General features: G+C 68.0%; 48 protein-coding genes and 7 pseudogenes. 34 read left to right on the top strand and 21 right to left on the bottom strand.

The annotated features are described in order from the left end of the window. Together ABTZ59_RS32710 and ABTZ59_RS32705 are read right to left on the bottom strand one after the other, a co-directional pair. Nucleotides 1-705, bottom strand: a 705-nt coding sequence (locus ABTZ59_RS32710; RefSeq protein WP_351422262.1) for an aldo/keto reductase, incomplete at its 3' end; no start/stop codon positions are given. A gap of 25 nt (nt 706-730) precedes the next feature. Then, nucleotides 731-1,627, bottom strand: a complete 897-nt coding sequence (locus tag ABTZ59_RS32705; protein WP_351422259.1) for a helix-turn-helix transcriptional regulator — start codon at nt 1,625-1,627, stop codon at nt 731-733. 284 nt (nt 1,628-1,911) lie between these two features. Here ABTZ59_RS32705 and ABTZ59_RS32700 point away from each other — a divergent pair, with 284 nt between their 5' ends. The 6 genes and pseudogenes from ABTZ59_RS32700 to ABTZ59_RS32675 form a co-directional block, all read left to right on the top strand. Next, nucleotides 1,912-2,094 (top strand): hypothetical protein, encoded by a 183-nt coding sequence (locus tag ABTZ59_RS32700; protein WP_351422255.1) that lies wholly within the window; start codon nt 1,912-1,914, stop codon nt 2,092-2,094. Beyond that, the gene (locus ABTZ59_RS32695; protein WP_351422252.1) at nt 2,091-3,533 is read left to right on the top strand and encodes an MFS transporter; all 1,443 of its coding nucleotides are present in this window, start codon (nt 2,091-2,093) and stop codon (nt 3,531-3,533) included. Before ABTZ59_RS32700 ends, ABTZ59_RS32695 begins: the two co-directional genes overlap by 4 nt. Beyond that, nucleotides 3,533-4,417 carry an aldo/keto reductase gene (locus tag ABTZ59_RS32690; protein ID WP_351422246.1) on the top strand — a complete coding sequence of 295 codons (885 nt, stop codon included), beginning with the start codon at nt 3,533-3,535 and terminating at the stop codon, nt 4,415-4,417. The genes ABTZ59_RS32695 and ABTZ59_RS32690 overlap by 1 nt, the downstream gene beginning before the upstream one ends. 44 nt (nt 4,418-4,461) lie before the next feature. Beyond that, nucleotides 4,462-5,529 carry an NAD(P)-dependent alcohol dehydrogenase gene (locus ABTZ59_RS32685; RefSeq protein ID WP_351422241.1) on the top strand — a complete coding sequence of 356 codons (1,068 nt, stop codon included), beginning with the start codon at nt 4,462-4,464 and terminating at the stop codon, nt 5,527-5,529. A gap of 199 nt (nt 5,530-5,728) precedes the next feature. Beyond that, nucleotides 5,729-6,004, top strand: a complete 276-nt coding sequence (locus ABTZ59_RS32680) for a DUF2255 family protein (RefSeq protein ID WP_351422237.1) — start codon at nt 5,729-5,731, stop codon at nt 6,002-6,004. 47 nt (nt 6,005-6,051) lie between these two features. Then, a pseudogene (locus tag ABTZ59_RS32675) lies at nt 6,052-6,618 on the top strand (alcohol dehydrogenase catalytic domain-containing protein); the annotation flags it as partial. Between the two features lie 118 nt (nt 6,619-6,736). On the opposite strand, the pseudogene ABTZ59_RS32670 reads toward ABTZ59_RS32675, so the two are convergent. After that, nucleotides 6,737-7,066: pseudogene (locus ABTZ59_RS32670) on the bottom strand (nuclear transport factor 2 family protein); the annotation flags it as partial. A 391-nt stretch (nt 7,067-7,457) separates the two neighbouring features. On the opposite strand from ABTZ59_RS32670, the gene ABTZ59_RS32665 reads away from it, so the two are divergent. Then, on the top strand, nt 7,458-8,240 hold the full coding sequence (locus tag ABTZ59_RS32665; RefSeq protein ID WP_351422230.1) for an SDR family oxidoreductase: 783 nt from the start codon (nt 7,458-7,460) through the stop codon (nt 8,238-8,240). 205 nt (nt 8,241-8,445) lie between these two features. Here the strand turns inward: ABTZ59_RS32665 and ABTZ59_RS32660 are convergent. Continuing rightward, nucleotides 8,446-8,636: pseudogene (locus tag ABTZ59_RS32660) on the bottom strand (transposase); the annotation flags it as partial. 341 nt (nt 8,637-8,977) lie between these two features. On the opposite strand from ABTZ59_RS32660, the gene ABTZ59_RS32655 reads away from it, so the two are divergent. The 5 genes from ABTZ59_RS32655 (at nt 8,978) to ABTZ59_RS32635 (ending at nt 12,001) form a co-directional block, all read left to right on the top strand. Next, on the top strand, nt 8,978-9,706 hold the full coding sequence (locus ABTZ59_RS32655) for an MFS transporter (protein ID WP_351422225.1): 729 nt from the start codon (nt 8,978-8,980) through the stop codon (nt 9,704-9,706). Between the two features lie 3 nt (nt 9,707-9,709). Then, entirely contained in the window at nt 9,710-10,123 is a 414-nt protein-coding gene (locus tag ABTZ59_RS32650; protein ID WP_351422220.1) for an MFS transporter, read from the top strand. A gap of 5 nt (nt 10,124-10,128) precedes the next feature. Beyond that, complete coding sequence (locus ABTZ59_RS32645) at nt 10,129-10,425, top strand: hypothetical protein (protein WP_351422217.1); 297 nt, start codon at nt 10,129-10,131, stop codon at nt 10,423-10,425. A 100-nt stretch (nt 10,426-10,525) separates the two neighbouring features. Next, a complete protein-coding gene (locus ABTZ59_RS32640) occupies nt 10,526-11,581 on the top strand; it encodes an alpha/beta fold hydrolase (RefSeq protein ID WP_351422214.1) in 1,056 nt (351 codons plus the stop codon). 9 nt (nt 11,582-11,590) lie between these two features. Next, entirely contained in the window at nt 11,591-12,001 is a 411-nt protein-coding gene (locus ABTZ59_RS32635) for a serine hydrolase (protein ID WP_351422211.1), read from the top strand. Nucleotides 12,002-12,376: 375 nt separating this feature from the next. On the opposite strand, the gene ABTZ59_RS32630 is transcribed toward ABTZ59_RS32635, so the two are convergent. After that, entirely contained in the window at nt 12,377-12,796 is a 420-nt protein-coding gene (locus ABTZ59_RS32630; RefSeq protein ID WP_351422208.1) for a MerR family transcriptional regulator, read from the bottom strand. Here ABTZ59_RS32630 and ABTZ59_RS32625 point away from each other — a divergent pair. After that, entirely contained in the window at nt 12,795-13,361 is a 567-nt protein-coding gene (locus ABTZ59_RS32625) for an RBBP9/YdeN family alpha/beta hydrolase (RefSeq protein WP_351422204.1), read from the top strand. The genes ABTZ59_RS32630 and ABTZ59_RS32625 overlap by 2 nt on opposite strands. A 76-nt stretch (nt 13,362-13,437) precedes the next feature. After that, a complete protein-coding gene (locus ABTZ59_RS32620) occupies nt 13,438-14,745 on the top strand; it encodes an ISL3 family transposase (RefSeq protein ID WP_351422198.1) in 1,308 nt (435 codons plus the stop codon). 114 nt (nt 14,746-14,859) lie between these two features. Here the strand turns inward: ABTZ59_RS32620 and ABTZ59_RS32615 are convergent, their stop codons facing one another. The 5 genes from ABTZ59_RS32615 to ABTZ59_RS32595 form a co-directional block, all read right to left on the bottom strand. Then, entirely contained in the window at nt 14,860-15,621 is a 762-nt protein-coding gene (locus ABTZ59_RS32615) for an SDR family NAD(P)-dependent oxidoreductase (RefSeq protein ID WP_351422194.1), read from the bottom strand. A gap of 136 nt (nt 15,622-15,757) precedes the next feature. Next, a complete protein-coding gene (locus ABTZ59_RS32610; RefSeq protein WP_351422188.1) occupies nt 15,758-16,144 on the bottom strand; it encodes an LLM class flavin-dependent oxidoreductase in 387 nt (128 codons plus the stop codon). Nucleotides 16,145-16,159: 15 nt separating this feature from the next. Then, nucleotides 16,160-17,473 (bottom strand): MFS transporter, encoded by a 1,314-nt coding sequence (locus ABTZ59_RS32605; protein ID WP_351422184.1) that lies wholly within the window; start codon nt 17,471-17,473, stop codon nt 16,160-16,162. A 400-nt stretch (nt 17,474-17,873) separates the two neighbouring features. Further along, nucleotides 17,874-19,256: an MFS transporter gene (locus ABTZ59_RS32600; protein ID WP_351422178.1), complete on the bottom strand. Its 1,383-nt coding sequence runs from the start codon at nt 19,254-19,256 to the stop codon at nt 17,874-17,876. 73 nt (nt 19,257-19,329) lie between these two features. Then, nucleotides 19,330-20,118, bottom strand: a complete 789-nt coding sequence (locus tag ABTZ59_RS32595) for an SDR family NAD(P)-dependent oxidoreductase (protein ID WP_351422173.1) — start codon at nt 20,116-20,118, stop codon at nt 19,330-19,332. A 490-nt stretch (nt 20,119-20,608) separates the two neighbouring features. On the opposite strand from ABTZ59_RS32595, the gene ABTZ59_RS32590 reads away from it, so the two are divergent. Beyond that, complete coding sequence (locus tag ABTZ59_RS32590) at nt 20,609-21,352, top strand: SDR family NAD(P)-dependent oxidoreductase (RefSeq protein WP_351422169.1); 744 nt, start codon at nt 20,609-20,611, stop codon at nt 21,350-21,352. Between the two features lie 7 nt (nt 21,353-21,359). Continuing rightward, nucleotides 21,360-22,238, top strand: coding sequence for an SMP-30/gluconolactonase/LRE family protein (locus ABTZ59_RS32585; RefSeq protein WP_351422166.1), 879 nt, complete (start codon nt 21,360-21,362; stop codon nt 22,236-22,238). 6 nt (nt 22,239-22,244) lie between these two features. On the opposite strand, the gene ABTZ59_RS32580 is transcribed toward ABTZ59_RS32585, so the two are convergent. Further along, complete coding sequence (locus tag ABTZ59_RS32580; protein ID WP_351422162.1) at nt 22,245-22,787, bottom strand: MarR family winged helix-turn-helix transcriptional regulator; 543 nt, start codon at nt 22,785-22,787, stop codon at nt 22,245-22,247. Nucleotides 22,788-22,978: 191 nt separating this feature from the next. Here ABTZ59_RS32580 and ABTZ59_RS32575 point away from each other — a divergent pair, with 191 nt between their 5' ends. From ABTZ59_RS32575 to ABTZ59_RS32565, 3 genes are read left to right on the top strand one after another with little or no spacing between them, the layout of a single operon-like run. Further along, a complete protein-coding gene (locus ABTZ59_RS32575) occupies nt 22,979-23,821 on the top strand; it encodes an N-acyl homoserine lactonase family protein (protein ID WP_351422159.1) in 843 nt (280 codons plus the stop codon). Then, entirely contained in the window at nt 23,808-25,142 is a 1,335-nt protein-coding gene (locus tag ABTZ59_RS32570) for an MFS transporter (protein WP_351422156.1), read from the top strand. The genes ABTZ59_RS32575 and ABTZ59_RS32570 overlap by 14 nt, the downstream gene beginning before the upstream one ends. A gap of 16 nt (nt 25,143-25,158) precedes the next feature. Beyond that, nucleotides 25,159-26,628 (top strand): aldehyde dehydrogenase, encoded by a 1,470-nt coding sequence (locus ABTZ59_RS32565; RefSeq protein ID WP_351422152.1) that lies wholly within the window; start codon nt 25,159-25,161, stop codon nt 26,626-26,628. Nucleotides 26,629-26,693: 65 nt separating this feature from the next. On the opposite strand, the gene ABTZ59_RS32560 is transcribed toward ABTZ59_RS32565, so the two are convergent. The 3 genes from ABTZ59_RS32560 to ABTZ59_RS32550 form a co-directional block, all read right to left on the bottom strand. Continuing rightward, nucleotides 26,694-27,734 carry an NAD(P)-dependent alcohol dehydrogenase gene (locus ABTZ59_RS32560; protein WP_351422149.1) on the bottom strand — a complete coding sequence of 347 codons (1,041 nt, stop codon included), beginning with the start codon at nt 27,732-27,734 and terminating at the stop codon, nt 26,694-26,696. 88 nt (nt 27,735-27,822) lie between these two features. After that, nucleotides 27,823-29,007 carry a thiolase family protein gene (locus tag ABTZ59_RS32555; RefSeq protein WP_351422146.1) on the bottom strand — a complete coding sequence of 395 codons (1,185 nt, stop codon included), beginning with the start codon at nt 29,005-29,007 and terminating at the stop codon, nt 27,823-27,825. A gap of 39 nt (nt 29,008-29,046) precedes the next feature. Beyond that, nucleotides 29,047-29,796, bottom strand: coding sequence for an enoyl-CoA hydratase-related protein (locus ABTZ59_RS32550; protein ID WP_351422142.1), 750 nt, complete (start codon nt 29,794-29,796; stop codon nt 29,047-29,049). A 134-nt stretch (nt 29,797-29,930) separates the two neighbouring features. Here ABTZ59_RS32550 and ABTZ59_RS32545 point away from each other — a divergent pair, with 134 nt between their 5' ends. Next, on the top strand, nt 29,931-30,812 hold the full coding sequence (locus ABTZ59_RS32545) for an enoyl-CoA hydratase/isomerase family protein (RefSeq protein ID WP_351422138.1): 882 nt from the start codon (nt 29,931-29,933) through the stop codon (nt 30,810-30,812). A 43-nt stretch (nt 30,813-30,855) separates the two neighbouring features. Here ABTZ59_RS32545 and ABTZ59_RS32540 read toward each other — a convergent pair whose 3' ends face one another. After that, complete coding sequence (locus tag ABTZ59_RS32540) at nt 30,856-31,824, bottom strand: quinone oxidoreductase family protein (protein WP_351422133.1); 969 nt, start codon at nt 31,822-31,824, stop codon at nt 30,856-30,858. Between the two features lie 296 nt (nt 31,825-32,120). Between ABTZ59_RS32540 and ABTZ59_RS32535 the strand changes: the two genes are divergently transcribed. From ABTZ59_RS32535 to ABTZ59_RS32490, 10 genes are all read left to right on the top strand, one after another. Then, the gene (locus ABTZ59_RS32535) at nt 32,121-33,323 is read left to right on the top strand and encodes an acyl-CoA dehydrogenase family protein (protein ID WP_351422128.1); all 1,203 of its coding nucleotides are present in this window, start codon (nt 32,121-32,123) and stop codon (nt 33,321-33,323) included. Continuing rightward, the gene (locus tag ABTZ59_RS32530; RefSeq protein WP_351422122.1) at nt 33,320-34,096 is read left to right on the top strand and encodes an enoyl-CoA hydratase/isomerase family protein; all 777 of its coding nucleotides are present in this window, start codon (nt 33,320-33,322) and stop codon (nt 34,094-34,096) included. Before ABTZ59_RS32535 ends, ABTZ59_RS32530 begins: the two co-directional genes overlap by 4 nt. Nucleotides 34,097-34,101: 5 nt before the next feature. Further along, on the top strand, nt 34,102-35,295 hold the full coding sequence (locus ABTZ59_RS32525) for a CaiB/BaiF CoA transferase family protein (protein ID WP_351422119.1): 1,194 nt from the start codon (nt 34,102-34,104) through the stop codon (nt 35,293-35,295). Continuing rightward, complete coding sequence (locus tag ABTZ59_RS32520; protein ID WP_351422116.1) at nt 35,295-36,416, top strand: thiolase family protein; 1,122 nt, start codon at nt 35,295-35,297, stop codon at nt 36,414-36,416. The genes ABTZ59_RS32525 and ABTZ59_RS32520 overlap by 1 nt, the downstream gene beginning before the upstream one ends. 4 nt (nt 36,417-36,420) lie before the next feature. Then, on the top strand, nt 36,421-36,828 hold the full coding sequence (locus ABTZ59_RS32515; protein WP_351422113.1) for a Zn-ribbon domain-containing OB-fold protein: 408 nt from the start codon (nt 36,421-36,423) through the stop codon (nt 36,826-36,828). Then, nucleotides 36,828-38,768, top strand: coding sequence for an acetoacetate--CoA ligase (locus ABTZ59_RS32510; protein WP_351422110.1), 1,941 nt, complete (start codon nt 36,828-36,830; stop codon nt 38,766-38,768). Before ABTZ59_RS32515 ends, ABTZ59_RS32510 begins: the two co-directional genes overlap by 1 nt. A gap of 294 nt (nt 38,769-39,062) precedes the next feature. Further along, entirely contained in the window at nt 39,063-39,350 is a 288-nt protein-coding gene (locus ABTZ59_RS32505; RefSeq protein ID WP_351422106.1) for a hypothetical protein, read from the top strand. Next, the gene (locus ABTZ59_RS32500) at nt 39,343-40,125 is read left to right on the top strand and encodes an enoyl-CoA hydratase/isomerase family protein (RefSeq protein WP_351422102.1); all 783 of its coding nucleotides are present in this window, start codon (nt 39,343-39,345) and stop codon (nt 40,123-40,125) included. Before ABTZ59_RS32505 ends, ABTZ59_RS32500 begins: the two co-directional genes overlap by 8 nt. A 188-nt stretch (nt 40,126-40,313) precedes the next feature. Next, nucleotides 40,314-41,510: an RNA-guided endonuclease InsQ/TnpB family protein gene (locus ABTZ59_RS32495; RefSeq protein WP_351422099.1), complete on the top strand. Its 1,197-nt coding sequence runs from the start codon at nt 40,314-40,316 to the stop codon at nt 41,508-41,510. 221 nt (nt 41,511-41,731) lie between these two features. Next, the gene (locus ABTZ59_RS32490; RefSeq protein ID WP_351422265.1) at nt 41,732-42,268 is read left to right on the top strand and encodes an MFS transporter; all 537 of its coding nucleotides are present in this window, start codon (nt 41,732-41,734) and stop codon (nt 42,266-42,268) included. 47 nt (nt 42,269-42,315) lie between these two features. Here ABTZ59_RS32490 and ABTZ59_RS32485 read toward each other — a convergent pair whose 3' ends face one another. Genes ABTZ59_RS32485 through ABTZ59_RS32475 form a run of 3 tightly spaced genes read right to left on the bottom strand, consistent with a single transcriptional unit; the run spans nt 42,316 to nt 45,394 of the window. Continuing rightward, complete coding sequence (locus ABTZ59_RS32485; RefSeq protein ID WP_351422095.1) at nt 42,316-43,218, bottom strand: NAD-dependent epimerase/dehydratase family protein; 903 nt, start codon at nt 43,216-43,218, stop codon at nt 42,316-42,318. 19 nt (nt 43,219-43,237) lie between these two features. Then, complete coding sequence (locus tag ABTZ59_RS32480) at nt 43,238-44,023, bottom strand: SDR family NAD(P)-dependent oxidoreductase (RefSeq protein ID WP_351422091.1); 786 nt, start codon at nt 44,021-44,023, stop codon at nt 43,238-43,240. Between the two features lie 36 nt (nt 44,024-44,059). Further along, nucleotides 44,060-45,394, bottom strand: a complete 1,335-nt coding sequence (locus ABTZ59_RS32475; protein ID WP_351422080.1) for an MFS transporter — start codon at nt 45,392-45,394, stop codon at nt 44,060-44,062. A 292-nt stretch (nt 45,395-45,686) separates the two neighbouring features. Here ABTZ59_RS32475 and ABTZ59_RS32470 point away from each other — a divergent pair. The 4 genes and pseudogenes from ABTZ59_RS32470 to ABTZ59_RS32455 all read left to right on the top strand — a co-directional run. Then, nucleotides 45,687-45,953 (top strand): annotated as a pseudogene (locus ABTZ59_RS32470) (hydantoinase/oxoprolinase N-terminal domain-containing protein); the annotation flags it as partial. Between the two features lie 866 nt (nt 45,954-46,819). Then, nucleotides 46,820-47,869 (top strand): zinc-binding dehydrogenase, encoded by a 1,050-nt coding sequence (locus ABTZ59_RS32465; protein WP_351422073.1) that lies wholly within the window; start codon nt 46,820-46,822, stop codon nt 47,867-47,869. A 266-nt stretch (nt 47,870-48,135) separates the two neighbouring features. After that, entirely contained in the window at nt 48,136-49,134 is a 999-nt protein-coding gene (locus ABTZ59_RS32460) for an aldo/keto reductase (RefSeq protein ID WP_351422068.1), read from the top strand. Nucleotides 49,135-49,251: 117 nt separating this feature from the next. Continuing rightward, nucleotides 49,252-49,617, top strand: a complete 366-nt coding sequence (locus ABTZ59_RS32455) for a DUF2255 family protein (protein ID WP_351422063.1) — start codon at nt 49,252-49,254, stop codon at nt 49,615-49,617. 281 nt (nt 49,618-49,898) lie between these two features. Here ABTZ59_RS32455 and ABTZ59_RS32450 read toward each other — a convergent pair. The 3 pseudogenes from ABTZ59_RS32450 to ABTZ59_RS32440 all read right to left on the bottom strand — a co-directional run. Further along, nucleotides 49,899-51,038: pseudogene (locus ABTZ59_RS32450) on the bottom strand (IS701 family transposase). Nucleotides 51,039-51,138: 100 nt separating this feature from the next. Beyond that, a pseudogene (locus ABTZ59_RS32445) lies at nt 51,139-51,329 on the bottom strand (IS5/IS1182 family transposase); the annotation flags it as partial. A gap of 149 nt (nt 51,330-51,478) precedes the next feature. Then, nucleotides 51,479-51,690, bottom strand: a pseudogene (locus ABTZ59_RS32440) (transposase family protein); the annotation flags it as partial.

The raw sequence follows: 51,690 nt of genomic DNA, 5'->3' as shown, positions 1-51,690 counted from the left end.
GCGGGCCGCCGGGCGCGCCGCGGAGGCCGGGCCGGAGGCGTTGTCCTTGCGGTAGCGGCCCGAGAGCCACCCGCCGGCCAGGGGGCTGTACGTCAGGGTGCCCATGCCGTGGCGGCGCACGGTGGGAAGGACGTCCTCCTCGATGCCGCGGACCAGGATCGAGTACGGCGGCTGCTCGGTCACGAACCGCTCCAGGCGCCGCTCACGGGAAACCCACTGGGCCTCGACGATCTGGGAACCGGAGTAGGACGAGGAGCCGATGTAGCGGACCTTCCCCTGGTGGACGAGGTCGGAGAGGGCGCCGAGGGTTTCGTCGACATCGGTGTCCGGACTGGGGCGGTGGACCTGGTAGAGGTCGAGGTGATCGGTGCCAAGGCGCCGCAGGGAGTGCTCGACCTCGCGGAAGATCCAGCGCCGCGAGCCACCCCTGTGGTTGGGGTCGTCCTGGCTCATCGGCATGAAGAACTTGGTCGCGAGGAACACGTCCTCGCGCCTGTCCTTGAGTGCCTTGCCGACGATCTCTTCTGAGACCCCGCCGGAGTACACGTCCGCGGTGTCGATGAAGTTGATGCCCGCGTCCAGAGCCCGGTGGATGATCCGTATGGAGTCGGCCTCGTCCTCGTTGCCCCAGGGGCCGAACATCATCGCGCCCAGGCAGAGCGGGCTGACCTGGACGCCGGTGCGGCCGAGCGGTCGGTATCGCATGAAGCTGTTCTCCTCATTCGTGTGGTCAGTCGTTCCCCGCAGGGACGACCGTGCCGGTGGTCATCCAGCTGGCGAGCAGGTCCAGAGCCTCTCGCTCCGGGGAATCCGGCTCGGCGGTGTAGAAGTTGAGGCGGAGACCCGGATCGGAGGGAAGTTCCATCGCCTCGTAGGGCAGCGCGAGATCGCCGACCAGCGGGTGGTGCAGGTTCTTCACGCCGGAGCGGTGGAACTTCACGTCGTGGCGGGCCCAACGGCGGGCGAAGTCACCGCTCTTGGTCGTCAGCTCTCCGATGAGGTCGGTCAGCGCCTTGTCGTGCGGCGCGCGGCCCGTCTCGGTGCGCAGGAAGGCGACCGAGTCGTCGGCGGCCTTGTCCCAGTCGACCCAGAAGTCCTGGCTCGCGGGATCCAGGAACAGAAAGCGGGCACTGTTGACCGGCCCGCGCTGGGCAAACAGTGGCGAGTCGAAAAGGGGCGCGTACAGCGCCCGTCCCAAGGCGTTGGCGGCCACGATGTCGAAGCGGGCGTTGCGTACGAACGCCGGCACACCGGTCATCGAGTCGAGCAGCCGCACGATGGTCGGACGCACCCGCGAGGAGGTCGCTGTGGGCCGGCGGCCGGACGGGGTCGAAGCGCGGGCCAGGTCGTAGAGGTGGGTGCGCTCGGCCTCGTTGAGCTGCAGGGCGTGTGCCAGGGCTTCGAGGACGGAGTCGGAGGCGCCGCTGAGGTTGCCGCGTTCGAGGCGGACGTAGTAGTCGACGCTCATGCCCGCGAGCAGGGCGACCTCCTCGCGGCGAAGCCCTGCGACGCGACGGTTGGCGCCGTAGAGCGGCAGGCCGGCCTGTTCCGGGAGGATCCGGGCCCGCCGGGTGCTGAGGAACTCGCGGACCTCGGCGGCCAGGGTCTTCTTGTCAGCGTCGGCCATGGCCGTACTCCGCGCAGGTGTACCCCAGACGACCGAGCTCGTCGCAGAGGGTGGCTTCGGCAGGGGGCAGTGACACGGGGGACCTTCCTTCGGATCGGCGCGAATCGTGTGCCGGCTCCTCCACGGTAGGTCGGCCGGCGAACGCGTGCGAGGTACTGCCAGTACCTGGAAGAGCAGTGACTCCCACCCGCAGGGGCACGCGCGGTTAGCTGGAACAGACCGAGACCGGGCGCTGGCGGAACCCATGGCCTGACCTCGGCTTTCCACCGATCTGGAGGAGCATCGTGCGTGCAGCACTCATGTACGAAGCCGGTGACGTCCGCGTCGAAGGCGTGGCCGACGTGAGCCTTGAGGAACCTACCGACGCCCTCGTCCGCATCACCACAGCGTGCGGGTGCGGCAGCGATCTGCATCCCTACCGCTCCATGCCCGGCTCCGACAGCCCCGTCGGGATGGGGACACTGTGACCACCACCGCACGGCGTACGCTGGCGTCTACCGCGAAGAGGCCGGGCAGAACCCCGGCGCACGCGACGCTGATCCTCGCGATCATCTGCGTCAGCTACTTCATGGTCATTCTCGACAACTCGATCGTCTTCACCGGGCTGCCGCAGATCCGCTCCGCTATGGGGTTCTCCGAGACCGGCCTGTCCTGGATCACCAACGCCTACGTCCTGGTTTTCGGCGGACTGCTCCTGCTGGGCGCGCGGGCCGGTGACCTCTTCGGACACCGCAAGACGTTCCTGTTCTCCCTGGTCGTCTTCTCACTGACCTCCCTCCTGGTGGGTGCCGCACAAACGCAGTGGTGGCTGATCGGCGCACGCGCCCTCCAGGGCGTCGGCGCCGCCGTCCTGGCTCCCTCCGCGCTCTCCCTGCTCACGCGCAGTTTCGCCGAGGGCCGGGTCCGTAACCGGGCAATGGCCGCCTACAGCGCCGTCGCCGGCCTCGGCGCGGCTCTCGGCCTGGTCGTTGGGGGGCTGGCCGCAGACCTGATCTCATGGCGGGCCGGGTTCTTCCTCAACGTCCCGGTCGGCGTCGTGATGATGGTGCTGGCCTTGCGGTTCCTGCCCGAGACCGAGCGCCGGGGCGGCCGTTTCGACATCGCCGGAGCGCTGCTGGCGACCCTGGGTTCCACCGCGCTGGTCCTCGGCATCGTGGACGCCGCTGACTTCGGCTGGACTGCCCCCGCCACCCTGGTACCGCTGGTCGCGGGCGTGGTGCTGCTGGGATTGTTCGTGGCGGTGGAGCAGCGGGCGGCACAGCCGATCGTGCCGCTGCGGCTGTTCACGAGCCGGGAACGCAGCGGCGCCTACCTCACCCGGATGCTCTACATGGGCGCGATGATGGGCTTCTTCTTCTTCACCGCGCAGTTCGTGCAGAGCGTCTACCACTGGACCCCGCTGCAGGCCGGCCTCGCCTTCCTGCCGATGACGCTGGTCAACTTCGTCTTCGCCGTCCAGGTACCCCGCCTGCTCCAGCGGACCGCACGGCCGCTGGTGCTGCTGGGCGGGGTCGTACTGACCGCGGCGGGCATGACGTGGCTGAGCCGTCTCGGCCTGCACACCCCCTACCTGACTGGTGTGGCGCTGCCGATGGTCCTCATCGGCGCGGGCCAGGGCCTGGCGCTGGCCCCGCTGACCTCCAGCGGCGTCGACGGCGTTGCAACAGCCGACGCGGGCGCTGCTTCCGGCCTGGTCAACACCGTGCACCAGATCGGCAGCGCACTGAGCCTGAGCATCCTGACCGCCGTCGCCGCCTCCGTCTCCACCGGGCACGCGGCCGCGGACATCGCGGCCCGCTCGGGTACGGCCCTGACCGGTTCCGCTGTCCTGCTCGCGCTTGCGGTCGTGACCGTCCTCACCCTCATCGTGCCCGCACGGGCTACCCACAACGAAAGGTCCCTGTGATGCAGACCCTCACACTCAACAACGGCGTCGAGATGCCCGCCCTCGGACTCGGTGTCTTCCAGACCCCGCCCGATGAGACCCGGGCCGCTGTCAAGGCCGCACTCGACCTCGGCTACCGGCACATCGACACTGCCGCCGCCTACGGCAACGAACGCGAGGTCGGCCAGGCCATCCGCGACTCCGGTGTGCCGCGTGATGAGATCTTCATCGAGACGAAGATCTGGATCAGCGACTACGGCTACGACGAGGCCCTGCACGGCTTCGAGAAAAGCGCCGCAAAGCTCGGGGTGGACCGGATCGACCTGCTGATCCTGCACCAGGCCCTGCCGTCCGAGTTCGACAAGACCCTCGCCGCCTACCGCGCCCTGGAGAAGCTCCTGGCCGACGGCAAGGTGCGAGCCATCGGCGTCAGCAACTTCATGGTCGACCACCTGACCACGCTGCTGGACGCCACCTCCGTCGTGCCGGCGGTCAACCAACTGGAGATCCACCCCTACTTCCAGCAGCGTGCCGTGCTCGACTTCGACGACCAGCACAACATCCTCAATCAGGCGTGGTCCCCGATCGGAGGGATCACCTTCTACCCGGGCTATGGCGAGGACCGCAAGAGCGTCCTTCAGGATCCGGCCGTCACCCGCATCGCCAACACGCACGGCAAGAGCCCCGCCCAGGTGCTGCTGCGCTGGGGGCTCCAGCAGGGCCGCTCGGTCATCCCCAAATCCACCAAGCGCACCCGCATCGCCGAAAACATCGACGTCTTCGACTTCGAGCTCACCGCAGACGAAGTCACCGCCCTGGACGCGTTGGAGACCGGTCGGCGCGGCGGCCCCGATCCCGAGATCGTCACCCTCGCCTCCTACGGCCGCGCCATTCCCGAAGCCTGACGCGCCCACCACACACGACAACCACCACTTCAGAAGGACTCATTGTGCCCACCACGGTCAAGGCGTTCGGCGCGCACGACGTGCGTCAGCCGCTCGTTCCCCTCACCATCGAGCGCCGAGACGTCGGCCCCAACGAGGTCAAGCTCGACATCCTGTACTGCGGCATCTGCCACTCCGACATGAACTTCGTCGGCGGCGAGTTCGGCCCGCTGTCCGTCAGCCCCCTCGTACCCGGCCACGAGATCGTCGGCCGGGTCACCGAGACGGGTTCCGAGGTCACCCGCCACCAGGTCGGTGACCTGGTCGGCATCGGCTGCATGGTCAACTCCTGCCGCGAATGCGACAACTGCCGGGCAGGGCAGGAGCAGTACTGCCTCAACGGTCACACCCTCGTCTTCGGCAGCCCCGACCCGGCCGAGCCCGGCGCCCACACCCAGGGCGGCTACTCCGAGGCAATCGTCGCACCTGAGGATTTCGTCGTCCGCATCCCCGACGGCCTTGATGTGGCCTCCGCGGCGCCCCTGCTGTGTGCCGGCATCACCGTCTACGCGCCGCTCAAGCGCTACGGCGCCGGACCGGGCACCAAGGTCGCGGTCGTCGGCCTCGGCGGCCTTGGCCACCTTGGCGTCAAGATGGCCAAGGCCATGGGCGCCGACGTCACCGTTCTCTCCCAGTCCGGCCGCAAGCGCGACTCCGCCACGGCCCTCGGCGCCGACCACTACGCCGTCACCGGCGACCAGTCCGCCTTCACCGACCTGGCCAACACCTTCGACATCATCCTCAACACCGTCAGCGCACCGATCTCACTGACGGACTACCTGGGACTGCTGCGTCTGCACGGCACCATGGTCAGCGTCGGCGTGACCACGCAGCCCATGCCGCTGGACGTCTTCCCTCTGCTGCAGAACGGCCGAGCCTACGCCGGATCGCTTTTCGGCGGCATCGCCGAGACGCAGGAGATGCTCGACTTCGCCGCCGAGCACGGCGTGAGCGCCGAGATCGAACTGATCGACGCGAAGGACATCAACACCGCCTACGAGCGGATCCTCGCCTCCGACGTCCGCTACCGCTTCGTCATCGACGGTGCCACCTTCACCGCACTGAAGGCGTGAAGCACCACACCTTGCTCTGCCAGTAGACACCCGGACGGCTACGCCAGCTTCGCCGCTTCGGGGCACCCAGCACCGAAATCCCCGACCGGCCTGGAGGAACGACCATGACGCACTGGAACGACACGGACCTGGCGAAGCCGGCGCGGCCGAAGAACTCAACCTGCAGTCCGAGCGCACCGACAGCAGCCTGCGCGAAACCGTGACCATGTGGGTCGTCTCCGACGAGGACCACGTCTACGTCCGCTCGATCAAAGGAACCGACGGCCCCCGGTACCGGGGCACCCAGTCCCGGCACCGGGGCCGCATCGACGCCGGCGGGGTCCAGCGGGACGTCACCTTCCACGAGGCGGGCCCCGGCGGACACGCGGCCGTCGACGCCGCCTACCGGGAGAAGTACAGCCAGTACACGAGCATCGTCGAACACGTCGTGGACGACCGGGCCCGCGAATCCACCCTCCGGCTCGAACCGCGCTGACACGTACAAGACCCGCACCTCACCCCCCTGCTCAAGGAGATCAGCTCATGCGAGCCACCCTGATGTACGCGGCCAAGGACGTACGCGGCGAAGACGTTCCCGACCCGAAGATCCAGCAGCCGACCGACGCCGTCGTACGGATCGTGCTGTCCTGCGTCTGCGGCAGCGACCTGTGGCCCTACAAGTCCTTGGCGCCCACCGAAAACCCCCGCCACACGGGCCATGAGTTCCTCGGTGTCGTCGAGGAGACCGGCTCCGAGGTACGCACCCTCGAGCCCCGTGACGTCGTCGTGGCCCCCTTCGTCTGGGCGGACAATACCTGCACCTACTGCCGTGAGGGCCTGCAGACGTTCTGCCCCCACGGCGGCCAGTGGGGCGTCGACGGCGGACAGGGCCAGGCCGCCCGCGTTCCGCTGGCCGACGGCACTCTGGTCAGGATGCCTGTCGGTGAGGACTCCGATCTGCTACCGGACCTGCTGACCCTCTCCGATGTGCTGTGCACCGGCTACCACGCCGCCCACACCGTCGGCGTCCAGCAAGGCGACACCGTCACCCTCACCGGCGGCGTCGCCCCCGCCCGCGTCTTCGACCGCACGGTCGGCCTGGAGGACATCGCCGACGGCTACCGGGCGATGAACAACCGCGAAGCCCTGAAAACGCTGGTACGCCCGTAAGCGCCCGCGAGCCGAACGCCGCCGCCACGGCCCACTCGCGCCTGCTCCCCGTGCCGGGTCACCAGGTGCTGGCGACAGCCCGCAGGGCGGTACAGGTGTCTGCACGCGGGGCGTAGTCCACGGCCAGACGCAGCCGCCACGCGGCGCGCGTACCGTGGACCGTCGTGTCAGTGACCGTGCGGCCGACCAGCCGGACGATGCCGTCACCGCCGGTGTCCACATCGAGTTTTTTCTCTTCGATGTTGTGGTAGACGAACTGTCCATCGCGCATCGCGGAGAGCCACTCGGCCTTGGGCTGCACGTAGCCGGTCATGTGCGTCAGGGCGAAGCCCTCGTCCAGGAGGGTGTCCAGGGCCTCGGTGTCGCCGTCTGTCATTGCCTTGAGGTAGGCGCGGTACGCCCTGACCTGACCGCTCCTGCGTGGTCGGCGGCTGCGGCTGGTTCAGGCACACGAACTCCTAGGGCGCGGATCTTGCCGCCCCATGCGACGGCGGCACAGGACCAGGCTCTCACCTCCAGAGGTACCGCCTACCGCGCTGGGCGAGGAGCCGATGGCCGGGGAATCCCTGGTTGTGCCGTTCGGCGCTTTCCGGAGCTGCTCGGCCTGTTGCCGTCCGCACCATGGCGACAAGCTGGAGTCCCATGGCGCATCATCGCCTGCTCTCCGACCCGAACTCGTCGGCACCGATCTGGGGCCTCCTCTGATGAACCAGACGCCCTGCCGGCCCTCCCGTCCCTGCCCGTACGAACTGGAAGAGGATTCCATGACGACCCCACCCATGACCATGCTTGTAGTAGGTGCGACCGGCAGCGTCGGACGGCTCGTCGTGGCCGAGTTGCTCGCGCACGGTCACACCACCCGAGCACTGGTCCGCAACACTGCCCGGGCGAAACGGCTGCTGCCCCCGGAGGCCGAAATCATCGTCGCCGACGTGACCCGCCCCGACACCCTGACGGCCGCCGTGGACGGTGTCGACGGCGTCGTACTGACCCTCGGGTCCGACGGCGGCGCCCACTCCTCGCCGCAGAACGTCGACTACGCGGGAGTCCGCAACGTCCTGACCGCCCTGAGCGCACTGGACGAGACACCCCGGATCGTGCTCATGACCGCCATCGGCATCACCTCACGCTCGGCGGGCTACGGCCACCTTCTGGACTGGAAGCGCCGCTCCGAGCGCCTGGTGCGCGCCAGCGGACTTCCCTACGCGATCGTGCGGCCCGGCTGGTTCGACATGAACGGCCCCGAAGAGCACCGGCCGGTCTTTCTGCAGGGCGACACCCGGCGCACCGGCACCCCTGCCGATGGCGTCATTGCCCGCAAGGACATCGCCCAGGTCCTGGTACAGGCCCTGACCGCGCCTCAGGCGACACGCCGCACCTTCGAACTCGTCGCCGAGGCCGGACCCGTCCAGCCCGACCTCAGCCACCTGTTCGCGAATCTGACCCCAGACGCTCCCGGCGCCCTGGACGGGGACGGTGACGAGCCCAACATGCCCCTGGACCAGGAGCCGGAACACGTGCGCGACGACCTCGCTGCAGTCCGCGGCCGTTCGGACGCTTAACGAACACCCGTCCCTGCCGTGACAACGCTCCCAGACACCGCAAGCCGCACAACGAGGAGCCGGCGCGGCAGGTGGCCGAGGATGCAGCGGCACCCCAGCGCGGACGCCAGGTATAGAGGGAGCCCTGCTACCAGGACTAATCGCCCAGTGCACCGGACTTTAGCCCGGTGGTGAAGCGATTCTCGGCAGTGCTCTGACTCGCAGGCTAGAGCGGGCGATTCCGCTGCTCGATGTACTGACGGACCATCGACAGCGGAGCCCGCCGACCGACCCGGCGAAGTACGAGCCGGACCACAGCCGTTGTGCCCGCCAGTAGTGCCGGACCAGTTCTGGGTACTCCTGGCGAAGCCTGCGCGAACTGACACCTTTCAGGCTGTTGACCAGCATCGACCCTGCCGGTCGTTCGCTGCAAGGCCATCCTCACCGCTTTGGAGACAACCGCGGTGCGGGCATCCTCAAGCCGCCAGGGCAATGTCGTCACCTGCGCCAGAGTCCCGTACCCATCGGAGAGTTGTCGGCCGCCCTGACCGTGCCCTTGCGCCGGAAGCACCCCAACTGGCGCTTCGAAAACTATACGGCAGGAGACTGTCAGCATCTTTACATTATTGCGGAGGCTGGACTATACAGAGCGCATGACGCCCAACCAGGGGCTCGCCTTGCCTGCATCGCCCCCAGCGGCGACGTCCGCGTAACCGCACGACAGGGGCCGGAAACCTAAGACCAGTCGCGCGTGGCGAATGCCGTTCCCGTCCGCCCGTCGCGATGAGCCACGGCTCACATCAAGTTCACTCGACGGCCTCACGTCCAGTCGTACCCACAGCCACAACCGACAAGGAGGGGTTAAGCCCGTCGGCCGCGCAGCCAGCAGGAGCACCTCATGCGACAAATCGCCCAGAAGACTCCTCCGAGACCGGCAACGACTACGCGATCCGGGCGCGCCCGGATCGTTCTGTCGGCGTATCTCGGCAACACCATTGAGTGGTACGACTTCTACATCTACGGCATCGCCGCCTCCCTGCACTTTCCCTCGGTCTTCTTTTTCCGACAGCTCCGCGGCTGTGGGTACCATCGCCTCCTTCGGCGCCTTGGCCGGAGGCTTCCTCGCTCGCCCCGTCGGCGGTCTCGTTGGTGGACATATTGGAGACCGGTACGGACGCAAGAAGGTCCTGGTAGCAAGCATGATCGTCATGGGGATCAGTACCTTGGGAGTCGGAGCGCTTCCCAGCTATCACAGCATTGGGATCTGGGCAATGATCCTGCTTGTCGCGGCACGGCTGTTACAGGGGCTCGGCGCTGGCGCCGAGTACGGTGGAGAGGTTCTCATGGTCGTCGAGCACTTCGGCAGTCGACGACGCGGTTTCTGGGCCAGCCTCGGGAACACCGGGGTCTTTCCTGGCGGTGTCTTCACCACGCTGACCTTCGCGGTCATCAGCAGATTCCCAGAGGAACAACAGCAGTTCCTCTGACGGATGCCGTTCTTGGCGTCGGCGCTGATCGTCATCGTCGGGCTGTGGATCCGCCCAGGGGTTTCCGAGACCCCCGCATTCAAAGCAGCGCGGGCCAAGCGGGACGAGCAGCCTCTCATTCCGATCGTCGACATGCTGCGCCGATACGCTCTGCAGCTCTTCGTCGCCGTGGCAGTCGGCGCGGGATCCGGCTTGGCTTACCAGATCTACATCACGTACGGTACGGCGTACACCCGGATCATCGACGGCGACGTTGGTCTGCTACTCAACTACCAGGCTCTGATCGGGTTCATGACGCTTGGTCTCACGCCCTTCTTCGGTTGGCTGTCCGATATCTGGGGACGCAAGAAAGTGATCGAGGCGGGACCGGTGTTCACGGTGCAGTGGGTCTTCCACGGGTTGAACGCCGAAACATGAGCTTGGTGCCCGTCGGCCTGATCCTCTGTGAGATCGGCCATTCGGCGGCCTACGGACCGCTCGCCGTATTGCTCTCGGAGCACTTCGACACCCGAACTCGCTATACCGGCACGTCCATGGGATATCAGCTCCAGGGCGCGATCGTCGGCCTCGCACCGATCGCGGCCGCCTCGATCCTGACGGCATCCGGAGGTGCACCGAACGTGGGTCGGGTGCCGGTCATCATCGCCGTCGGCAGCACCGTGGGGCTCGTCGCGCTCTTGCTCTCCCCTGAGCGATCAGGGATGGAGCTCCCGCACTGACAACCACACAGGTAGCGCGGTGGGGCCCCGTCTTCCCGTCAGGTGAACTCGGCGGCTACCAAGCGTTCTCGAAACGGAGAAACCACTGAGGGGGTATCTGATGCGCCAGATTGTGGTCCATGCGGATGTAAGCGATGCCGTCGGGCTCGACGAACCACTTCAGACAGTCGCAACGGTCTGTCTGCCGGACAAGCTCGCAATGCCGCCTGTGGTGTGCTTCGCATGGCCGGGCGGTGGCTACAGCCGCCAGTACTACACCTTCGACATGCCCGACGGCGACGGTGGCGGGCAGGCCGGATGGCACACAGCACGCGGTTGGATCTTTGTGGCGTGCGATCACCTACACACAGGTGGGAGCTCTCATGTGAACGACCCGGCCGCGGTTACTTACGAGCACCTGGTGGCCGCCAATCGCGCAACGGTTGACGTCATGCTCGCGCGTCTTGCGGCCGGCACCGTCATCGATGGATTTCCGCCGGTCAGGGACCCGGTGACCATCGGCATGGGTCAGTCGCTAGGGGGCTCCCTGCTGGTCCTCCAGCAGGGCCAAGTCAACACCTTCGACGGTATCGCCGTGCTCGGTTGGTCGGGCCACCATTCGGTTACTTGGATGCCGCCCGGGGTGACCAGCCCGCGGAAGAAGTACATCCCCCGCGGTACCGACGTCGGCACACTCACACCAGAGGTCCACGTCGCGGCGATGCCTGAGATGACTCTGGACGAGGACGGCTTCCCCGGCGCTACACCCGGCTTCCACTTCGATGATGAGCCAGCGGACATCGTCGCGGCCGACATGATCGATTTTCCCAGACGGCGCGGTCAAATGCCCACCTGGGGCAGCGCCACCATTCCCCCTTGCTCAATGACCATGATGTCGCCGGGCTCCGTCGCTCCCGAAGCGGCCAGCATCACCGTGCCAGTGCTCATCGCCGTCGGCGAGCGTGATGTCTGCCCCGACCCCATGGCCGAGCCAAAAGCCTACAAGCGGGCGACAGATGTCAGCGTTTTCGTCTGCCCGCGCATGGCGCACATGCACAACTTCGCCAATACCCGTCAGTTGTTCTGGGACCGTATTCACTCCTGGGGTCATGGTGTAGCCGCACTGCGTACTCCCTCGCACGGAACGTCACCCCGGCCGGTAGACAGCTCTTCCTGAGGACCGTCCATGTCTGAGCTCGATCATCGCCTTGCCGATGCCGTCACCCGGAGGGATCTTCCCTTCGCCGTGGCGATGGTGGCCAACCAAGAGGGCGTTCTGTGGCAGAGCAGCGCTGGTCTGGCAGCCCCATCACGTCCTGCCAGTCCGGACGCTCTGTTCCGCATCTTCTCGATGACCAAGGCCATCGGTGCGCTCGCGGCGTCGATCATGATCGACCGCGGCCTGCTTGCCCCGGACACCCCGGTGGCATCGGTGTCGACGAGCCAGCGCCGCGCGGCCAGGCGCTTCGCCTTGGACCGCACCCCTTCGATCTTCGCCGTGACCGGTTGGAGGTCCAGCGCGTCGGCGAGTTGCCGGCAGATCGCCGGTCCTTCGCCGGACCGCTCACGATCGGCCAGGACGTGCATGATCCGCTGATGGTCCGGCGACAGCATCGTCACGTCATGCCCCTCCCGCCACACCGGCACCACAGAATGGGGCACCGCCCCTGGCACCGCCGGATTCGGCACAATCGGCCGGGCATCCCCGGAAATCTCCACGTCCATGGGCGCGTGAGACTCGGACAGCACTTGGCTCACCGTCTCCTTCGCGATCACGAGGCGATCCCGCGCGGCCTCCGCCTCCTCCAACTCGGCAGCGAGCCGGTCCAGTTCCTTCCGCGGCGACTCCACCCGCTGCCGGGCAGCGACCTCTCGTTCATCGAGCAACCCCAGCGCAGACGGCATCAGGCACCTCCACCGAAGAGAAAACAGGCTCTTCGCAGTTGGCGGTGTAGTGCGGGATGGAGCGGGGTCAGCAAGGGGAAGAGAGTGCGCTGAGCCGTTGTTCGGTCGCGCGGAGCGCCGCCTGCTTGGCGTCGAGGGTCTTGGCGAGGGCATCGAGTTCAGCGCGTAGGTCTGGGCACATGTCGAGCGTGACGCCGTGTTCGCCGGAACGAGCACAGTCGAGAAACCGTCCGATGGTCTGGGTGCCCAGACCTGCACCGATCATCGTTCTGATCTGCTCAACCCGGGCGACGTCGCTGCCAGAGTAGATCCGGTACCCGTTTCGATCACGCACCGGAATCAGCAGACTGCGATCCTCGTAGTGACGCAGAGCCCGAGTGGATGTGCCGGTCAGTTCAGCCAGTTTCCCGATCAACACCTGTTGCTCCTCCTGCTCCTCGTTGACTTGACCCTCACGCTGGCGTGAAGACCTATCGTCCAGCGCCATGACACATGCACCAACGATCCGGCGTGCTTCGATCATCCACGCTTACTCCGCGACACCGGAGGATCACTGGTTTGGCTGGCTGGCCAGTCGCCTTGAGGAGGACGGTATTCGTACGACGGTTCCCGCTCTTCCGGACGCCGAGGCTCCCGATGCGGACCGCTGGGCCGCCACCGTCAGTGCCGTCGTGGGTGTCCCGGATCACGGATCGATCGTCGTCGCTCACAGTCTTGGCTGCCTCACAGTCTTGCGGCACCTCTGGTCGATTCCTGAACCGTGGCAGCTCGGTCGGCTTGTGCTCGTCTCTGGGTTCATCGACACCCTGCCGGCACTCCCCGAGCTGGACAACTACATCAACCGGGACATTGACCTGGCCCAGATCAGCCACCGGATCGATCGGCTGAGCATCATCCGCTCAGACGCCGACCCCTACGTACCGACAGGTCACACCGACCGCCTCGCCGACCTTCTCGGCATCACCGCCCAGATCGTTGTCGGCGCCGGACACTTCCTCGAATCCGACGGCGTGACGTCGCTCCCAGAGGCGTGGGCGGCAGCCTCCGCATGAGCCAGGCACCCGAGCTCGTCGCGAGCCAAAAGCCTTGGAAGATCAGAATGCAGCCCCCATACCCTGAAGGCGCGACGTGGCGGTTCCGACCTTCGCTCAGCCTGATCTGACCACGTTCGCTCGCCTCGACGGGCTTGGGCTCGAGGTGACTGGCCAATGCCTCGAACCCAACCGCGCGGTACTGGTCTGCCGGGTCGTCGATCCTGACCGATGGTGCCGGCGCTGCGGGTGCGAAGGTGCCCCGCGTGACACGGTCGTGCGTCAGTTGGCGCACGAGCCACTGGGCTGGCGACCCACCACGTTGGTCGTGACGATCCGCCGCTACCGGTGCACCGGCTGCGGGCACGTGTGGCGTCAGGACACCACCAAGGCGGCTGAACCGCGGGCGAAACTGTCACGCGGTGGGCTGGGGTGGGCGCTGGAAGGCATCGTGGTCCAACACCTGACTGTGGCCCGGGTCGCCGAAGGACCCGGGGTCGCGTGGAACACCGCCAACGACGCCGTCCTGGCCGAAGGCAAGCGGGTCTTGATCGACAACAAGCACCGCTTCGACGGCGTGAAGGTGATCGGCGTGGATGAGCATGTGTGGCGCCACACCCGCCGCGGGGACAAGTACGTCACTGTGATCATCGATCTGACCGGGATCCGCGACGGCACCGGACCCGCCCGGCTGCTCGACATGGTCGAGGGCCACTCCAAACAGGTGTTCAAGAGCTGGCTCGCCGACCGACCCGAGGCGTGGCGCGACACCGTGGAGGTCGTGGCGATGGACGGGTTCACTGGCTTCAAGACAGCTGCCACGGAGGAGTTGCCCGACGCGGTAGCAGTGATGGACCCGTTCCACGTAGTCCGACTCGGTGGCGACGCGCTGGATCGCTGTCGTCGCCGAGTGCAGCAGACCATCCACGGGCACCGTGGCCGCAATAACGATCCGCTCTACCGCGCTCGGCGGACCCTGCACACCGGCGTCGAGCTACTCACCGACAAACAGATGGATCGGTTGACTGCGCTGTTCGCCGACGACCAGCACGTCGAGGTCGAAGCGACTTGGAGAATCTACCAGGGCATGATCACCGCCTATCGCGAACCCGACCGGACCAAGGGGCGCCAGCTCATGGAGAAGCTGATCGCATCGGTCAGCACCGGCGTCCCTGCCGCACTGACCGAGATCATCATCCTCGGCCGGACGCTGAAACAACGTGCCGCCGACGTGCTGGCCTACTTCGACCGGCCGGGAACGTCCAACGGCCCCACCGAGGCGATCAACGGCCGACTCGAACACCTCCGCGGCAGCGCACTCGGGTTCCGCAACCTCACCAACTACATCGCCAGATCACTGCTCGAGACCGGCGGGTTCAGACCGCAACTACACCCTCGATCGTGAAGAGCCAGAAAACACGACGCGTCATCTCTACTGCAGAAAAAGCGACTTCACGCCTGACTGGTGGAAAACCGGCGATCACAGCCGGAAAACAACGGCTTCTTAGGCTTCCCGCGGTCAGCGAGCGGACATCCGGAGCGCGCCGTCCATCCGGATCGTCTCGCCGTTGAGGTAGTCGTGCTCGGCGATCATCGTTACGAGCCGGGCGTACTCGCTCGGCTCCGCGAGACGCTGGGGGAAGGTGACGGAGGTGGCGAGCGCCGCGCGGACGTCGTCACCGAAGCCAGCCATCATCGGCGTATCCACGATGCCGGGAGCAATGGCCATGACGCGGATTCCGTACTGGGCGAGGTCCCGCGCAGCCGTGATCGTCATGCCCGCGACGCCGGCCTTGGACGCAGCATAGGCGATCTGCCCGATTTGCGCCTCGTATGCGGCTATCGAGGCTGTGTTGACGACCACTCCCCGCTGACCGTAAAGGTCTGCATCGGTCCGCGCCATGGCCTCCGCAGCCAGACGCAGCACGTTGAACGTGCCGAGCAGGTTCACCATGAGCACTGCGTGGAACAGCTCGAGGTCGTGCGGCCCGCGGCGGGACAGGATCCGTGCGGAGGGCGCGATGCCAGCGCAGTTGACGGCCATCCGCAGCGGGACCGCGCCTGCCTCCGCGATCCCGACGGCCTCCCGCACTGCTTCCTCGACCGTGACGTCCGCGGGCACCAGAGTGACGCCGTCGGGCACAGGCCCGCTTGAGGCGATGGACTTCTCCAGGTCCAGGCCGTAGACGGTGGCGCCGGCGGCCGCGAGGCGGGCGGCGGTCGCGGCTCCAAGCCCGGAGGCTGCGCCCGTGACCAGGGCGGCGGAGTCGATCAGCTTCATAGGGAACGTGCTCCTGTCAGTGAGTGGAATCGTCAAGGCTTGTACAGATCCCGCGCGGGTTCTCTTAGACACGCACGCACTTGAGGGGGTACCTTGCCGCCGAACGTCTCGATCAGCTCGCGCGGCAGCGAGTAGCTCATGATGTGCCGCAAGTAGAAGCCGGTGGCGTCCCGGTCCTCCTCACTGCACGGGCAGGCCGCAGACCGACAGGCTTGACTGCGCTCTCGCTGCTACCCAGCCCGAGGGCCATCCGCCCCGGTGCCGGCTCGGCTATGGTGTTCGCCGCCGACGCGAGGAGGGCGGGATGCTGGGCGAGCGGGCTACTCAAGGCCGCGGCCAGGCGTCTGGAGGTGGCCGAGGCGACCGCGAGGGTCAGGGCGGCGTAGGCATCCCGCTGCAGCAGCTGCGAGTCGCCGACCCAAGCCATGGCGAAGCCTCGCGCCTTGGCGGTCCGGATCACCGCTGCCACCTCGGTGATGGGGCGACAGGGCGCGGCGCTGACGGCGAAGCGGACGGTACTCACCTTGTTACCTCGCACTCAGTTCGGAAGTGGCTTGCCAGCGAGTTCCTTCACCGAGACGAGCGCGACGAGGCCGACCACGCTAGTGACGACCAGGATGAACGGCACCCAGCCGACGTTCGGCGCTCCTCCCGAGGCGGTGAGGATCGACGCAGCGACCAGCGGAGCCAGCCCGGAAAGTGCGCCGCAGAGCTGGTAGCCCAACCCGGTGCCGGTGTAGCGGGTGCGGGTGTCGAAGTGCTCCGCGAGGAGGGCGGCCAGCGGTCCGTAGGCCATGCAGTGCCCGATCTCGCAGAGGACGAGGGCGACGAGCACCAGGGGGGCGTTGCCGGCGTTGAGTTGCGCGAACAGCATGTAGACGGCTGGCGCCATCACGATCAGGCCGGCCGCCATCAGCCGCTTGCGACCGAAGAGATCGGAGACCCAGCCGAACAGTGGGGTCAACCCGAGCGCGAGGAAGCCGATGATGGTCTGGAAGATCAGTAGTAGGTTGACGTCGAACCCGATGATCCGCGTGTAGGCCGTGCCGTAGGTGACGTATATCTGGTACGGCAGGCTGGCTGCCGTCGCCACGGCGACCACGATGAGCACCTGCCCCCTGTAGCGCTTGAGCATGGCTACGACAGGCGCGGCAGGCCGCTGCTCCTGGTCAGTCATCGCCTGCTTGAACGCGGGAGTCTCGGACACCCCGAGGCGGATCCACAGGCCAACCGCCACGAGCAGGGCGGAGGCGACGAAGGGGACCCGCCACAGGAACTGCTGGTGGTCCGGCGGGAAGCGGGTGATGACGGCAAAGGTCAGCGTGGCGAACACGCCGCCCGCGAAGACACCGGTGTTGCCAAGGCTGGCCCAGAAGCCGCGTCTTCGGCTCGGGAAGTGCTCGACAATCATCAGCACGCTGCCGCCGTACTCGGCTCCCGCCGCGAGCCCCTGGAGCAGCCGTGCGAGAACCAGCAGAATGGCCGCCCATAGGCCGATCGTCCGGTGGCCCGGCAGAAGGCCGACGGCGGTCGTGCTGAGGCCCATCCCGAGCATGCTGCCGACGAGGACCTTCTTGCGCCCGTAGAGGTCCCCGATGTGGCCGCCGATGAGGCCGCCGATGGGGCGCACGAGGAACCCACCCGCCAGGACACCGAAGGATGCGAGCGTGCCGGCGGCGGCCGAATCGCCGGGGAAGTAGATCGCCGGAAAGAATAGTGCCGCGGAGATGCCGTAGATGTAGAAGTCGTACCACTCGATGGTGTTCCCGAGCAGCGAGGAGAGGACGATCCTGCGTCGCTCGGAGCGGGAGGTCGTCAGGCTTGCGCTCCGCGTGATTGTGCCGGGTTCCATGGTGCCCTCTCTTCTTTGATCAGGGTGGGACCGGAGCACTGTGGCCCGTTCGGGGACGGGCTCGCGAGGTGTCGGGCCTGACGAGCGCGTGTGCTCTGCGCTCGGGTCGGGCCACGGGAGACGGCGATGCGACGATCAGCGCGCTCGACGCTGGGCGCCGGGAACGACCAGCGCGGGATGTGTGTCGACGGTGGTCATCATTGCCCTCCGACGTTGTTCGCCGCGGGCGGGACGCGCGCCGCCGTGCGGCTGTGCTGTGTGCCGCGAACGGTATGGCGGCTTCAAGATGCTGTCAAGCACAAGACAGATCGGTCCTTGACTTGTGGTTGGTCGCGGGTCGGCGCTTCCGAGTTCGCCGACGTCGTGCCGCGCCCGGTCACTCGACCGCCCCGGCGGCCGGTCACTCCGCGCCGCCTGAGGCGTCTGCGAGGCCGTCGTCGGCCCCCAGGTCGCGGTCGCGGGTCTCCCGGTACGTGCCCACCGCCAGGAGCGACAGCACCGCAGCCACCGCGACGTAGACGGCGACTGCGTACCCGCTGTCGAAGGCGGTCAGCAACGACACCGAGATCAGGGGGGCCAGGCCGCCCGCGAGCACCGAGGCGAGCTGGAACCCGATCGAGACGCCGGAGTACCGCACCGCGGTCCCGAACAGCTCTGGCAGGAAGGCCGCCTGTGGGCCGAACATCGCGCCGTGGAAGACCAGGCCGCCGACGACGGCGAGCACGGTGAGTGCGAAGCTCTGCGTGTTCAGCAGGGCGAAGAACACGAAGGCCCAGCCCATGACTCCGAACCCGCCGATCAGATACACCGGCTTGCGTCCGATCCGGTCTGAGAGCCACCCCCACAGCGGGATCGTGACGGCGTGGACCGCGGCGCCGATCAGCACGGCGCCGAGCACGAAGCTCGACGGCAGGCCGAACCGCTGCGTCATGTAGGACGAGATCACCACGGTGAACACGTAGTAGGAGAGGTTCTCGACGAACCGGGCGCCCATCGCGGTGAGGATCTCGCGCGGGTACCGGCGGAACACCTGTGCCACTGGCAGCTTCGGCGCCCGCTCCCCGCTCGTGCGGTCCGCCGCGCGGGTCTGCGCCTCCCGGAAGACGGGCGACTCCTCGACCGTCAGCCGCAGGTAGATACCGATCGCGACGACCAGCGCCGAGAGCAGGAACGGGATCCTCCAGCCCCACGACTCGAACGCCTCGTCGGACTGGACCGCGGCGAGGACTGCCAGTATGCCGTTGGCGAGTAGCTGGCCAAGGGGTGCACCTGCCTGCTGGAAGCTCGACCTGAACCCGCGGCCGCGTGTGTCGCCGTGCTCGGAGACCAGTAGCGCCGCACCGCCCCACTCACCGCCCATCGCGAAGCCCTGGAGGAGCCGGAGCAGCACGAGCAGTATCGGGGCCGCGATGCCGATGGTCGCGTAGCTCGGGAGCACGCCGATCAGGAAGGTGGCGACGCCCATGATCACGAGGCTGAGCACGAGCAGCGTCGTGCGGCCGATCCGGTCCCCGAAGTGTCCGAACACCAGCCCGCCCAGCGGGCGCGCGATGAACCCGATCGCGAAGGTGCCGAACGACAGCATCGTGCCCGCGAGCTGGTCCTGGGCGGGGAAGAAAATCGTGGGGAAGACCAGTGCGGCCGCGAGTCCGTAGAGGAAGAAGTCGTAGTTCTCCAGCATCGTGCCCACCATGCTGGACATGACGACCCGGGTGATCGAGCTGCGCTTGCCGGGCGGGTCCGGCGTCGGGGATGCCTGTTGCGCCGTCGTTGGCTCCGTCATGGCGTGTGACGGTAAGCATGCAGAGAGAGTCGGTCAAGGGTGGATCTGTCTTGCCGTTGACTAACTCGATGTGTCAGCGGGGCACCGTACTCATCAGTGTCTGGGACAGGCCGCCGTCGACGGTGATCTCCTGCCCGGTGATGTACGCGGCCCGGTCGCTGGCGAGGAACACGATCGCGCCGGTCATCTCCGCGGGGCCCGCGACGCGACCCAGTGGCACCGCTTCCGCCCGGGCCTCGGCGAACCCCGGGCGGCGGTACGTCTCCTCGGTCATCGGTGTGCGGACCAGGCCGGGGCTGACCACGTTGGAGCGCACGCAGTCCGGCGCCCACTCGGCGGCGAGCTGACGTGAGAACATGAGCAGTGCGCTCTTGCTGGGGCTGTAGGAGCCGGCGAACGCCAGCGGCTGGCTGCCGCAGATGGAAGCGGTGTGCACGATGGCGCCCGCCCCGCGCTCGCGCATTGCGCGGCCGAAGGCCTGCGCGCACAGCATGGCCCCGGTCAAGTTGACGTCCAGGACGAACTGCCACTCCGTGATCGAGATGTCGGCGATGGGGGCCCCGCGGACGAGTCCGGCGTTGTTGACCAGTACGTCGCACGGACCGAGGGCCTCGCGGACGGTGACCTCGGCAGCAGTGACCGCATCGGCGTCGGATATGTCGCAGACCACGGCGCGGGCCTCTCCGCCGAGTTCCCGTGCCGCCGCGACGGTTCCCTGCAAGCCGTCCGCGTGCAGGTCCAGGGCGGCCACGCGGGCGCCGTGACGCACCAGCTCCAGGCAGGTCTCGCGCCCGATCCCACCGGCGGCACCGGTCACGACGCAGGTCTGGCCGGCCAGGCCGAGCCAATCAGAGGCTGTCATGTCGATCTCTCCTTCGAGGCGTGCGACGGACCGGACCAGCCCGATACTGTCCCGTCCTTGACAGTGTCGTTGTCGCACCATAGCGTCGGCGCCTGCCGTGTGCGACCGGCCCAGTCGATGACGACCGAAGTGAGTTGCCATGACCGTCTTCACGTGTGTGCTCACCTCCGTTCCGGGACGTCGCGAGGAGAGCCTGGCGGCGGTGCGCCAACCTGATGGCGGCGTTCCAGCGACATGAGGGCTTGATCGGCTCCTTCTGGACCGGCGGTGCTTCGGCCGGAGATCTGGTCCAGCAGCCGCGACGAGTGCGGCGGGCGCGACCGCATCGCGGAGCCGGACGTCTCGCACCTGGTCTCCGGCGGGGCCCCGCCGGACACCCGACTACTCGGGGACCCACCCTCGGGCGCGCCGCTCGTGCCCCTCTCAAGGCCGTCAACGCCTGTGCGGTGCACGGGCTCACCCAACCATCGAGCACGACGATTGGAGTGGAATGTCCAGACTGAAGGGCCGCATCGCCTACGTGACGGGCGCGGGTGGGGGAATAGGCCGCGCGATCTGCGAACGCTTCCTCGCCGAAGGCGCAAGCGTCCTGGCCACCGACATCGACCTCGGCGCCGCCGAGACGGCTGTCGCCGCGGGCGGCGATCGTGGAGTCGCCCTGCAGGTCGACGCCGGCGACTCGGATCAGGTGCAGGCGGCGCTGGCCCGTGGCGTGGAGATCTTCGGCGCGCTGAACGTGCTCTGCAACGTGGCCGGTGGCTCGTCCACTCAGGACGCACGGGTCACGGAGGCGCCCGAGGAGGAGTTCTGGCGGGTCATCCGGCTCGACCTCTTCGGCACCTTCCTGGTGTGCAAGTACGGCATCCCCGAACTGATCAGGGCGGGCGGCGGCTCAGTGATCAACCTGACCTCGATGGGTGCGCTGGTGGCGCTGCCGGACCGGGACTGTTACACGGCGGCGAAAGGCGGCGTCGCTGCGATGACGCGGTCGATGGCCGCCGGTTACGGTGCCGACAAGATCCGCGTCAACGCCATTGCGCCTGGGATGGTCATGACTCCACGCGTGGCGCGGCGGGAGCGCATCGGGCGGGTCAAGGAACTCGCTGAGAGGCACCTGCTCGGAATCGGAGTGCCCGAGGACGTCGCGCACATGGCCGTGTACCTCGCGTCCGACGAGTCCCGGATCGTGACGGGGCAGGTTCTCTCCGTCGACAGCGGCGTCACGATCGACTGAGGAGTCCATGGTGGGAACCAAGATCGAGGCTCCGTTCGGCCACCGTAGTCTCCTCGGCGAAGGACCACACTGGGGCGGGCGGTACCTGCACTACGTGGACATCGAGGCCGGCGACGTGCACCGGCTCGACCCGACCACGGGCGAGTTGCGGAGCCTGAGGCTCGGCAGACCGGTTGGGTTCGTTGTGCCTGCGGATACCGGAGGCCTCGTGGTCGCCCGCCGGGACACCGTCGAGCTGATCGACGACGAGGGGCGGCTGCTCAGCGTCCTGTCCGTCGTCGAGGCGGACGAGCCGGAGACCCGCATCAACGACGGCGTCTGCGATCCGCGGGGCCGGCTGTTCTACGGCACCATCGCCAGCGAGGTGCTGGGCCGGGCTCCCGTCGGCGGGTTGTACCGGACGGGACGCGAGGGCACCGCGCGAGTCTTCGACGGCATCAGTGTGTCCAACGGGACCGGGTTCGACGAGAGCCGGGGCCGGATGTACTACGTCGACTCCTGGACCTGGCGCGTCGATGTCTGCGACTACGAAGTGATCAGCGGCGTAGTGTCTCGACGTCGCCCGTTCGTGCAGGTGGACAGGGCCTTTGGTATGCCGGACGGACTCACCGTCGATGCCGAGGGCGGAGTGTGGGTCGCGTTGTTCGGCGGCGGCGCGGTACACCGCTACGACCCCGACGGCGAGCTCACGGAGGTGGTTTCGCTGCCGGTGACCTTACCGACGAGCGTCGCCTTCGGCGGAGCGGATCTGCGCACGCTGTTCGTGACCACGGCGAGCCATCGGCTGACTCCCGCAGAGCGGGCTGAGCAGCCGCTCGCGGGCGGGGTCCTGGTTCTTGCGGCAGGAGTTGCGGGGATGCCCGCTGTCCCGGCCGCGGTGAGCTGACCCGCTTCACTCATGGTGGTCGTGGGCGGCCACGATGAGACGGCTGAGCAACTCGATCAGCGTCTGCATCTCCTCGCTGGACAGGCTGCCGAAGAACTCCTGCTGCACCTCGTTCTGGCGAAGGAGGTTTCCCTCGACGAGGTCACGTCCTGCCTCGGTGATCGTCACCGGGACGAGTCGCTTGTCGGCTTTGGTGGCACGCTCCCGGCCGACCAGCCCGTCGCGCTCCAGGGTGGCCAGCACTCCCGACACGGCTTGTCGCGACACACCCGAGAGGCGAGAGACGTCCTTCGCCTCGATGGGACCGAACGCCCACGTCATGACCAGGACCCGGAAGGCCGCTGAGGTTCGTCCGGTGGTGTTGTGCACCATCCTGGTCTCGATCTGTTCCAGGACGGTCGCTGCCCGCTTGAGGTTTGTCGCGGCTCGCAGTATGTCGTGGCTCAGCTCGGGGTGACCGTTTGTCACGGTCGCCGCGAGCATCGCGTCCATGTCCTTCGCCGAGATGGACGACGGAACCGGTCGCGCCACCTGCTCTTTCGAGACCATGCAGCGAGGATCATCGGTCGTCCGACCGTCTGTCAAGTTCACGCCTGTCCGGCGCCTTAGTAGTTCGTCAAGGACGGGTCTGTTCTGTCCTTGACGAACTTGGGCCTGCGCCCTAGCGTCTGTTTGGCCGGAACACCGGGTCCAGCGCAACTCGAGCCATGCCATGCAACGACGCACGGAAGGGCCGCCCCATGACGTCAACCTGGGTCATCGACGCCGTCAAGCTCGGCGAGGCACGCGGTCTCCCGGCCGCAGACTTCTACCTCCAGGACCGGACCCAGCGATCGCTGAGCATCCCGATGACGATGTTCGTGCTGCGCGCTGGGGGCCGGACGGTCGTTGTCGACACCGGCGGTCCGTCGGACGAGCAGGTCATCCGACGGCACCACTCCTTCGAGTACCGGGTCGCCCCCGAGGAGTATCCCGAGGCCGCGCTGTCCCGAATCGGGGTGCGGCCCGCCGACGTCGATCTGGTGGTCAACACGCATCTGCACTGGGACCACTGCTCGAACAACCATCTCTTTCCCAACGCCGAGATCGTGGTCCAGCGAGCCGAACTGGGCTACGCCGTGGCCCCGTGTCCCGCGCACCTGGCCGCATACGGCATTCATCCCGGTGACGTCCCCCCCTTCGCGCAGTGGCTCGAGCGGGTGCGCGCCCTCGACGGTGCCGCCAGGCTCGCTCCGGGCTTGGAGATAGTGCCACTGCCGGGGCACTCGCCGGGTTCCCAGGGTGTCCGTGTCGATGCCGGGGACGGTACCTACGTGATCACCGGTGACTGCGTGGACACGCTGGAGAACTGGGATCACGCCGGTACGGGTGAGCCCCTGCCGTCGGGCAGGTTTACTGACCTGCCCGCCTTCTACTCCAGCCTGACAATGCTCAAGGGCACCGGATGGATCCCGCTCCCCGGGCACGACCACTCGATCGTCGACAAGGGACGGTTCGGCACTGGTTCCCGGTTGCGCAGCGACATGGCACCGGCCACGGCGGCCGGTCCCTCCGCACCGAGGACATCCGATGACCGAGTCTGAAGTAAGACCAGTCGTCGCCACTGCCCCGATCGGCCTCGCGCCGGGCGCGCAGTCCATGCCGCGGGTCGCGACCGCCGCCTTCGTCGGCAGCACGATCGAGTTCTACGACTTCTTCCTCTACGGGACAGCGGCCGCGCTGGTGTTCGGGAAGACGTTCTTCCCGGCGCTGGGTTCGGCGGCCGCGACCGCCGCCTCCTTCGCCACGCTCGGGGTCGCGTTCGTCGCCAGGCCGGTCGGCGCGCTGATCTTTGGCCACCTCGGTGACCGGCTGGGACGAAAGCGGACCCTGGTCGCCACCCTGCTGATGATGGGTGTCGCAACCATTTTGGTCGGGCTCCTGCCCACCGCCGGAAAGATCGGCGTGCTGGCGCCGGTCATCCTGGTCGTGCTCCGGATCCTGCAGGGCATCGCCGCAGGCGGTGAATGGGCCGGGGCAGCGTTGTTCACCGTCGAGAACGCTCCGGCGGACAAGCGCGGCTTCTGGGGCATGTTTCCCTCGCTCGGTGGCGGGGCCGCCCTGATCCTCGGTGGTGCGGCCTTCCTGGCCACCGACCTGTCGATGAGCCAGGAGGCATTCGTCTCCTGGGGCTGGCGCATCCCCTTCCTGGCAAGCGCGGTACTCGTTGTGATCGGGTTCTGGATCCGCTTCCGCACGGAGGAGCCGAAGGTCTTCTCGGACGCGGTGAAGCGATCGGGCACCGCCCGGCTCCCCGTCGCCGAGGCCTTCCGCCGCCAGCCGCGGGAGATCCTGCTGGCGACCGGCACCGTCGTGATGGTCCCGACCTTCACCTACATCGGCTCGTCATACCTGACCAGCTACGGCACGTCCGTGCTCCACCTCGGGTTCACCTCGGTGCTGTGGGTGGCCATTCTCGGTGGCGCGACGATCTCGGCCGGGATCGTGGTCGGCGCCGTGCTGTCCGACCGGGTCGGCCGGCGCCGGGTGATCATCTGCGCTGCGGCCGTCGCGGTGGCGTGGTCGCTGATGTTGTTCCCGATCCTGAACACCGGCTCGGTCGGGGCGTTCGCGCTCGGCGCGGGTGTGACGATGTTCCTCTCCGGAGTCGCCTACGGCCCCATGGGGGCCTACCTGCCGGAGCTGTTTCAGACCCGGTACCGGTACACCGCGGCCGGCTTCAGCTACAGCTTCGCCCAGATCATCGGCGGTGCCGTCCCACCGCTCATCGCCGCCGCGGTGATCGCCGCGTACGGCAGCGTCGTGTTCAGCCTGATCCTTGCCGCGTTCTGCCTGCTCAGTCTCTGCTGCGTGTCCGTGCTGCGGGAGAGCAGGGCGACGGCGCTTACCGACGTCTTCCCTTGATCAGTGAGAGGACCTCATGACGACCTCCGTGGACGTACCCCTGCGCCATCCCGGCCGGTTCTTCATCGACGGCTCGTGGGTCGAGCCGTCGTCGACCTCGACGATCGAGGTCGTCGACTCGACCACCGAGCGGGTCGCCTTTCACGTGGCAGAGGCCAACGCCGCCGACATGGACCGTGCGGTGACCGCCGCACGCCGAGCCTTCGACGAGGGCCCCTGGCCGCGGCTGAGACACGCGGAGCGCGCCGAATACCTGCGCGGGTTCGCGGCAGCCTGGCGTGAGAGCGTCGAGCCGGTCGCGGAACTGTGGCCGCGCGAGTCGGGGGCGATCCAGGCCCTCGCCCATCCCTTCACCACTCGCGCGGCGGGGGAGTACGAGTACTACGCCAGTCTCGCCGACACCTTCCCGTTCGAGGAGCCCGCCACGCCTACCGGTGGCGGGTACGGCCTGCTGGTCCGCGAACCCGTCGGTGTCGTCGGGGCGATCATCCCGTGGAACGGGCCGGTCTCGTCGATCGCACACAAGGTCGCTCCCGCCCTGCTGGCCGGCTGCACGGTGATCCTGAAGTCCTCGCCCGAGGCTCCGGCGGAGGGGCTGATCGCAGCTGAGATCGCCGAACGAATCGGACTGCCGCAGGGGGTGTTCAACGTCCTCACCGCCGATCGTGAGGTCTCGGAGCTGCTGGTCCGTGACCCACGGGTGGACAAGATCGCCTTCACGGGCTCGACGGCCGTGGGCAAGCGGATCGGTGCGATCTGCGCCGAGCGGGTTGCCCGCGCGAGCCTCGAGCTCGGCGGCAAGTCGGCCGCAGTGATCCTCGACGACGCCGACCTGGAGCTTACCGCGTCGACCCTGTCGGCGTCGGAGTGCATGGTGTCCGGCCAGGTCTGCTCGTCGCTGACCCGGATCGTGGTGCCTCGCCGGCGGTACTCCCAGTTCGTCGACGCGATCGCCGCGTCCTTCTCGGCGGTTCGCGTCGGCGATCCGTTCGACGCCGCCACTCAGATGGGTCCGCTGGCCACTGAGCGCCAACGCGACAGGGTGGAGGGTTACATCGCCAAGGGACAGGCCGAGGGGGCACGGTTGGTCACGGGCGGCGGCCGGCCGAAGGGGCTGAACCGGGGCTTCTACGTGGAGCCGACGGTGTTCGCCGACGTTGACAACGACATGGTGATCGCCCGCGAGGAGATCTTCGGCCCCGTGCTCAGCGTGATCCCGGCAGCGGACGAGGCTGACGCCGTCCGGATCGCCAACGAAACCGTCTTCGGGCTGAACGCGTCGGTGTTCACCCAGGACGCTGCCCGCGCCCGGGAGGTCGCCGCCCAACTGCGCTCCGGCACCGTGGGGCACAACTCATGGCGCACGGACTTCGGCATCGCCTTCGGCGGATACAAGCAGTCAGGCATCGGTCGCGAGGGGGGTATCGAAGGTCTGAGGCTCTACCTGGAGACCAAGACCGTCATCCTCCAGGGTCCGCCCGCCTGAGCGGGCCGAACGACAGAGGGGCGGGTGGTCATCGGCCACCCGCCCCTGTATTTCGTGGAGCCCGTTCAGATCGTGCCGGCGTCGATCACGAAGCGGTAGCGGACATCGCCCGCCAGCACCCGCTCGTAGGCCTCGTCGATGCTGTCCGGACCGATGACCTCCACCTCCCCGCCGATGCCGTGCTCGGCGCAGAAGTCCAGCATCTCCTGCGTCTCGGCGATGCCACCGATCAGCGAAGCGGCCAGCGAGCGCCGCCCCTTCAGCAGGGTGAACGGACTGACGGCGAGCTGCTTCTCCGGGACGCCGATGTTCACCCAGACGCCCTCGACGTCGAGCAGGCCGAGGTAGCGGTCAAGGTCAAGGTTGACCGGCACGGTGTTGATGACGAGGTCGTACGACGAGGCGAGCTCGCTGAACAGTCCCTCGTCCGTGGTTGCCCGGTAGGTGTCCGCCCCGAGGCGTAGGCCGTCGTCGGCCTTGTCCAGAGAGAGGTCGAGCACCGTGGTGCGGGCGCCGAGGGCGGCGGAGAGCTGCACGCCGATGTGGCCGAGGCCGCCGAAGCCGAGCAACCCCAGCCGCGTGCCCGGGCCGACCTTCCAGCGCCGCATCGGCGAGTAGAGGGTGATGCCGGCGCAGAGCAGGGGCGCGGCGCGCTCGAGCGGCAGGGCGTCGGGGATGCGGAGGACGAACTCCTCGTCCACGACGATCGAGGAGCTGTAGCCGCCAAGCGTTTTCCGCCCCGACTTGTCGACGGAAGCCGCAGTCGGGGTGTAGCCCTCTGCGCAGAACTGCTGGCGGCCGGTGCGGCAGTGCTCGCACTTCCCGCAGGACTCGATCATGCAGCCGACGCCGACGCGGTCACCTACGGCGTAGCGCGTGACTCCAGGTCCGATGGTGCTCACGGTTCCCGTGATCTCGTGTCCCGGGACGAGGGGGTATTGGGTCTTGCCGTAGTCGTTGTGGGCGTGGTGGATGTCGGAGTGGCAGATCCCGCAGTAGGCGATGTCGATCACGATGTCGCGGGGGCCGGGGTCCCGGCGTTCGATCGTCGTTGTCTCGAAGGGGAGGTGCGGACCGGCGGTGGCGCGTGCACGAACGGTGGGCAACGTTCCTCCGTGATGTCTCGGCCCGTTCCTCGACAGGCATGGGTGAAAGGAGCGGGGCGGGATCGAGTGGGGATCCCGCCCGGGCGGTTCAGACTCGGCGGAACAGGGCGGCCAACGCCTGCCCGCCGCCGATGCACATCGTGACGATGCCGTACTCGCCGCCGACGCGGGCAAGGTGCTTCGCCACGCGCAGGGTCAGGTTGGCGCCCGTGGCGCCGACCGGATGGCCGAGTGCGATGGCGCCGCCGTAGGGATTGGTGGTGGCCGGGTCCAGCTTCGCGTCCCGGATCACCGCGACGGCCTGCGAGGCGAACGCCTCGTTCACCTCGGAGATCGCGATGTCGCCCGGCGACAGCCCGGTCCGCTCGAACAGGGCGTTCAGAGCCAGCACTGGGGTGTAGCCCATCAGCTCCGGCTCCATCGCTGCGGTCGCAACGGCCTCCAGCGACACCAGTGGCGTCAGACCGTGCTGTTGTGCATACGACTCGCGGACCATGACCACGGCGGCGGCTCCGTCGTTGATGCCGGAGGCGTTGCCCGCCGTTACGCTGCCCCCGTCGGCGAACGCGGTGGGCAGGCTCGCCAGTGTCTCCATGGTCGTGTCCGGCCGAGGGTGCTCGTCACTGTCGACGGTCCGCGGCTTCCGGCCGCCGATCTCGACAGGCATGATCTCCTCGGCAAACGCGGCCTTTGCTGCGCCACTCGCCGCCCGCTGCTGGGACCGGAGCGCGAACTCGTCCTGCACCTGCCGTGAGACGTCGTACTTTTTGGCTACGTTCTCGGCGGTGATGCCCATGTGGACGTGGCTCCACGGGTCGGTGAGCATCATGAGCGTGCCGTCCTGCAATGTGACGTCGCCGAGCCGACGCCTGGACCGGTCGCTGTAGTCGTAGAAGGGCATCCGCGTCATGGACTCGTTGCCGCCGGCGACGATCACGTCGGCGGCACCCCACCGCATTTCCTGCGCCGCGGACCAGATCGCCTGGAGACCGCTGCCGCAGAGCCGGTTGACGTTGAAGGCGGGGGTGGACTTGGCGAGTCCCGCCGCGAGGGCGACGCGTCGGGCGTTGAACGCGTCCGGGCCGACACCGCCGACCTGGCCCATGATGACCTCGTCGACCTGCCCCGGGTCTATACCCGACCGCCGCAGGGCCTCGACGACGACCTTCGCCCCGAGTTCGTGGGCCGGGACATCCTTGAACGCCCCCTGAAAGCGCCCGATAGGGGTGCGGGCGCCGTCCAGGACGACGATCTTCTCGGTGTTGCTGTCCATCGTTCTCCTCCGCGGAGTGCTCCGCTGGTCGGTGGGTCGTCAGGCCCCGGTCCACCGGGGCGCGCGTTTGGCGAGGAACGCCGCGACACCCTCGGCCGCATCGGCCGAGGTGCGGGCCGCGTCCTTCGCACGGCTCGTCTCGGACCACCGTTTGTCGTCGTCGGCCGGGTACGCGGCCTCGACGGCACGCAGCGTTTCGCGGACGGCGATCGGGGCCAGCGCGGCGATCCGCTCCGCCAGGGTCACGGCCTCCTTGACCGCGTCTCCCGGCTCGGTCAAGCGGTTGACCAGCCCGAGCTCGTGGGCGCGCTGAGCGGGAAGCCGCTCACCGGTCAGTAGCAGCTCCCGAGCCACGTTGAGGGGCAGCGCCCGCGGCCCGCGGAACAGTCCACCGCACTCGGCTATCAGGCCGAGCCCGACCTCGGGGAACGAGAAATGGGCTGTGCGCGAGGCCACGATCATGGTGGCGGACAGGGCGATCTCGAACCCGCCGCCCGCCGCGCCCCCCTCGACCGCGGCGATGACCGGCTTGCTCAGACACCGGGCGGCGATTCCGTAGGGACCGCCTCGCTCAGTGGGCTCCCCGGCCCAGGCCCTGATGTCGGTTCCCGCCGAGAAGAAGTCCGGGCCGCCGGTGAGCACGGCGACGAGTGCGGCCGGGTCGTCCTCGAAGTCGTTGAGCGCCGCGTCGAGTGCCGCGGTGAGGGCTCCGTCGAAGGCGTTGCGTCTTTCGGGCCGGTCGATGGTGAGGATGCGGATCGCATCCCGGCTTTCCACTCGCACCGTCATGGAGTGCGCTCCTTTGCTCGTCCAGCACTCTGGACCACGTGAAGCAAGGAAGTCAAGGTCCGTACAGTCTGATGCTTGACAGTGAGGACCGGCGGTTCTTGACTGCCGCGGACGACGACGTTTCGGGAGGCGCGATGACGCATACGGATGAGCGCGACACACGATTCGACACCCTGCGGATCGAGCGGGACGGGCGGGTGGTCGTCGCGACGATCGACGCGCCGCCGCTGCACATGATCACGAAGGCGGTGGTAGCGGACCTCGACCGCTTCACCACCAAGCTGGCGGCTGACCCGGATGCGCTGGTCGTGATCCTGAAGAGCGCGGACCCGGACATCTTCCTGACGCACAACGAGTTCGCGAACCTCTACGCGATGCAGCCGCCGGAGCTGCCCGCATCATCCGACGAGGTGCCGCTCAATGCGATACACCTCATCTGTGAGCGGCTGCGCACCATGGACAAGATCACCATCGCCCAGGTGGAGGGGCGCACGGCCGGGGGTGCGGCCGCCATGGTCATGGCTTGCGACCTCAAGTTCGGTGCGCTGGGCAAGGCCGTTTTCAACACCATGTCCGTCCCGCTCGGGTCGGTGCCGGGCGGTGGCGCGTCGCAGTACATGCCGCGGCTCATCGGGTACTCCCGGGCCCTGGAGCTGATCCTCGGCGGCCTGGACCTCGATGCGGCGACCGCCGAGCGGTGGGGCTACCTCAACCGGGCGCTCCCACCGGAGGAGATCGACGCCTTCGTGCGGGCGACCGCCAGGCGGGTCGCGGCGTGTCCGCGGGATGCGGTACGGCTGTCCAAGGAGATTGTGGGGCTCTCCGGCCAGCTGCCACTGGAACGCGGCCTGCGGGAGGAGAACTATCGCTTCCTCCGCCTCATGGCGTCGCCCGAGTCCATCAAGGCGATCGAGGCGTTCCTGGCGCTGGGCGGAGAGACGCGCGAGGGTGAGCAGCGGATCGAGGCACTGCTCGGGGATGTCCTTGGACGGACCTCCGGACACGGCGCCGGCTGACACCGGCCGGCGGGGGCGGGTACTCCCGCCCCCGCCGGCCGGGTCAGGACGCAGTGAGGATGATCTTGCCCGCGGTCTGGCCTTTCTCCATGGCCTCAAATGCCGCCTTGGCGTCCGTGAGAGCGACCTGCTGGCCGATCTGGGGCCGGATCCCTGTCGTGGCCACGAAGGCGAGCAGGTCCGTGAGCTCCTGCCGCGTACCCATGGTCGAACCCTCAACGCGGATCTGCAGGAAGAACAGTCGTTGCAGGTCCGCGCCCGGGTTGGGGCCGGAGGTGGAGCCGCAGCAGATGATCGCGCCACCGGGGCGCACGGACTTCATCGAGTGGTTCCAGGTCGCGTCGCCGACAGACTCGAACACGGCATCGACGCGTCCGGGCAGGCGCGCGCCGGGCTCGAAGACCGCGTGCGCGCCCAGGGTCTCGGCGAGCTTGCGCTTCTCCTCGGTGCGGCCGGTGACCCATACGGTCATGCCGGCGGCGCGACCCAGCTGGACCAGTGCCGTGGAGACGCCGCCGGAGGCGCCCTGGACAAGCATGGTCTGCCCCGGACGCAGGCCGGACTTGGTGAACAGCATCCGGTAGGCGGTCAGCCATGCCGTGGGCAGCGCGGCGGCATCGATGGGGGAGAGTTCCGCGGGCAGCGGGATCGCGTTCTGGGCCGGCACGACCACCTGCTCGGCGAAGGTGCCCTGGTATTTCTCGGTGAGCGCCGTACGTTTCGGGTCAAGCGTCTCGTCACCTGCCCACGTGGGATCCCCGATGAGCGGGTAGATCACGACGGGGGCGCCGTCCGCCGTCGTCCCCGCCGCGTCCATGCCGAGGATCATGGGGAACCGGTCCGACTTGAGGCCGACGCCGCGCAGTGTCCACAGGTCGTGCATGTTGAGGCTGGTGGCCGTCGGGTGCACCGCGACCCAGCCGTCCGGGACTTCAGGGTCCGGGCGCTCGCCGACCACGAGCGCGTCCAGCGGGGCGTCGGGCTTGGGTTCGCTGGCGTACACGGCGAACATGTGAGCTCCTTCCGGGGACCGGGGTTCCGGTCCGCGTCGTTGGTCGACCGGGGTCGACCGGCTGTCGTGCCAGGCAGTGCGGGAAACGGGCCATCTGTCAAGGGCCAGACATTCCGACGTGTGACAGGTTTGGGGGCGGCCGGTCATCTGTCAAGCCAGACACTGTCAATTCCTTGACAGATGTGCGGTGGGGTATCACGATCGCCTCACGCAACACGACGAGGTGCCCGGGCGGCATCAACAGAGGCGGCGCCGCCCGACGCCTCACGTCACGGCCGATGTGAGGAGAGACAGCGGTGTCCACAGCAATCACCCGATCCGACGCTGACGGCTTCGGGGCCTGGGAACTTCCAGAGCCGCTGCGCGATCTCCGGGCCACGGTCCGGTCGTTCATGCGGAACGAGATCCGTCCTGCAGAAGACGCGCTCGGCGACCCCGACGCCTGGCACCTCCCCGAGGATGTCCTGGAGCCGCTGCAGCGCAAGGCGAAGCAGGCGGGTCTCTGGTGCGTCGAGTCGCCCACGCAATACGGCGGCGCCGGGCTCAACCTGCTCTCGCAGGTGATCGTGGCGGAGCAGTCGTCGCAGTGCCGGATGGGCGCGTACGTGCCCGCCGCGGGCGCATATGGCTGGGATCCGCCCAACGTCATCTATGACGGCACCGAGGAGCAGATCAAGCATTGGGCGGTGCCGACCGTCGAGTCGGGCACACACACATTCGTGGCCATCTCGGAGCCTTCCGGAGGCGCGGACCCGGCGCGGGCGATCCGCACCCGGGCCCGCCGGGACGGCTCGGACTGGGTGATCAACGGTCAGAAGACCTGGATCTCCAAGGCTGCCGAGTCAGAATGGGGCATCGTGTTCGCCCGTACCGGCGACGAGCCCGGCGGCCGCTCGATCAGCTGCTTCATCGTCGACGCCGACGCGCCCGGGCTGCGGATGAGCAAGATCCCGGTCATCCGGTCCTGGTCGCCCTGCGAGCTGACCTTCGAAGACGTCCGCGTGCCCGCCGAGCGGATGCTCGGCGAGGAGGGCCGCGGATTCGCGCTGGCCCAGCGCTGGCTCGTGAACAACCGGGTGACCTACGCCGCAGCGGTCATCGGCGTCGCACAGGCGGCCATCGACCTCGCCATCGAGCACGCCAAGAACCGCGAGTCCTTCGGCAGCTTGCTGGCCGACAAGCAGGCGATCCAGTGGATGATCGCCGACTCCGAGATCGAGCTGCGTGCCGCTCGCCTGCTGACATACCAGGCGGCGTGGAAGGCGGACTTGGGGCAGGACTTCAAGGTCGACGCCTCCGCTGCCAAGGTCTACGCCACCGAAACCGCCGACCGGGTCGTCGACCGAGCCGTGCAGATCCTCGGCGGACTCGGCATTGCCAAGGAGATGCCCACCGAGCGCTGGTATCGCGAGATGAGGATCAAGCGGATCGGGGAAGGCCCCTCCGAGGTGCACCGCATGGTCATTGCCCGTGACATCCTCAAGGGGAGCCGCAAGTGAGCGTCGATATGGAGGTCGACGCCGAAGGCGTGGCCACGATCGTGTTGAACCGTCCGGAGCGGCTCAACGCGATGGACCGGGCTGCCTATGACGCGCTGTCCGAGGCCTGGATCCGGGTCCGGGACGACAACGACATCCGGGTGGCGGTCGTGACCGGGGCGGGGGAGAAGTCCTTCTCCGTCGGCGCGGACATCAAGAGCTTTCTGACGAACGGGCCCGAGCCGGAGCACTTCTTCAAGACCCAGCAGGGCCAGATTCTCAACCGCGGGCTCGAGGTCTGGAAGCCGATCATCGCCGCAGTCAACGGCTACTGCCTCGGCGGCGGGATGACGCTGCTCTTCGCCACTGACATCCGGGTGGCAGCCGAGCACGCGACGTTCGGTCTCAGTGAGGTCAAGCGGGGCATCTTCGCCGGCAACGGCGGCACACAGAGGCTGCTGGAGAACCTGCCGAAGGCCATCGCCATGGAACTGCTCCTGACCGGTGACCCGATCACCGCGCAGGAGGCCGAGCGGTGGGGGCTGGTCAACAAGGTCGTCCCCGCCGACAAGCTCATGGACACCGCTCGCGATTACGCGGCCCGGATCGCGGCCAACGGCCCACTCGCCGTGCAGGCGTCGAAGGAGCTGGTGCTGCGCTCGCGCGACGTCGACCTGGCGACGGGGTTGCGCATGGAACAGGCGATGACGAGCGTGCTGAAGACGAGCCACGACTCGCAGGAGGGCCCCAAGGCGTTCGCCGAGAAGCGGACGCCGAAGTTCGAGGGACGGTGACCTTGGTGAACGGGCCGCTCAAAGGAGTGCGGGTCCTCGACCTCGGCCAGATCTACGCCGGCGGGTACGCCGGGTTCCTGCTAGCCGCGGCGGGCGCGGACGTGATCAAGGTGGAGCCGCCCGGTGGGGAGAACCTGCGCAGGCGAGCCGCCGTCGGTGGTGGGGCATACCCGTTCGCGGTGCTGAACTCGCAGAAGCGCGGGCTCCGGCTGGACCTGAAGACCGAGGAGGGCAAGGCGGTCTTCCGCGCTCTCGTCGCCGAGTCGGACGTGGTACTGGAGAACTTCGCGCCGGGCGTCATGGACCGGCTCGGACTGGGCTGCACCGCGCTGCGGGACATCAATCCCCGGCTGGTGTACGGCAGTGTCTCCGGCTACGGCCAGGACGGCCCCTACCAGTCCTTCCCGGCGATGGACCTCACCGTGCAGGCGATTGTCGGCGTGATGAGCACGACGGGTTTCCCGGACCGCGCCCCGGTCAAGGCCGGGCCCGCGATATGCGACTTCATGGCCGGCGTGCACCTGTACGCGGCGATCACGACAGCGTTGTTCGCCCGTGAGCACTCCGGCCGCGGCGAGGCCGTCGAGGTGACGATGCAGGAGGCCACCTACCCGGCACTGATGTCGGCGCTGGGCCTGGTCTATGCGGGCACGAACGACAACGGCGTGTGGCGCACCGGCAATCGCCACTCCGGCAACGCCGAGGCGCCGTACAACGTCTACGAGGCCTCGGACGGCTACATCGCCATCCTGTGCGTCACCGACAAGCACTGGCAGTCCCTGGCCACCCTGATCGGCGGCGCCGAGCTTGCTGCGGACGAGCGGTACGTCACCCTCGGCGGCCGGGTGCAGCGGATGGACGAGCTCGACGTGCTGGTCTCCGGCTGGACCCTCACGCAGAAGCGCGAGGACTTGGTCGCGGCGCTGCAGGCGGTCAAGGTCCCGTACGCGCCGGTCAAGGAGCTGCCCGAGGTGGTCGCGGACGAGAACATGCGGGCCCGCGGCATGCTCCGCGAGATCGATCATCCAGACCTGGGACGGCTCACTGTCAACCACAGCCCGCTGCGCTTCGGGAAGGCTGAGAGGGAGGACCTGGCCCCGAGCCCACGGCTGGGCCAGCACACCGACACGGTGCTCGCCGAGGTGCTCGGCTACACGGACGAGCAACTCGTGGAGCTGAGGCGAGGAGAGATCATCTGATGCGCGGGAAGACCGTGATCGCGGGAGTCGGGCACACGTCGTTCGAGAGGCAGCCCGGTCGCTCGACGATCTCGATGAACATCGAGGCGTGCCGGCGGGCGCTCAAGGACGCGAAGATCGACAAGGGCATGGTCGACGCGCTGTATGTGAAGTACCCGACCTCGAAGCCGGAGTCCTTCTATGGGCAGAAGCTCGCGGAGGCGATGGGGCTCATGCCGAAGGTCGGCGGCGCCTGGGACCAGGGCGGGGCCGCGCCCGCCAGCATGATCGGCATGGCCGCGATGGCGGTCGAGGCAGGCGTGTGCGAGGTTGCCCTGGTGACCAACGCGGACAACCCGCGCTCGGGCACCCGGCAGGCCTACACCTCAGCGGGCGCCAACGGGATCTACGGCTGGTTCGGCGTCCCGGCCCAGTACGCGATGCTCGCGCAGCGGCACATGGCCGAGTACGGCACGACGTCCGAGCAACTGGGCGCGATCGCCGTCGCCGCGCGCAAGCACGGGGCCGCGAACCCGCGCGCGCAGATCCAGCAGCCGCTCACAATCGCAGAGCACCAGGAGTCCCGCTGGATCGTGGAACCGCTGCACCGGGCGGACTGCTGCCTGGTGTCCGACGGCGGCGGTGCGGTTGTGGTGACCAGCGCGAAACGGGCGAAGGAGATGGGACTGGACGACGCCGTGCCGATCCTCGGGTTCGGGCAGGGCCAGACCTCGTGGGACATCGAGCTGCGGCCGTCGTTGACCTCGACCGCTGCGACCGCGTCGGCGGCGACCGCGTTCCGGATGGCGGGTGTGTCGCCTAAGGACATCGACGTGGCGCAGCTCTACGACTGCTACACGATCACCGTGCTGCAGATCCTTGAGGACTACGGGTTCTGCGCGCCGGGCGAGGGCGGCAAGTTCGTTGAGAACGGTGCGTTGGAGGTCGGTGGGGTGCTTCCGACGAACACCTCCGGTGGCCTGCTGTCGGAGACCGGAATGCCAGGGATGCAGCTGGTGATCGAGGCCGTCCGGCAGATGCGTGGGCAGTCGACCTCGCAGGTTGCCGGCGCGTGCACCTCGATCATCGCGAACCAGGGCGGAACCATGCACACCCACTCGACGCTGATCCTCGGACGGTGACCAGATGAACGAGACCCTCACCCGGCCGGTCGCCGAGCGCACCGAGCTCGAGCAGCACTTCCACGACGAACTGGCGGACGGCAAGCTCGTCTTTCAGCGATCCGCGGTCAACGCGTGGCTGCCGCCGCGGAGCGAGGACCCCGTGTCCCTGTCCACCGAATGGGAATGGGTCGAGGCCTCCGGTGCCGCCACCCTGGTGTCCTGGGTGACCTACCGCCGCGCCTACCACCCGTTCTTCGAGGACAAGATTCCGTACCAGGTCGCGGTGGTCGAGCTGGCCGAGGGCCCGCGGATGATCGCCCCGCTGGAGCTGGGCGACCGGACCCCCGGGATCGACTTGGCGCTGCGGGTGGACATCAGACACGACGGTGGCGAGTGGATCCCCGTCTTCGTCCCCGCCGGGAGCTCCTGATGGCCCGCATGCTCTGGACACCCCCCGCGGATGTCCGGCAGACCACGCAGATGGGCAGGCTCGCCACCCTCGCCGAGCAGCGCACCGGCCGGTCACTGCCAGGCTACGAGGCGCTGTGGGAGTGGTCGGTCGAAGACCTCGCCGGCTTCTGGTCGACCCTGTGGGACTTCTATGACATCCCCCACTCGGGGTCGCGCGAGCGGGTACTCACCGATCCCGTGATGCCGTTCTCGACGTGGTTCCCGGACGTCCAGCTCAACTACGCCGAGGCGATGCTCCGCCTCGCAGGCCGCGCCGACGACGAGGTGGTGGTCAAGGCACGCTCGGAGGCGCGCCCCGACTCCGCCCTGACCGTCGCCGAACTGCGTGAGCAGGTGGGACGAGCCCGGGCCGGCCTGCGTGCGCGGGGGATCGGGAAGGGCGACAGGGTGGTGGGCTATCTGCCCAACATTCCGGAGGCCTTGGTGCTGATGCTGGCCACTACCAGCCTCGGCGCGATCTGGTCGGCCTGTCCGCCGGAGTTCGGCGTGCCTAATGTGCTGGACCGCTGGTCGCAGATCGTCCCGAGCCTCGTCGTCGCGGTGGACGGCTACCGCTACCGCGGTAAGGACATCGATCGCCGCGAGGAGATCGCTCGGATCGCCGACGCGCTCGGGTTGCGGGACCGCCTCGTCACGATCCCGTACCTGTACGACGAGGGGAACTGGGCGGAGCTCCTCCCTGCGGTGGGAGAGCTCGCGTTCGAGCGAGTCCCATTCGACCACCCGCTGTGGATCCTGTTCTCCTCCGGCACTACCGGACCACCCAAGCCGATCGTGCACGGGCACGGTGGAGTGACCCTGGAACTGCACAAGTTGCAGGGCATCGCGCACGACCTCAAGCCCAGCGACACCTACCTCTGGTTCACCACCACCGGCTGGGTCATGTGGAACCTGCAAGTCTGCGGCCTGCTCGTGGGAGCGACGATCGTGCTGTTCGACGGCGACCCCGGTGGTTCCGCGCTCTGGCGGCTCGCGGCGGACATGGAGGTCACGTACTTCGGCGTCAGCGCGCCGTTCCTGATGCAGTGCCGCAAGTCCGGGATTGCCCCCTCGGCGGCGGGTGACCTGTCCCGGATCCGCGAGGTCGGCTCCACGGGCGCACCGCTGCCCCCGGAAGGCTTCGAGTGGCTCTACGAGCAGCTTGGCCCGTCGATCCGGGTGAACTCGACCTCCGGAGGCACGGACGTCTGCACATCGTTCGTCGGCGGTGCCCCGCTCCTGCCGGTGCGCGCGGGTGAGATCGCCTGCCGTCAGCTCGCCTGCAAGGTCGAGGCCTGGGGCGACGACGGCAAGCCGCTGATCGGCGAGGTCGGTGAGATGGTCGTGACCGCGCCCATGCCGTCCATGCCGATCGAGTTCTGGGGCGACACGACGGGGGAGCGGTACCGTTCCACGTACTTCGAGCAGTACTCCGGAGTCTGGCGACACGGCGACTGGATCACGATCCACCCCGATGGGCACTGCGTGATCAGCGGGCGCAGCGACGCCACGCTGAACCGGGGCGGCGTCCGGCTGGGGACGGCCGAGTTCTACCGTGTCGTGGAGAACCTCGAGGGCGTCGCGGACAGCCTCGTGGTCCATCTGGACTCGGTCGACGGGGACGCGGGTCAGCTCCTGCTGTTCGTCGTGCCCACCGAGGGCCGTCGGCTGGACGACGGGCTCGAGGACGAGGTCCGCCGTGCCCTGCGCACCCAGTTGTCACCGCGCCACGTCCCGGACAAGGTGCACGCGGTGCCGAGCGTACCGAAGACGTTGTCGGGCAAGAAGCTCGAGGTCCCGGTGAAGAAGATCCTGCGGGGCGCCGAGCCCAGTCAGGTGGCCGCCCCGGGGGCGTTGTCAAACCCGGCATCGCTCGACACCTACGTAGCGCTGCGGCCCGCCGCGCCGGTCAGCGGCTGAGCTCGTGTGGTGCTCCACCCTTCGACTGCCCGCGCCGGAACCCGGGGTCGCGTTCGCGACCCCGGATCGGCCGGCCCGGCGTCATGCCATGACCTTCACCATTTCGACGAGTTCGTGGCACTGCAGCGGGAGGTCGACGCAGCCCCGGATATCCGGGCCCTGTATTCACGGGTGTGGGCGCCGGCTTCCGTGCCGGACTCGACCGCGACCTGGCCGAGGGGCTCACGACAATGCTCGCGGCGGACTTGCCGGCGCGTCAGGCACCGGGCCGCTGCCGTGACCGGGCGCGCCCGGATGACGTTCCCGGCCGTCGCGGCGGTCGACCGCGCTGTGGCGGGCGGGGGCACGGGCCTCGCGCCGACCGCGGATGTCCGGGTTGCGGCGGCGGATGCAAAAGGGGGCGACGAGCGGGTCCCCCAGCGGGGAACGACGGACGGCGATATATGGCGGGTCGGACAGCCCCAGGGGGTGATCGATCCGGTGGGGACGCGCGCGGAGCTTGCCACCGCGATCATGGCTGAGGCCGAGGATTTTGCCGGGCGCACGCTGCCCGGCCTGGCGAAGGAGTTCGTTCGTGGCTGAGGCCGACGGCATCCACTACAGCTGCGACGGCCGCGTCGCCCGCATCGTCCTGGCTCGTCCGGAGGCCGCCAACGCCTTCGACATCGCCATGGCCGAGGCGTTCGCGACCGCCGCGTCGGCCGCCGGGCAGGCGGTCAAGAACGGCGCGCGGGTTGTGGTGCTCACGGCCGAAGGCCGCATTTTCAGCGTCGGGGGCGACTTGAGCACATTCGCCGGTGCGGACAATCCCGTGGAGCCGGTGCGGCGGGTGGCGGGCGGAATCCACGCCGCGCTGGCGGCCCTTGCCGAGGTGCCGGTGCCAGTGGTCGGAGCGGTGGGCGGAACCGCCGCCGGAGGCGGTGTCGGGATAGCGCTGGCCCCGGACATCGTGCTCGCGAGCGAGTCTGCGAAGTTTGTCGCCGCCTACACTGCGGCAGGCCTGACGCCAGACTGCGGCACCTCGTGGCAGCTCGCCCGAGCAGGCTCGGCAGTGTCCATGGACCTGCTGCTCACCAACAGGCCCCTCGGCGCGGCGGAAGCCCAGCGGCTCGGACTCGTCAGCCGAGTGGTGCCTGCGGAGGCCCTTGAAAAGGAGACCGAGGAACTCGTCGGCCAGTTGTCCGCCGGATCGCGCAGCGCCGCGGTCGCGACCAAGGTGCTGCTGCGTGCGCCCCGTCGGGACTTCGCCGCTCACCTGGAAGCTGAGGCGGACGGGATCACCAGGGCCGTGGCAGGGCCGGACGGAAGGGAGGGGATCCGTGCGTTCCTTGAGAAGCGCACGCCCTTGTTCGGCTGAGTGTGCGCGGACTCCGCGCGTTGCGCGGCCGTTCATCTGGTTCCTCCGTGGATACTCCGCCCTTCAGGGCGGAGAGGAAACGGACTCCTGCGGAGCAGGGCGTGGAGCGGGGTTCCGCCGCCAGGGCGAAAGACCGTGCCCTGACCCGCAGGTTTGATCTTCACGCGTGGTCGCACTAGTTTGTGAGCGTGACCGCGACGTGGGTGAAGCGGGCGTTCAAGTACCGCTTCTATCCGACTGATGTGCAGGCAGCGGAGCTGTCGCGCACGTTCGGGTGCGTGCGCAAGGTCTACAACATGGCGCTCGCCGCCCGGACGGAGGCGTGGATGATCCGTCAGGAGCGGGTCAACTACAACGCCACCTCGGCGATGCTGACCGCGTGGAAGAAGACCAGGGAACTCGCGTTCCTCAACCAGGTCTCCTCCGTACCGCTCCAGCAGTGCCTTCGGCACCTGCAAGGAGCGTTCGCCAACTTCTTCGCCAAGCGGGCCCGGTACCCGCGCTTCAAGTCCAGGCGGAAGTCCCGCGCCAGCGCGGAGTACACCAGCTCGGCATTCCTCTTCCGCGACGGGGAGCTGACGCTCGCGAAGATGTCGGAACCCCTGGACATCCGCTGGTCCCGACCGCTTCCCGAGGGTGCGACGCCGTCCACGGTGACCGTCAGCCGCGACGGCGCGGGACGCTGGTTCGTGTCGATGCTGTGCGACGACCCGACCGTGCAGCCACTGGCCGCCAAGGACACGGCGGTCGGTATCGACGCGGGCCTTGACCACCTGCTGACCCTCTCCACGGGTGAGAAGATCGCCAACCCCCGGCACGAGCGCAAAGACCGTGCCCGACTGGCGAAGGCCCAGCGCACCCTTGCGAAGAAGACGAAGGGTTCGGCGAACCGGGCCAGGGCCCGGCTCAAGGTCGCCAGGATCCACGCCCGGATCGCCGACCGGCGCCGCGACCACCTGCATAAGATCACCACTCGGCTCGTGCGCGAAAACCAAACGCTCGTGATCGAGGACCTGACCGTTCGCAACATGGTCAAGAACCACACACTCGCCCGCGCCATCTGCGATGCGGCGTGGTCCGAGTTCCGGAGCCTGCTGGAGTACAAGGCCCTCTGGTACGGCCGCGAAGTGATCGTGGTCGACCGCTGGTTCCCCTCCCCCAGGATCTGCTCCACCTGCGGCACCCTGCAAGGCAGGATGCCGCTCAGCGTCCGCACCTGGACGTGCGACTGCGGAACGACCCACGACCGGGACGTGAACGCAGCGAAGAACTTGCTGGCCGCCGGACGGGCGGTTACAGCCTGCGGAGCTGGTGTAAGACCTCAACGGAACACTCCGGGCGGGCAGTCGGCGATGAAACAGGAAGTCTCACGGCGCGAGCCGTAAGAATCCCCTCCCTTCAGGGAGGGGAGCGTCAACCGTGCTGCCCGGGTGGAGGTGGTCCGGTCGTCTACGACGCCCGCACCGCGGGTTCGCAGTACGTGGTGATTTTCAGCGATCCACGAGGAGGGGCTGTTCGAGCACTTCACGGCAGAGTGCTACGACGGCCTGCGGGTCTGCGAGATCGAGCTGACCTCCGGGATCCCCGGTCGACTCGCGGCTGACGCCTGGGCGACCTCTACGGGAAACGTAGGATGCTCCTGGCCGCTCTGATTTTGTTGACGGTCGGTTGCCTCGTTGACGCGGTCACCGACAGCCTGCCGGTACTGATCTTCGGCCGGGCCTGCCAGGGCGCGGCTATGGCGGTGATCCCGCTGGGGATCAGTCTGCTGGCCGCCCTGCTGCCGGCGCAGAGGGCTGGTTGGGCTGTCGCCGTGGTCAGTGCCTTGCTGGGTGTCGGCAGCTCTCTCGGTCTGCCGCTGGGCGGCCTGGTCGCCGAGAGTTGGGAGTGGCAGTCCCTGATGTGGATCAGCTTTGCCCTGGGGCTGGTCTCGTTCACGAGCATCGTCCTGCTGGTGCGTGAGTCACACCAGCCCATTGTCGGCCGTGTCGACCCTGTCGGCGGATTGCTTCTGGTCGCGGGCTTGCTGGCATTGGTACTGCCCCTGGAGCAGGCCCACGAATGGGGGTGGGGCTCCCTTCGGGTCTGGGGCTGCTTGCCGCTTCCGCAGTGCTGCTGTTCTTCCTGGCTTCGAACGCGATAAAAATAGGGATACCGGGATCATCCCGGTATCCCTTCGCACGAGCGCGGCTACTTCTTCTTCAGGGCGTCGAGGATCGACGTCACGCAGGCCCGCGCGTCCCGCGGGATGAGACCGAACTCGTCTCGTAGCCGAGTGTTGTCGATGAGGTAGTTCGTGCAGTCGGCCTTGCCGCCGGTCTCGTGCTCGAACCGAACGTCTGCCGTCGGCACGTACTGTTTCACGATCCCGGCCAGCTCGGCCAGGCTCACTGCGGTGCCGCCGGTGTTGTACTCCGTGTGTTGGGGATTGTCCGTCAGCGCGATCCGCGCGAAGGCCTCAGCGACGTCGTCGACGTGCACGGGGCAGCGCATCGCGTCGGCGTAGGGGAGGGTCAGCGACTCGCCTGCGGCGGGCTTGGTGATCACCTGGACGTGGTCGACTGAGCCGAACACCTTGTCGTGCCCGGTGACGTTGGCCGGGCGGATCGCAGTGATCCGCAGGCCATGCTTCTCCCGGTAGTCCTGGGCCTGGCGTTCATTGAACACCTTGTGCACTGCGTACTGGTAGTCCACGCCGTGCAGTTCATCGTCCTCCGTGACGAACCGCTCTCCGAACCAGGTCTGTCTGCCGTTGACCGCCAGCGAGCTGCCGAACACCACGTGCTGGACCTCGGCCTGCCGCGACGCCTCGAAGAAGTTGTCCATGCCGACCACGTTGAGCTGCAGCGCGACGTGTGGAGCGTGGTGGCTGCCCAGCATGTAGGCCAGGTTGATGGTGCGGGTCGGCCGAACGGTCAGCATGCTGGTGATCACCTCGTCGAAGCGGCGGAGGTCGCAGCGGACGAAGTTGTCGGACGTGCCGCCCGGGGGTGGCGCGATGTCCGCAGTGACGACCTTCTCGCCCCGTGCGGTCAGCAGATCGACGAGCCGACGGCCGATGAAGCCGCTCCCGCCATAAATCATGGTGGTCATGCTGGTGCTCCTGTCGTGATCAGTCGTCGACATCGACCGTGTAGCTGAGTGCGAGCCGGCCGCCGTCTGGAAAGAGGACCTGGCCAGTGAGGTACGAGGCGTCGTCCGAGGCGAGGAAGGCAACGACCGCGGCCACTTCGGCCGGGGACCCGAGCCGCCGCAGCGGGGTGCGGGAGAGGACCTGTCGACGCAGGTGCGTCTCCTGCGCGTAGATCTCGGCGACTTTCTCGGTCGTGATCGTCCCGGGTGCCACCGCGTTGACCCGGATGCCGTGCGGGGCGAGGGCGACAGCCTGTGAGCGGGTCATCGCAGAGACCGCGCCCTTCGACGCCGAGTACGCGGTCATCTCGGCGGAGCCCTGGGCCGAGGTGATTGACGACATGTTCACGATCGCCCCCGTCCGGCCGGCGTCGATCATGGCTCGGGCCACTGTTCGGCCGACGACGAGCCCGCCGCGGACGTTGACCGAGAGGATCTCATCGATCTCGTCCGCGGACGCGGTGAAGAAGTCCGTGGTGCGGACCAGGGCGGCGTTGCTGACCAGCACGTCCGGCGGACCGAGCCCGTCCACCACTCGTGCGACCGCGGACTCGACCGCGGCGGTGTCGGTGACGTCGACCCCCAGGAACGTGACGTCGAGTCCGGCCTCCCGCAACTCCTTCGCGGCATGGGCGCCGCTGCTGGCGTCGACGTCGAAGATGGCGACTCGTCCGCTCTCGCGCGCGAGTCGTTCTGTCACGGCGCGGCCGATGCCGCGCCCGCCCCCGGTCACGATTACGGTGCGTCCCGTGAAGCGGCTGTCCATACTTCAGACCTCCCTTCGTTGAAAGAGCGGCGACCGTCAGTGAGCGGTGACGTCCGCAAGGTCTTGGTTCGCGGTCTCCCGCAGGAGGACAATGCTGACGAGGCTGACCAGGCAGAACGCCGCGACGACGAGGCTGAATACGAATGCCCCGGACGCAGCGATGATGGGCGCCGCGATGAGCGGCGGGACTGCCCCGCCGAAGATCTGGGCGACGTTGTAGCTGAAGCCCGCCGCCGTATACCGGTAGCGCGTTCGGAACAGCTCGGACAGCACCGCCCCCACAGGCCCGAGTGCGACGCCCGCGATGACCAAGGTGATGCAGAGGGCGATGGCGAACGCGGTCATCGTGCCGATGCCCAGAACCGGGAACAGCGCCACGGCCCAGACGATCGCCGCGGCGCTCGCGCCCAGCAGGGTGCGCCGCCTGCCGAAGCGGTCCGCGACCACACCGCCGACGAGGATGCTCGCGGCGTACAGGACGCCGGCGACGATGCCCGCGACGAGGACGGGGGTGCGCCCGAGACCCAGCTGGGTGGTGGCGTAGTTCGGCAGGTAGGTGGCGCCCAGGTAGGAGAACGTGGGCACGGTGATCACCAAGCCGATGCCGAGCATGATCTCTCTCGGCTGGCTGCGGATCGCCTCGGCGAACGGATGTGCGGAGACGCCGCGCTGGGCGGTCTCGGCCTGGAAGACGGGCGTCTCCTCGATCCTCAGCCGCACGTACAGGCCGACGGCGACCAGCACGATGCTCACCAGGAACGGGATCCGCCAGCCGTAGGACAGGAACGCCTCGTCGCCCATCGATGCGCTGGTGATCGCGAAGACCGCGGGTGCGAGGGCCAGCGCGCAGCCGCCACCGAACGGCGGGATCATCGCGTAGAAGCCGCGCCGGTGCTTCGGGGCGTGCTCGGCCGCGAACATGACCGCTCCCGCCCACTCGCCGCCGGCTGCGATGCCCTGCAGGACGCGCAGCATCACGATGAGGATCGGCGCGAGCGCCCCGATCTGGCCGGCGGTGGGTAGACAGCCGACGAGCACGGTTGCGGCGCCCATCAACAGCAGCGCCGTAACCAGCGTGCGCTTGCGGCCCAGCCGGTCCCCGAAGTGTCCGAACAGGATGCTGCCGATGGGGCGTGCGACGAGAGCGACGCCGAGTGTCGCGAACGAGGCCACCGTGCCTGCGGACTGCCCGAGCGCCGGGAAGAACACCTGGCTGAACACCAGTGCGGCGGCGAATCCGTAGATCAGGAAGTCGTAGAACTCGATCAATGTGCCGACGAAGCTCGCCACCGCTACCCGGCGCATCGAAGGTGGCCCGGCCGGGACCGACTGCTGCGCCCCCACCGGCGGGGCCGGGTGGTTCTGCGTCATCCGAGCTCCTTCACGTCCGGCTGCGGTGTCGGGTCGTGCGGACGGGCTCCGGGGCCCGCTGAGGAGATGTATAGGGCGCCGTTTACATGACTGTCAAGTGCTGGACAAATCTGTGCTTGACAATCTGCTTTCCGTGTCGCTGCCGCCAGACGCCGTGGCGGGTTCCGTGGCAGCGCCGTCTCACCCGGGCATGAGTGGACATACCTGTGTACACAATTTCCGTTGACACCGGAGAGACCTTCACCGACGTGGTGGGCGCCGACTCAGCTGGTCACCCTGGCGAGCCCTCACCACCAAGGAGCGAGCGTTCCTGGCCGTGTCCGAGGCGCCGACCGAGAGCAGTGACCGTCTGGCCCTACCAAAGGACCAGCTGATCGCGGAAACGGTGCGGTTCAACTACGGCACGACGCGTTCCACCAACGCCGTTGTCGAGGGCAACGCGGCACGCACGGCCTTTTTCACCACCGCCGGCTTCCGCGGGACCTCCTCATCTCCCACCTCCTACGGCGTCTCGTGGCGGGTGCCCGACTCAGTCTCAGTCCGCACGGCCGAGTACTGAAGGCGCGAATGACCATCCGGATGGACTGACGACGAACTGCGCTGCATTGAGTTGGCGCCATAACTTGACCCGGAGTCCGAGCGCGGCGACGGCAGCCTGCGCGACCCGGTGACCATGCGGGGGTGTTGGCCTCATTGCTGGCCCTGCCGGACCGGTCCAGCCTGGCAAGACCGTCACCGTGATCGGTGACGGCGCGGTCGGCGTGTCTGCGGCGCTCGCCTGCCGGAAGCTCGGCGCCGCGCGGATCATCCTCATCGGCCGCCACACAGACCGCACCGACCTGGGCGTTGATTTCGGTGCTGTCGTGGCCGAACGCGGCGTCGCGGAAGTCCTTGATCTCACGAATGGCGAGGGATCGCACATCGTGCTGGAGGCCACGGCCTCAAGCCAGCCTACAAGCAGGCCTACGGCATCGTGCGCCCCGGCGGCATCATCTCCCGCCTCGGCGCACCACAGTACGAGGAGTCTCCCATCGGTATCGGGTCGCTGTCGGCAAGAACGCACACCTGACTGGCGGAGTCGCCCGGTGCGCGCCTACCCCCCGACGCGATCGGTCAGGTCTTCGCCGGAACGATCAACCCGGGCAAGGTTTTCGAGCGCGTAGTCACCCTCGACGAGGTGCCGGACGGGTATGCGGCCATGAACGACCGCACCGCGCTCAAGGTGATGAACCGCCCATGGCCGCGTTTGATGGGAGGGAGGTAATGACAGTACCTGGAAGAGCAGGGACTCCCACGCCCGCGCAGGTGGCTGTTTCCTGGACATGATCCACCGGAGGGCGCTTCCGCAGACCACTGCGGGGACACGCCCACCGCCGCAGGAACGGTCACCTCTCTTATCCGAACAGGAAGACACCACAAAACCTCATGAAGGCAACGTTCATGTACGGCGCCGGCAACGTGCGCATTGAGACCGTCGCAGACCCGGTCATTCAGTTCCCGACCGACGCGATCGTGCGGACCGTCCGCGCCTGCATCTGCGGAAGCGACCTGCACCCGTACCACTCGCTGCCCGACACCCCCGGCGGTCTGTCGATGGGGCACGAGCTGATCGGAGTGGTCGAGGAGGTCGGCGCCGAGGTGAAGACCGTGACGAAGGGCGACTTCGTCATCGTCCCCTTCGCGTTCAGCGACAACACGTGCGTGTTCTGCCGTGAAGGCTTCCAGACCGCCTGCATCCACGGCGGCTGGTACGGCACCCCCCAGGCTGCCGGCCTCCAGGCTGAGCTGGCCCGCGTGCCGCAGGCCGAGGGCTCCCTGGTAAAGGTCCCCAGCGTCAACCCGGCCGCCGCGGACGAGGGCCTGCTGGCCTCGCTGCTGACTCTGTCGGACGTGTATCTCACCGGCTACCACGCCGCCCACATGGCCGAGGTCAAGCCGGGCCAGAACGTCGCCGTGATCGGCGACGGGGCGGTCGGTCTGTCCGCCGTCCTGGCCGCGAAGCAGTTCGGCGCCGAACGCATCATCCTGATGGGCCGGCACAAGGCCCGCACCGACCTGGGCGTCGAGTTCGGCGCGACCGACGTGATCGCCGAGCGCGGCGCCGACGGCGTGCAGCAGGTTCTCGACCTCACGAACGGCGAGGGCGTGCACGCGGTGCTGGAGGCCGTCGGCTACCTGAACGCCTACGAGCAGGCCTACGGCATCGTCCGCCCCGCCGGCATCATTTCTCGGGTGGGCGTGCCCCAGTACGAGGAGGCCCCGATCGGCTTCGGTTCACTGTTCGGCAAGAACGCGCGCCTCGCGGGCGGCCCCGCCCCCGTGCGTGCCTATCTCGAGCCGGCCATCCAGCAGGTCCTGAACGGCGTCATCAACCCCGGCAAGGTCTTCGACCGCACCGTGACCCTCGACGAGGTACCTGCGGGTTACGCCGCCATGAACGACCGCACCGCTCTGAAGGTGATGGTCACCCCGTAGCCCTGCCCCGTCCGTCGGCGACCAGCCCTCGCCGGCGGACGGACGTCCTCTGCGCCCCGCCCGAGCACGGCACCGCTTTTCACTAGGAATCCCACCCATGCCCGCCGTCGAGCAGCTCGGCGCAGCTGACCGATGCGGAGGCGGCAGCGCTGAAGGCCCTGCACAGGCCTCGCTCCGACCGGGTTGTAAGCGCCGCCGCGCCTTCGGCAACGGTTCAGCACAGTTAAGGCCCAGACCGTCACGACAGAAAGTATGGGATCGACACGATGGAATACACGCGACTCGGAACGTCCGGCCTGAAGGTCAGCCGGATCGCACTCGGCTGCATGAGTTTTGCCACTGGCGGCAGGCAGGGCGCCTGGACGCTCGACGCTGCCAGTGCCGAGCCGATCTTCCGGCAGGCCGTCGAGCTCGGCATCACCTTCTGGGATACCGCGAACATCTACGGGCGCGGCACGAGTGAGGAGATCACCGGCGAGGCCATCACGAAGTACACGAAGCGCGAGGATGTCGTGATCGCCACGAAGCTGTTCGCCCCGATGGGCGAAGGCCCCGGCGGCTCGGGCCTTTCGCGGCGCGCGGTCTTCGAACAGGTCGACGCCTCCCTGATGCGTCTCGGTACGGACTACATCGACCTCTACCAGATCCACCGCTTCGACCCGAACACCCCGGTCGAGGAGACGATGGAGGCCCTTCACGACATCGTGAAGGCGGGCAAGGCCCGCTACATCGGTGCCTCATCCATGTGGGCGTGGCAGTTCTCCAAGATGCAGTACACCGCCGAGCTGTACGGGTGGACGAAGTTCATCTCCATGCAGGACCAGTACAACCTCGTCGCTCGCGAGGAGGAACGGGAGATGTACGCGCTGCTGGCCGACCAGGGCGTCGGAGCAATCCCGTGGTCCCCGCTTGCCGCGGGGCTCGTCACACGCCCGTGGGGCGAGAAGTCCACGACCCGCGGCAAGGCCAACCCGTTGACCGACTCGTCAGGCACCCCGCTGTGGCTGGAGAGCGACAAGGGCACCGTCGACGCGGTGCAGCAGATTGCCGAAGCCCGCGGCATCCCGATGGCGCAGGTCGCCCTGGCCTGGGTGCTGCGCAACCCGGTCGTTTCCTCACCGATCGTCGGGGCCACCAAGCCGCACCACTTCACCGATGCCGTTGCCGCCCTCGACGTCCAACTCAGCGACGACGAAGTGGCCGCGCTCGAGGAGCACTACACGCCACGAAAGCCCACCTACTACGGCTCCGAGTCCGGCTACTGATCCAGCCGGCAGCATGGCGATCGGGCGGGGCGCACGTGGACAGGTGCTGGACGAACCTGTTTCCCGCTGCATGCCCCAGCGATTCTGGTTGGAACACGTCCCGTGAAGGAGAAGCACATGAGCACGTGGTCCGAAGAGGATCTGCGCGTGATCGAGCGCGCCGGAGAGATCCGAGTCTCGGGACGCCGCGACGACGGGTCGCTGCGCCCGCTCGTGATCGTCTGGCACGTCGTGGTCGGCGGCGCTCCCTACGTCCGCTCGGTGAGAGGCACGGGCGGCAAGTGGTACCAGGGCGTCGCGCGCCACCACGAGGGTGCAATCAGCTGGCGCGGCCAGTCCCGTGATGTCAGCTACATCCCCGACTCGACCCACGACCAGGCGATCGACGCGGCCTACTTCGCCAAGTACGGCAACGGCTCAGCCACGCGCTCGATCACCAGCGCCGAAGCTACCGAGACGACCCTGCGCATCGAGCCCCGATAGCCACCGCTCGCCTGGTGCTTCACGTTCTCAGGCGGAAGAGGCAGCGCTCCCTTCGCATTCCTCCGACGCTGACTCATGGCGCCGTTGATAGACCCCCTGACCTAGCTAGTACTGCAATCACAGTTATGGGGTATGGCCTCGGCGTTTGTAGTGGCTGTGGCGGGCTCGGGCCTGACTGAGTCGTCTCCACCATGACCAGTGCAGATGGTGGGTCGGGGTGAGGTGTTGTGGGCGGAGGGGAAGTCCGATCAGGCGCCGGATCTCCGCGACCGACAGGGGTATCAGGCGGGTTTGTCCGAGATCACTGCCCCCTTTGACCGTTCTTGGGCGCGGATGGCGGTCAGTGCGGCGAGTGCGGCCATGGACAGGGTGATGTGCCGGTACCAGGCGTCGTAGCGGCGGACCTGGTAGTGGTCCAGGCCGCACTCGTTCTTTGCGGCCTGGAAACATTCCTCCACCTGCCAGCGGGCTCCGGCCACCCGGGCCAGGTCCCTCAGCCGGGTGCCGGCCGGGCCGTAGCAGACGTAGTAAGCAATCTCGGTCGGGTCACTGACGCTGCGGCGGGCCAGTACCCAGTGGCCGAAGCCGTTCTCCCACCAGATCCGGATCGGCACCCGGGCCCAGTCGTAGAACCTGTGCCCGTGGGCGCCGCCCCCTGCCGATACGCGTTTCCATGCCTGCCGCGGCAGGCCGGCCACCAGGGCATCGACCCGGACCTCGGCGCCCCGGGTGGTGATGACGGTGTCGTTGACCTTGGTCGCTAGCACGTGCGCGACCGCACGCTGCTCCAGCCAGTACCGCAGTCGCTTGACCTGCCCGTATGCCTCGTCTGCGGTCACCCACGCGAAGGGCACCTTCGCATCCAGAGCGCGCTGGAGCATGGCCTGGAAGTGCTCGATCTTCGTGGCGAACGGCACATCGTCCGGGACTCCGGCCGCCCGGCACTGTTCCCGGTTGTCCGTCCAGGACTTCGGCAGTTACAACTCCCGGTCGATCAACGCCCGCCCCCGCCCGGAGGCGTAGGCGAGGAAGGTGCCGATCTGGCAGTTATCGGTCCGGCCTGCGGTGCCGGAGTACTGCCTCTGCACCCCGGCCGAGCGGACTCCCTTTTTCAGGAACCCGGTGTCATCACCGATCAGCACTGCGTCCTTGTCACCGATACTCTCGATGACGAAGTCACGGACGTCATCACGGACCCCGTCAGCGTTCCAGTCCGCCTCGCCCAGCAGCCGCTGCATCCCGATCGGATGCGCCTCACCGGCTCGTTCCGCCAGCGACCAGCCGTTCTTGCGCTCCAGCGGAGCCACCAGCCCAGCCACGTAATCCAGCGACCGGCCCCGCGGCTCCGAGCGGGCAAACCGCGACGCGAACCGGGCGTGTAACCCCGCCAACACATCACGCCAAGACTCGACTTGACGCACACCAAGATCCACAGACACCACGACACTCAATCACACCAGACCCCATAACTGTGATTGCAGTATTAGGACGTCGAAGGTGGGTCATCGAGCGAACCTTGTGCCGTTCCACCACCCAACGGACCTTGCCGAGCCGTGGGCCACGCCGCGTCGGGCGATCATCGGCTTGATGCCGCGCTTCCATAATGGGCGGCGGTACTGGTCGAAGTCGTAGCCCCGGTCGGCATACAGGTGCCGCGGCTTGCGGCGAGGTCGTCCTCGAAGCACCCGGATCGGCGGAACCGCGTCGAGCAGCGCGGGATGTATGGACAGAGCTATCACGGCTTCACTCAGTGGGCGGCTGCGATCGAGCGCCCCCCGTCCCTTAGCCTCAATAATACCGGTGACTTACGAGTTGGTGCGTGATAGCGGGTGAGTTGTGCTTGCCCTGGTCGTGGCGCCCGTCAGGTGGTGGTATTGCGGTCGGACACCAGGGTGGCGATGGCCTGGTAGGTGTAGGGGAGACGGTCGCGGCGGTGGGTCCAGCGCGTCAGCTGTTTCCAGCGTTTGTGGTCGGCGAGGGCGTGTTCGACCGTGATGCGTTGTGAGGAGTGCTCGTGCCGCAGGCGTTCGTTGTGCTCGAGGAATGGGAGCGTCGCGCCTGGTCGTAGCTTGC

The sequence above is a fragment of the Streptomyces sp. NPDC094034 genome, assembly GCF_040303865.1.
Classification (GTDB): Bacteria; Actinomycetota; Actinomycetes; order Streptomycetales; family Streptomycetaceae; genus Streptomyces.
Note: the sequence above shows the minus strand (reverse complement) of the source record. Positions and strands in the feature narration are given on the sequence as shown.

Coding starts and splice junctions, on each gene's coding strand:
- ABTZ59_RS32565 (WP_351422152.1), top strand. CDS start 25,159: ATGACGACCTCCGTGGACGTACCCCTGCGCCATCCCGGCCGGTTCTTC.
- ABTZ59_RS32545 (WP_351422138.1), top strand. CDS start 29,931: ATGACGCATACGGATGAGCGCGACACACGATTCGACACCCTGCGGATC.
- ABTZ59_RS32580 (WP_351422162.1), bottom strand. CDS start 22,787: ATGGTCTCGAAAGAGCAGGTGGCGCGACCGGTTCCGTCGTCCATCTCG.
- ABTZ59_RS32515 (WP_351422113.1), top strand. CDS start 36,421: ATGAACGAGACCCTCACCCGGCCGGTCGCCGAGCGCACCGAGCTCGAG.
- ABTZ59_RS32540 (WP_351422133.1), bottom strand. CDS start 31,824: ATGTTCGCCGTGTACGCCAGCGAACCCAAGCCCGACGCCCCGCTGGAC.
- ABTZ59_RS32550 (WP_351422142.1), bottom strand. CDS start 29,796: ATGACGGTGCGAGTGGAAAGCCGGGATGCGATCCGCATCCTCACCATC.
- ABTZ59_RS32520 (WP_351422116.1), top strand. CDS start 35,295: ATGCGCGGGAAGACCGTGATCGCGGGAGTCGGGCACACGTCGTTCGAG.
- ABTZ59_RS32485 (WP_351422095.1), bottom strand. CDS start 43,218: ATGACCACCATGATTTATGGCGGGAGCGGCTTCATCGGCCGTCGGCTC.
- ABTZ59_RS32655 (WP_351422225.1), top strand. CDS start 8,978: ATGCCGTTCCCGTCCGCCCGTCGCGATGAGCCACGGCTCACATCAAGT.
- ABTZ59_RS32600 (WP_351422178.1), bottom strand. CDS start 19,256: ATGACGGAGCCAACGACGGCGCAACAGGCATCCCCGACGCCGGACCCG.
- ABTZ59_RS32475 (WP_351422080.1), bottom strand. CDS start 45,394: ATGACGCAGAACCACCCGGCCCCGCCGGTGGGGGCGCAGCAGTCGGTC.
- ABTZ59_RS32590 (WP_351422169.1), top strand. CDS start 20,609: ATGTCCAGACTGAAGGGCCGCATCGCCTACGTGACGGGCGCGGGTGGG.
- ABTZ59_RS32665 (WP_351422230.1), top strand. CDS start 7,458: ATGACCATGCTTGTAGTAGGTGCGACCGGCAGCGTCGGACGGCTCGTC.
- ABTZ59_RS32480 (WP_351422091.1), bottom strand. CDS start 44,023: ATGGACAGCCGCTTCACGGGACGCACCGTAATCGTGACCGGGGGCGGG.
- ABTZ59_RS32640 (WP_351422214.1), top strand. CDS start 10,526: ATGCGCCAGATTGTGGTCCATGCGGATGTAAGCGATGCCGTCGGGCTC.
- ABTZ59_RS32650 (WP_351422220.1), top strand. CDS start 9,710: ATGCCGTTCTTGGCGTCGGCGCTGATCGTCATCGTCGGGCTGTGGATC.
- ABTZ59_RS32455 (WP_351422063.1), top strand. CDS start 49,252: ATGAGCACGTGGTCCGAAGAGGATCTGCGCGTGATCGAGCGCGCCGGA.
- ABTZ59_RS32705 (WP_351422259.1), bottom strand. CDS start 1,627: ATGGCCGACGCTGACAAGAAGACCCTGGCCGCCGAGGTCCGCGAGTTC.
- ABTZ59_RS32505 (WP_351422106.1), top strand. CDS start 39,063: ATGACGTTCCCGGCCGTCGCGGCGGTCGACCGCGCTGTGGCGGGCGGG.
- ABTZ59_RS32690 (WP_351422246.1), top strand. CDS start 3,533: ATGCAGACCCTCACACTCAACAACGGCGTCGAGATGCCCGCCCTCGGA.
- ABTZ59_RS32630 (WP_351422208.1), bottom strand. CDS start 12,796: ATGGCGCTGGACGATAGGTCTTCACGCCAGCGTGAGGGTCAAGTCAAC.
- ABTZ59_RS32570 (WP_351422156.1), top strand. CDS start 23,808: ATGACCGAGTCTGAAGTAAGACCAGTCGTCGCCACTGCCCCGATCGGC.
- ABTZ59_RS32615 (WP_351422194.1), bottom strand. CDS start 15,621: ATGAAGCTGATCGACTCCGCCGCCCTGGTCACGGGCGCAGCCTCCGGG.
- ABTZ59_RS32595 (WP_351422173.1), bottom strand. CDS start 20,118: ATGACAGCCTCTGATTGGCTCGGCCTGGCCGGCCAGACCTGCGTCGTG.
- ABTZ59_RS32555 (WP_351422146.1), bottom strand. CDS start 29,007: ATGGACAGCAACACCGAGAAGATCGTCGTCCTGGACGGCGCCCGCACC.
- ABTZ59_RS32460 (WP_351422068.1), top strand. CDS start 48,136: ATGGAATACACGCGACTCGGAACGTCCGGCCTGAAGGTCAGCCGGATC.
- ABTZ59_RS32575 (WP_351422159.1), top strand. CDS start 22,979: ATGACGTCAACCTGGGTCATCGACGCCGTCAAGCTCGGCGAGGCACGC.
- ABTZ59_RS32585 (WP_351422166.1), top strand. CDS start 21,360: ATGGTGGGAACCAAGATCGAGGCTCCGTTCGGCCACCGTAGTCTCCTC.
- ABTZ59_RS32510 (WP_351422110.1), top strand. CDS start 36,828: ATGGCCCGCATGCTCTGGACACCCCCCGCGGATGTCCGGCAGACCACG.
- ABTZ59_RS32635 (WP_351422211.1), top strand. CDS start 11,591: ATGTCTGAGCTCGATCATCGCCTTGCCGATGCCGTCACCCGGAGGGAT.
- ABTZ59_RS32605 (WP_351422184.1), bottom strand. CDS start 17,473: ATGGAACCCGGCACAATCACGCGGAGCGCAAGCCTGACGACCTCCCGC.
- ABTZ59_RS32625 (WP_351422204.1), top strand. CDS start 12,795: ATGACACATGCACCAACGATCCGGCGTGCTTCGATCATCCACGCTTAC.
- ABTZ59_RS32465 (WP_351422073.1), top strand. CDS start 46,820: ATGAAGGCAACGTTCATGTACGGCGCCGGCAACGTGCGCATTGAGACC.